Origin of the sequence: Dyadobacter sp. SG02, from assembly GCF_900109045.1 — a bacterium.
Taxonomy (GTDB): domain Bacteria; phylum Bacteroidota; class Bacteroidia; order Cytophagales; family Spirosomataceae; genus Dyadobacter.
Map to the genome: position 1 here is coordinate 1 of NZ_FNYL01000023.1, position 50,805 is coordinate 50,805.

Sequence of the window (50,805 nt, forward strand, 5' to 3'; positions counted from 1 at the left end):
TGTTTTTTTCATGATTGCAAAATTTTGGTATGAACTCGCGTCCGTCTACATGTTTTTGAATACCTGTATGATCAGGTTATTGTTGACATTGTCGGCCACTACTTCTCCCCCGGACAGGTCAGGAATGAACACGCGCAGGGGATAAGTTCCACTAGGCGTCGCAGAGGCAATCGAGACCGTAGCTGTAATGCTGTTACCCAACGGTGATGCAGGGATATCCGTGTTAGTAGTCAGCGTATAATAGGTCCCCGAGTTGGTAATGGTCCATTCGGCTGCCGAGGCGCCTGTCAAAGCGATCACCGAGGTAGGCGTTGGCTTATAAACCCGCACAGTGATCAGATCGCTTGCAACTGTTGCCGTGCGCATGTTACGAAGCCTTACCGTAAAAGGCCTTACGGTCTCTGCCGTAGAAAAAGTCACATTGGGCATGATCGTAAAAGGCCGCAGGTCAGGGGTGGTTGCCAGGGCCTGTGTGGAGCCGATGCCAATCTGGGTGATCGCCGCACCAGCAGGTACAGTTCCGGTCAGCGTGCTGTTTTCTGTTACAGCTGATGCATTGGCCGAGCCGCTCAAATCGAGCCATTGGGAACCGTCCCAGCCGATCAGTCTCAAATTCGAAGCCGTAGATTCGAAAGCAGTCAGATTGGGGATAGAGACCGTAATTTCCAGGTCGTTAGTAGAGGCGGTAACAGCGACCCAATCCCAGCTGCCTGCGGTGTATACCCGTGCAATGGAAGGGGATGGAGTGCTCGGTGCTTCGCCCAGATCCGATGCGTAGGCTACGCTCAGATGCGCATTGGCATTTGCCGGAGCGGACATCTCCAACGTTCTCACATCGGAAGCGCTGCCGACCGGGAAAGTAAAGTCTGAATTACCGATTTTGGAAACATACCCGTCTACGTGCTGCGCATCTGTGAGTCCTCCCGTGTAGGTAGCACCTGCCTGGAACCTGAGCGCACCGGTTGCCGCGTTGGCTCGTACGGTGGTCGTGATCCCGTTTTCAAAGGTTGCTGTGGCAAACACATTCGCGCCAGAGGTGTTGGTGATGTTGAATGCACTTGCCGCCCCGTTTTTCAATGCGAGCGTAGAAAAGTTAGGAGCGACACTACCGCTGATACCCTGCACACCGGCTGCCCCCGCCGGGCCGTTGAAATTGTCGGTGCTCCCGCCGGCCCCGTTGGCATTGTAGTTGTTATTGACACGCAGCGAGTTCGCATCTGTCTCATAGTGCTCAAATACTGCTCCCGAGGAAGCTGCGTAGGCGCCCGAAGCGGTTGCCGTTACAGCCGTGTAGCTCTCGCGGTTGCTTACCGCGCCATAGTTATTGAAAGTAGCCCCATCTATGACAAGCTGCGCGTGGGCTAGTTGGTTCCCCAACAGTAACGCCATACCTGCCATCAGGCTGATGTATTCTTTTTTCATCGTGAAAGCTGTTTAAATGAAGACTGTATCTTACAACTCTCCGACTAGTTCAAGTAGGTTACATCCAAATTGGAAGAAATAGTACCACAAATTTGGTAGGCACTGGCAGGAGCACCGTTGTTATACCATCTGGTTGCCCTTACGTCGAAGGTGTGGTTTCCTGCGGTAACGGTGCGAACACCGGACAAAGTCAATTCGAAGTGACCGCTCACTTCGGTCTGGATGATAATAAAGATGCCGCTGGCCACTCCATCGATATATATCTCAAAGCGGTTAAACGGGCTGTAACCTGTCCATGCAGACACGTCGTCAACACCAAGTACGTAGTTGATAAATGCGGCTTTTTGACTGGGGAAATTGATGACATTGGTCGTATTCGAAACCGTTGTATAGGATCCTTCCGTCACACCGAAAAAAGCATCTGCCTGCGCGCCGTTTCCAATAGGTACTGCATAAGAGGCCGTTTGCGTAGCGGTGCTAGCACCCGATCCTGCAGGCGCTTGCCAACTGGCGATACCCGCCGCGTCAGAAGTCAATACTTTTCCGGCACCCTGGGTACCATCTTCGATAGCCACATTGCCCACAACATGCAATTTGGCCGCCGGAGTAGTTGTGCCGATCCCTACATTTTGAGCGATCGCAGCAGAAGCGGTAAGGCCCATCAATAGACTTAGGGAGTAGATTGTTTTTTTCATGTGAATTTTAAATTAGATTAAGAAATAATTGATAAAACTGTTGGAATACAGGTAATTGTACAGGCCGGTTGGCGAAAGCCAATGATCGCTTGCTACACTAATCAGCCGACGACTGCCGGCAATACGCTTGAATTTTTCTTATCGTGGGAAGATCATGAGCTCAATGACCAGTGCGTGTTGGTATTACAAATATGGGCGGTGAAATCGGATTGGATACAGACACTTTGTGGTAGGTTTGAGACGAGTTTTGGTAGTATTGGTGTGCAGGTCGGACTGAAATAGGCTGCTTTCCTTACGAAGTCTTGAGGGTAGATGCCATATTCTTGCCTGGATTTGCAGGTCAGGCGTCGAATTAGTGTTTATCGCAGACAAAATTGTGTCTGGTTGTAACTTTATTTGCTTGTTTGCATCAAGCTTGAAACGCATTGTGCCAGGTCTGTGTGCACATCGTTAAATTTGGAACCTCGCAGCACTCGTTGTTCGAGATGGGTAGAAAAAAACTAAGCCATTCCTGCTCTGTTCGCCGAGCATGAATGGCTTCCATATCTTTAAATATACTTGCTGCTTCGCCTGGTCGTTTCCTGATTGATTGTCAACCAGAAACCGCCTCACGCCGGAACTTTTCGAAGCGTTTCATTTTTCTCCTCAATGATCCTCTTTTGACTTTCAATGATGTCCATTAATTGTGCAATGATGTATTCGTAGTGATTTTTTTGAGGTTGATCCTTGCCTCGTTCCTCGGAAGTAATTCTCTTTTCAAGACTTTGTTGTTGGGTTTGAAGAACCGGGGCCAATAGATTCAATAGATCCATATCCATAGCGCTTGCAACAGCAATCAGCAGGTGCAAGTCTAGCTGTTTACGTTCGCCTCTTTCGAGCCTTGCGTAACTTCTCTCGTCGATTCCAAGCTTGAAAGCTAGATCGGCTTGTGACATCCCGGCTGCTTCCCGGAGGCTTCGGATACGTTTTCGTATAAGGTCTTCTCTGGACATTTTTGTGGTGGTAAGATTTAAATTGGCTTTGCTGATAAAAATCAAGTTTTGTAGCCTTGGCTATTGTTAGAGAGCTTATTAAGCTCAGCAATGATGTTATGCTGCTTTTCGATAATCGACCGAAGTAAGGTGATCACCTCCTGGTAATGATACTCATCATTGATGAAATCCATCGATTCGGTTAATGCAATGCCAGGTTGGGCTGACCAGTCGCGATTTTGCGTAATTGGTACCAAGGTTTGTTCAGGCGCCGTTTTCAACGCATCCGCGATCACCAGCAACTGATGAAGGTCCAATCGTTTTCGCTTGCCGGCCTCCAATTTTCGGTAGTTGGTGACGTCAAGATTGATCTTTCCGGCCATTTCTTTTTGGGAAATGCCCGCTGCCTGGCGCAATATCTTAACTTGATCGACAATGGTTTGTACTGGGTGCATAGGCTATTGAGAGTGCTGATAAAACTAATTGTACATGATGGATTGAGAGTATGCCGACCGCTCAACTTGTTGCAAAATAATTTTTGGGTGTACTTCAATAATTGGCTATCTGGCGCTCAGATCTTTGGTCCCAGGATATACTCAATCATTACGCAGATCGACAAAGGTAGATTAATCGAAGGTTCGTATATCTCGAACCTGTTCGAGGGATGAATAGAATTAAGACGATAAGTCACCCCTGTTCTAATTCGATTTGCCTAGAAACAAGATGACCTCCCGCCAGGGGGAGGAGGTCATTCTGATATGATACTCAACGTGCTCGTCTAGACTAAGACAAGTTCTTTAAAGGCAATGATATGTATTAACGTGTATGTGTATACGCGGTTCGGTTTTCGTTGCTGGCCGTGGTTTTTGGCAATGATTGCCTGATGTTCTTAAACATTCCCGTTTAAAACATGGCTTTAAGCGGGATTAAACACCAGTCCTGTGTAATCTAGCTTTACCTTCCGAGTCCCTGTCGCCGGTCAATAGCTGAGCTATACGGCAGCAGGTTTACCAAGCTGGGAGTCGCGGCCCCGGCTGATGAACTCGACATGGCTTTTTCAAGGCGATCTGGATCTGGTCACAAAGCTATTGCGGAATTCCAGGAAAGGGAATAGCTATTATTCGAGAAACTTCTAGAATCAATTACCTGCGTATCGCCGCATTTCAGCGGCACATTTTTGCCTGCGCCCATTTAACTTTGCTTGTACCGAGCAAGATTCAATCGCGAACAGAAAATCAGAAGATGAAAAGAGTTTTAATTGTAGACAACCAATTTTTGATGAGGTTAAGCCTAAGGGTAGTAATTAGAGAACTAAGTGAGGAAATTGACGTTGCTGAGGCCGTGAATTTTAAGGAGGCACTTAAACTGCTGGTCTCCGGTCAATTTGATCTGGTCATTCTAGAAGTTTTAATGGATGAATACTCGGGTATAAAGATGATGGAAATGATTCGCGGCATTGCGCCTTCTACGGCGGTGCTGATTTGCTCGACGGGGGATGAACTGCTGTATGCCGAACATTATATTCTGCGGGGAGCCAGTGGCTTTGTCGTTAAGACAGCCGAAAAGGAAGAAATCTTAACTGCTATTTCAACGGTTATCAATGGAAACCGTTACCTCAGTGACAGGGTACATGATAGATTGTTGACAAGGACGGAGCTGAAAAGCAAAGTCAAAGAAGCACTCACAAAACGTGAAAGACAGATATTGCCGTTAATCCTGGAAGGCAGAACTACGAAGGAAATTTCGAAAATGCTGGAAATACATGTAAACAGTATCAATTTTTACAAGTCGAATATTTTTCGAAAAATGCAAGTGAATAATATTCTTGAATTAGCTGAAAAAGTGGATATCAGCAAGCTTTTTCCGCAATCTTACTCGGTCTCTGTCTGATTTTTGACCAGTGTGCCCGGCCTGGGCAGAAGCAGGTGGAAGCGAATGTAGTCAGTTTGACTAACCCAAACGGCAATATTAGCCAGGGTAGCTACTTCCTTAACAATTAACAACCCCAAACCTTTTAGCTGGCTCGAATTGGAGAATTTTTCCATGGCCACATCTTTGTCTTCCAAAGTAAGAAGTTCCAGTATTTGCTCAGGCAGATTTGCCGCTGTATTGGCAATGATAATCTCTTTGGTATCGGGCTGTGAATTGTTCAGATATACGCGGATTTCTCCCTGAAAGGTATATTTGGTGGCGTTGTCAAGCAAATTATGAATGATTATGGAAAGGAGCTGATAGTTTGCGTCAACATGCTTGTTTTTGGGGATTTCATTGTAGAACCTGCTTGCATTGGTAAGCACTGTTTCCTGGAAAAGTTCATACTTCTCCTGAATTAATTGGTGGATGTTTACAGTTTCAATAGTCATTTTTTTGCCGTAAAGCTGTGCTCTGGCGAAACTGATCAGCTGTTCGAGCATTGAACCCATCCGGTCGGACATATTTGAAACCATTAAGCCGACTTTAGAAATTTCATCGATTTGGCCTGACTCGGCCAGATCGGGGACTCTTTTAGAGGCAAACGAAATATACCTTAGCGGAGATTGTATGTCGTGACTGATCGAGCCTACGATTCGGGAAAGTAAATAAATCTGTTGATCCATATCTCTGCGGGACGCCTCAAGGCCTTCCAATGTCTGGCTCAATTTGCCTGTTCGAACAGCGATAACTTCTTCCAGTTCCGCGTTCTTTCTGATAATCGAGTTTAGCTTATGCCGATTATAGGTATAAGTAAGCACGATCACCAGGCTGACGGTCCCTGCGACGATGGCCAGGATAATCCAGATATTTTCATACCAACTTTCAGGGAAGCTCAGCCGAACGTGTTTGGTTTCATAATTGTCCAGGCCGAAACCATTGTTTTTTCTAATGAAAAGTGAGTATTCCCCTGAGTAATGACCGGTCAGGTTCACGGTAAGCTCGTCGGTTTCGAAAGGTATCCAATCCGATGGAGTTATTGTCTCCGAGCCTTTGACGATCGCATAAGAAACATTCAGGTTGTCTTTGTGACCCAGATACGCCGTAGCGAAATATAACCTGACATCTTCCACATGCTGCGCAAAATCGATCGTCTCGCCGGAAAAGTTGACCGGGATTCCGTTGGCTTCCACTGCAGTCAGAATAATTCTTTCATCAGGCAGGTGGCGACGGATTTCGGTTGGCTGAAACCAGATCAGGCCATTTAGCGAGGGTAATGAAATGAACCCGCTGGCTAACCTGACCCCGCAGGGCTGGCATTCGCCATTAAATTCGTTGGTGTTAAATCCTTCATCTTTTGCATGATAGTGGTAGTAAAGCCCACCCGTGTAGCGCCTTGTTGCAGCATGATCCGGACTATGCCTTTTGCCAGGGTATTTCTGCGCATATACAAGCAGATCGTTCTTTTTGACCTGAAACAATCCCTTGTTGGTGGTAATCCACAGGTAACCCAGCCCGTCTTCCACAACGCAATGAGAGCTCGCCAGATAGCGTTTTCGGTCAAGGGGAAAACGGGTTAGCTTTCCATCAGCAGTCAAAAGCATCAACCCGGTTTCCAGGCCCGTTATCCACACCCGACCATTATCTGACGGATGTATGCTCTTAATGTGTATTCCGTGGGTGCCCTCTATGAGTGAGCTGGTTTCTGTGAGCGTGTTTACCCGGTAAAGTCCTTTCAAGGTGCCCGCAAGTATTTCGGTTTCACGATTAGACTCCAGACAAGTGATTTCTTTCAGCGCCTGGCCATCTATTAGCTTCGGTCGGATCTTCTTGGTTGCTGTTTCGCCTCTGTACAAGCCCTCGCCGATTACACCTATCCAGATAGCATTACCCGCGCCCTCGCACAGGGCTGTGATGTCTTTTTCGAAAGTCCATACCTCATCGGGTCTTAATGACTTTTGATCGATTCGGAGAAGTGTTTGATAGCGTTTGGTCCAGATCGTGCCATTTCGGCTTTTAACCATAATTCGCTTCTCGAAAGGATTGATTTTTGCGATCGCGCCGACAGATTTGTGGTAGCTTTGACCGGCAACCGGGCCCTTTCCGATAATGATACCCGTGGGCGTAATCACACTGCTTGCGGAGTAGGGGACTTGTGCGTAGAACACATTTTCTCCCACCTCTCCTTTGACCACTAGGGGCGTAAATTGTGTTCTGCTCAACACGAAAAGTCCATTTACCCGGCTGCCCAAAAAGACTTTTTGCGAAACATTATCCAAATAGATGACATCAACACCCAATGCAAGCAGGTCAAAATCCTCAACCAGCAGTTTCGCGGAAAGATCGCCATTGTCCTGCTGGACGAGCATGTACAGGTTCTTGCCGGAGAAAAAAAAGGCCTGTTCGGAATTGCCATTCCAATAGAATTTCTGTCGCTTGGTTGGCCGGCCGTCCTTTGGGTCTTCTATGCCTGGGGCAAGCGCAAAATGCGAGGTCTTGCTCTGGGATATTTGTATACAGTTCCCGTGACCCATCCGGTAATATAGCTTCCCGCGAATCGAAAAGTAGTTCCACAGCTGACGACCAGGACTTGGTCTTTGGTAGCGTTTTTTCCAATCCTGGTAGTAGGCGATTTTGCTTTTAGTGACCATGAAAAAATTACCTTCGCCGCCACCGGCCATGATCATGTGATGGTCGTTGCCGGTCGAATCAGAATAGAGCAGGTCAGGAAGGCCGGCAACATAGGTGATGTCGTTCAGATCATTGATATCCAAGCCCAGGGAACGCAAGCGCTGATCCCGATTTGGATAATAGTTTGAATCTGCGGTGGCATGACCCGCTTCAATCTTTACCGAGTAATGTGGCCAAAACCTCGCGTAGGCGACCTTGACCCTCTCAGGACGGCCCAATGCCTTTAACTTGTGAGATCGCACCGAACTTCGTATACTGGCAACACGGTTACTGGCAATATTAAGATTGGAACCATTGAAGACTTCAAAATGGTGACCATCGAAACGGACCAGACCATCCTCCGTCGCTAACCAGATAAAACCATCATCGTCGGATGAAATCCCTTTTACGCTATTTTGTGGTAGCCCATTGTCCGCAGTATATTGGCTGACAGAATAACCAACTTGACCGTATAAAGTATTCCGCCAAGCAGGCAGTAAGGCCAGTAAAAATAGTAGTAGTCTTTTCATATTTTCAGGATAATCAGGCGCCGGATGGGTTACAACCTTATCAGGATTTTGGCTTGACCTGTGTAGTACTTACATCAATCAGATCCGGGTAGTCCTGCAAAATTTTCTTGTAAAGCTGAATTACGTTGGTAACTCCAAACTTTTCAAAGATGCTTAGCTTATGGGTACTGACTGTGCTCCATTTGATGCCAAGCTGAGATGCAATTTCCTTGGTCCACTTTCCTTGTAAAAGCAAGGTGATAATTTCTGCCTCCCGGGGTGTGATTGTCGACGCCTCTTTGGGTTTTGTTGGATTAGCGACTGATTTGAGGTAACTGTTCGCAAGCAAATTTTGGGTTTTCAGGCTCATGTATTTCTCTCCCCTGAGAACAGTCTGTATCGCCTCTGCCACGGTGGGTAACGGAGAGGCTTTTGATAAAAAGCCGTCCGCACCCGCAGTGAGGTATTTAATAGAATAATCCTCTTCTTCCATGGCCGTGTGGATAAGGACCCGGATGTCGGCACGGAGACTCCTGAGCTTTTCTAACATCTTGGTGCTGTTACCACCAGGCACATCGATGTCCAGGATAATTAGATCCACCGGGGTGTTTTTAATTGTCTCAAGCCCCTGATCGAAAGTGGATGCAGAAAGTACCTGGGTATCCGGGAGCTTTTCTCTAATAATCGCCACAAGGGCCCATAGAACAAGTTCGTGATCATCTACTAAAAGTATTCTAGTTATTTGATTCATAGATAAATGTATTTGATCTTCTGGATGCTTCGCTACAAAACTATGGTATGTAGATTAAAATCTATACAAGCTATAATTCGATATTTAACTAGAATTCATTTCTACTTGAACTAGCATCTTAGCCAATTAGAAATGCCTTGGCCGCAGTTAACTTTGTGAATCCATTTACAGCAGAGGAGGAAAATGTTAGCTAGATGGGACTGTATCTGCTAGCTAATGGATTGTTAGTCAAGAGTTAGAATGCGAAAGCAGCTGTTAAAATAAAATGTTAAATAAAGTTTGTCTGAAAGCATGCAGCACTATTCGCACACACTAGCGGAGTGCCGACAAATGCAGGCCCATCCAGAAATCTGGACAGGGCCTGCCGAGCTCCATCTACTCGGATTCCACTTCAAATCACTGACTATTGAGAATAATGAGCAAGATTTTGATCATCGATGATGTGTTTTTATACCAGCTTAGTTTGGGAGAAATAATTCGGGATTTAGATGGCAAATCTGAAATAAGCCATGTTAGCAGCTTGCATGATGGAGAAGCCGCCTTAAAAGTTGCTCATTTTGATCTTATCATTGTAGATATTCAGATTCAGGGCTACACAGTCATAGACATGATCGATTTCATTGGCAGATTTTCAAATACGAACCGTATTCTGATTTTCTCGCTGGCAAATGAAAACGTTTACGCGGATCGGTGCCTGATTGCGGGCGCGAAAGGCTTTGTGTTGAAGTCATCGCAACGTCAGCAGATCGAAACAGCGATTTTTACTGTCTTAAGCGGCAAGCGTTACGTCAGTGAAAATGTTCACAGGATGTTATTGGCCGCCATTCCCGTTGTTTTACCCTACGAGCCCAAACTGGTACCTAGGGAAAAGGAGGTTATGCATTTGGTTTTGCAAGGGCTCAATACCAGGGAAATATCCCATGTGATGAAGATCATGGAAAGCACTGTTTGCACTTACCGGGCAAACATATTCAGGAAGTTGAAGGTGAAAAATGTGAAAGACCTTGCAACGAAAGTAAGGGTGTAAAAACTATTGTTAATTTGTGTTGCCTGCGATCGTTTCGCGAGTCGAGTTACTGATATACTTTTCATTATCCAGTACGGTTTGGCAAGCTTCCAGGACATCTTCAAATGCCGCGTGTTTGGAGACAAAGCCATTCGCTCCGGCAATCATATATGCAGCTGCAAATTCTTTCTCGGGTAAGCCGGTGTGAATTAATACTTTGACTTCTGCTTGCACGTTTCTCAGATACTGAATTGTCTCGACTGTATTTCCACCCGGCACACCAATATCCAAAATGATTAGATCGGCCGGATTTTGTAACAGGATTTGTAGCCCCCTGTCAAAATTCGGGGCCGATTTGATCACGGTGCCTTCAATCGCTTTGGTGAGCATTCTTTCCAGTGCCCAAACGACAATGTCGTGATCTTCAATGATCAAAATATTTATTGGTACGTTCACTCCTAATCCCTGATTTGCTCACAGTTTCAATTGATCATGGCAAAATGATACCTAAGATAGGAATGATCGTGGGAAGTACTAACCGTTAAAGGCATTCTTTTTTGCGCTTTTTGCCAGAGATAACTGTAACCGCCTGATACATGGAGTCATGCCTTGTCGTGGGCAGGGCTCCGCCATGTTCATGGACGAGGAAAGGGAGTCCAATCACTTATCTACGCCAATCCGGACAAATTTCGCTTCAAACATGCCGTAAAATGTCCTGTAACCGGCGATATCTGTCTGCAATGGATTCGCCGAAATCTGCAAGATTTGTATGAGCCAGGGAAGAGAATTTGCGTAACGTATATAGCACATAGTGATAGAGGTTCTTACAGCCCGGCGCGGTTGATTGCCGGGTTGTTTCTTTAACATGTCGTATCGTTTGCCGGTTATCTCCTGGGATGGGATGTAGCGCATCCTTTTTATTATATTTTTAAATTTTATATGAGACTTGCATTTGTGTTTTATGTGTTGCTGGCCCTTCTGTCATATAGCGGGGTTTCAGCCCAGGTCGTTTCACAGGATTCATTGAAGGTGTTAAATGACCAAAAAAAGGTTCTGGCGCTAAACAAGCGGTTAAACGATAGCGAAATTGAACTCGCCAAACTTGAGAATCAAATCCCAGGTGCGGTCGATGAAGCAACCAGCACCGCCGAGCGCGCCCAGCGGTCGGCAGAGGAGAATAAAGTGGCCGCCGGCGACCTGAGCAGCGATCCCCAGGACAAACAATTGGCCCGAAAGGCCAGTAAAGCTGCATCCGCTGCCATTCGTGATGCCAAGCGTGCTAGAAAAGCGGCGGATAACCTGGCGAAGCTGCGACGCAATGTGGACTCGCTCAGGGAGAAAATTAAGGAAGATGAAGATAAATTGGCCTTACTGACTCCCAATTAACCCATTCATGCTACTAAGCTTGCCCGCCCCAAGTTTTCATCGTGAAAGCTTGGGGCGTTCGTTTTAAGTTCTAACAAGGCCTTAACGAAACTCGTCTGCAACGTTCTGTTGAAGCGCCTGAAGGCTCTGTGCTATCTCAAAGCATTCGGTGTCGGTCATGTTTTGAATCGTATGTTTGATGTTGTTGGTCACCACGCGCCCCCCCGAATCGACCACAGGCCCGAGTTTGTTGACGTTTTCACACAATGAATTCCAGTCGGCAGATAAATACTCTGAGAATAAATTGGCGGGGATGATTCTAAAATAGGCGTGCTGGGCAATTAGCTCTGACTTAATTGAACTTATCTCTAGGGATAAATTCTGGGTAAACTTGGTGAGTTCCAAGTATACGAAAATATTGGAGGATTTCATTTTGCATATTGATTATTACAGTAACAGGAATGATTATTTGAACTATCAATATTGTTCGATATCCATGCTGGTTATACAGGTTTGTAATTACGATTACTAAGGTGATTTTTGGGAGTGCTATTTATTTAGAATGGTCAGTGAAATGCTGTGAATGCAAACAGCACATTTGTAAACAGGGTTGTTTGTATTTCATCTTATAATCTTGGAATACGTAGCACTTGGCCAGGATAAATCAGGTCGGGACTGGACAACATGGACTTGTTGGCTTCGAAGATGTGATTGTACTTTCTCATATCGCCATAGAAGCTAAGGGCGATCTCGGAAAGTGTGTCGCCTTTTACAACGGTGTAGTATTTGGCTTCTGGGGCCGTAGCGGCCACAAGCAGGCGGTTGTCTACCAGTTCGACCCCCTCTACATTGCCAATCGCCAATGCAATTGTTTCTGAGTCTTCTTGTTTGGCTACTTGCCCTTCAAGGGTTACCGTGTCATTGGAAGTCTAAATAGTCAGATTGTGATAGGAGAGGTCCAGAAACTTGATGTGTGCCATCAAAGCACTTGCGCGTAGTGGTTCGGCGGTTTGAGGATGAGCTATTTCATTAGTCTCATTTTTATTGAATACTTTTTCTCCAACGCCTTTAATAAATGATAATAGGCCCATATTTTTTGAATTTATAGATGATTATTATTCTTCAATAATTAACTATATATTCTTCAAAAGCAATGAGAATAATGAATTTGAATTTAACTTTCCTTTAATTAAATGTTTTGTGTGTTTTTTTTTTTTTTTTTTGATATATATTGTCGAATATTTTTCTATTTACATATCGACTGTTAACTATATCATGCCTGATATTGCTGTGGAGACAGATTTTTGTCGTATTTACTTGTAGTATATAGGTACAATTTACCTGCAAATTAATTAAGGTAAAAATGGGTGCTATTTTAAATAATGGGTGCTGTTGGTAATCGGTTATTTCGTTCGCAAGGAGTCTATCAGTGCTGGTGTGATGTGCTGTGTCTGCGGTTTGGATAGTTCTTGAATTAAATTGATTTGCCGCCGGATTTCCCTTATCATGCTCGCGGAGGTCGCTGTATTTGGTCGTGTAGCGCTACAACTACCGGAGCTGAATCCTTGCTGCGTTTGTTCGGATATTTTGACTGCATCCCTGGCATAGGTCGCGACAGCGACAATGCTCTCGATATCTTTGGTGATCATATATTCCAGACTGCTTAGTGTGATGATGCAGGCATCTTTCGCCAGTTGACTGCTAGGGTCCGGACATTGGTTGACGCCCGGCATTGCCAATTCTACACAGTCCATTAACCCCAAGATTTGAGCAGGTGAGCTGGAAATATCGTCGCTGATTCGCAGGTGCATCGCCTGTATTGCGCGGAAGAGTACCTGCGCATCACCCCAGTCCGCCTTTTGCTGAAAAGCAACGTAGTTTGGATACAAATGCTCGCAGGTTAGTGCGCCAAAGAGGAGTTTTGCTTTATCGGATAATACGCTTAGTCTTTTTCTTATTTTGGCCGGATAGCTGGACATGTTTCGAAAGTTCTTTTTGGTTTCGTATAGTTTGTTCATATTTTTGTGTAAATAGGTTTTCCAATTCAGCTTGTGCGTATGATTGGCATTAGCGTACAACCTATACTGTATGCGGTGTTTTTCTGGCCATTTACCAGGCAGCCCGGTAGTATTTTACTCACCTAATACTGTAAGCTATCACCTTTGCATCGAGTCTCTCTTTAAGGCGGAAAATGAATTAGGATGCATATGAAGAAAATTGGCAATGTCCTTTTCTTTTGCCTGCCCGATAATCCGCGGGTTTTGAATTAAAAACATATTAAACCGGGAAGCTCTCGGAAGCCTGAGCAGCACTTGGTTGTGCTCAAAATTTCTCAGATGATAGTTAGCCTGGAGTCTGAGGCAAACTTGCCTGAACTCGGGATACGCACCTGTGATCTGTTCAAAATTCTGTGTACTAATCCTGTATGCTTTCGTTGGACAGGTTGCCTGCATGCTAAGTTGCGAGGGCTGTTTATAAAGAAGGCTGCTTTCAGAGAATACCATATCCCCGTTGCCAAAGAACCAGCACGTTGTTTCAGCCCCATCGGCCCGTTTAAAAAAGCTTCTTATACAACCCTGCACGATAAAATAGATGTACTCCTGGTGGGTGTCCGCAACCAGAATGGTCTCATGCTCATTCAGATAGGTTAATCGAGTTGATTTGGTTAGATCCTCCCATAGTTTTGAATCTTGTTCTACCTGACCGGAATTTGATAGGAGCGCGAAAAATTCAGTCATTTTACTGACGTACACTAAAGTAAAATGATATCAAAAAGCCAGGTAGTCAAGGTCAGTGTTTTGCTAATGAGTGACCCTCACTATTGCCAAAAAGTTGAGCACGGATGTGTGTTGTTAGTTATTTACAAATCTGATGGCCAGATTTGTTTACCACCTGGTTTTGACCGGAACTGACCTTCTTTAAGTGCGCAGCCGGAAGATTCGCCAGATTGGAAACATACTGGCCTCGACTATCTACAATATACGGGCTGCCCGACTCTGGGTGTCTCAAATGCTTGATCGGGCAATCGGCCGCATTCGTGAATTTAGCCTGATTCCTCATGAATTCGCTTGGGGCCGAATTCAAAAATACGGCCATCAGGCAGGTTTCGGGTTTGAGTGAGTCTGCTTAACTTGCCGGCAGTGCCAATGACGGAAAACAAAGAAAACCTGTGTCGCTTGGAGTTTGACATGGGTAGTTAGACGGTAGATTCGTGGTCAGGAAAGGGGATATAATGCAAACATACGGGCACCATCGGTTACTTGTCAATCACAAATCGTTAGGAAAGTACTCACAATTCATTAGGTCGTTGTATATTTTTAATATCATTCATCGGACCTTTCACTTGTTTTGAATGGCCAGGACGAATGATTTTGATTTCACATATTACGAACCATTACTGAATTTGAATGTATAATGCAATGTTAACGCGTTTTGCGACATGTTAAAGCGGTCCTCATAGGAGTCCGACATACCTAAACGTTATAGTATGGTGCTACATAGTTTTTGTGTTTTTCCAATTTTTTATGATCGTCAGCTTTGTGGACAATACTGGGTTAGGTAGAAATATTTTTACGAACCGGGCAGGTTAAGGCGGCCGCCGGGCACCAGATAAGATTTTCGATTTGATTTTCCCGTTTACATAATTAACCGTTTTGGATGTTTGTCGGCTATCCCATGCATAAACTGACTGCATGCGAGCAGAGACATTTGGCAATAACACTTCTTACATCGCCCGAAGCGCGTGGCCCAGGCTTGACCTTACCGAGTACAAGAGTCAGGGTTCTGGAGCAAGACATCTTAGCGGTTCTAAAACAGATACCCCAGCGCGATAGGGGCGAGGTTAGTTTTAAAACATGGCGACTTCTCGAACATGTCCGCTCTATACTGCCATTTGATTTAAGGGGAAGACGGGTAGCCATCTGTGTGTAGTCGGGAGGCCATTTTTGGTAAGTGTTAAGACAGGAAAGCCGCCATTTAGCCATAATCTGTCTGGAATTACTCTCGGAATATTTGTGATGTTTGTAAAAGAATCCAGATTGGCTGTTAACCTGAAATGAGGTCTCGAAAGCAGCGTGGTGATGTGGTTCATGGTGACTTTAATTGGTTGAAAGGGGCGTGATGATTCTGAGTATGGTGCTACTTATCATAGTGTGTTAAGTAATTATTCAGCTCTATACATTTTGGAGTAGAGTTGTTTTCCATGTGACTGCAACCCGGGCAGAATGTAGTATTGAAAGCGGAGCTGGAATTTTTCCGCTCCGCTTTTGCAATTCTGATTCATGACCTGCCATCCTAATCCATGATCGCATAAAGCCGGATGTGTGTGACTGTGTGTTGCCCGTTTTAGTAATTGCTGAAAGTCCGGATAAGCATTTATTCATATTTGAGAGACGAGTGGATTTAAAATGTTTCAAAAACGTGTCCGGACACTTATCATTCAAAAAGGGTATATGTGGCAAAAATAGCGATCCAACGCCATGTGATTAATGGCGTTTATTTGCTATTCAGATAGAAATAATTCGATTTAATACCTGCCGTCAATATTCGGGTAGCGGGCCTTTACCTCTCTAAAGTGTAAGCAAAAGCCCGTTCCCGATTCGCAGGCGCTTTATTGTCCGGCAACTGTTTGTGATTTGCCTAGTTGAAGCCGGAAATAAGTGAAGTTAGTTTGACTAACCTTGACTGAGATTTGAGCTAGTGCGGCAACCTCCTTGACAATTAAAAGCCCCAACCCTTTGACTTTGCCATTGTCTACAAGTTCTTCCAGACTGCGCTCTTTAATGGGTGAATTTACCATATCAACGATATAATTGGGGATGTTAGCTCCACTGTTGGCAATGATCAGCTCTTCAATACTCTGATCTATGTCGGTCATATACACCCTTATTTGCCCGTTTATAGTGAACTTTGCAGCATTATCCAGTAGGTTATGCAAGATAATCGACAGCAGCAGATGATCCAACTTCACTTGCTTTTCTACCGGCAGGTCGTTAAAGAATACGCTGCCGTTTCGCTGAATGGTACCAAGGAAAAGTTCCACTTTTTCCTCTACAAGATCCCTGATCCTAATGTCCTCAGGTGTTAGTTGTTTGCCATACACCTGCACTTTTGAAAAATTAATCAATTGTTCCAGCATCGTACCCATTCGGTGCGACATGCCCGATGTCAATGAGCCAATTCGAAGGATCTGATCAGAATCGCCCAATTCAACAAGGCTGGGGATTTTATCCAGGGCAAAAGACATGTACTTTAGGGGAGATTGTACATCATGACTGATCGAAGCTACAATCCTGGATAACACATGCAGCTGTTTGTCCTTTTCTCTTTTGGATAGCTCAAGTCCATGTAGGGTACGGTTGAGCTTTTCGGTGCGCTGCGCAACGATTTGTTCCAACTGCACATTCTTAGCGATGATTGATCTTAGCTTATAGCTGTGAAATGCAGCTGTCGAGTAAACGATAGTCAACCCAGTCAGCAGGGCTGCCGCTGAAATGATCCACAGATTTTCATACCATTTCTGAGGAAAATCCATCAGAATGCGCGTGGTCGTGTAATTGTCTGGACCAAACCCGTTCAGCTTGCGGATCGTCAGCATATACCGCCCCGAGTGTCTTTCTGAAATTTGGATTTTGAAGTCGTCGTTTTGCAATGCAACCCAATCAGATTCCAAAATGGGGCTACCTTCTTTTACAATTGAGTAAAAAACCTTTAGATTGTCACTGTTGCCGAAATAGGCGGTAGAGAAGAAGAGTTCGATATCGTCAGCTTTGTCGGGGATGCGCACTGACTCATTTGTGACCGGTATTTGTTTGCCGTTAACTTCAAGCCTGTCCAAAATGATGTGTCCATCGGGCGCGTAACGCTGCACGTACCTGGGCTGAAACCAGACCATACCTTTAATGGAAGGGAGGGAAATGTAGCCGTTATCAAGTAAAACGCCGCAAGGCTGGCATGAGCCGTTGAATTCATTGGTAGCCAGACCTTGTTCCATAGTATAGTAGCCGTAATAGATCCCGGGGGGATTTTCCTGCCTTAACTGGCCACCCCAATTCCTTCTGGAGGCCTTCATTTTCAGTTGTGCGTATTGCAGAAGGTCATCTTTGCTTATCTGAAAAAGCCCACGGTTGGTGGGTACCCACAAATACCCCTCGCCGTCATCGACGGCGCAATGGGGGCTGGACAAGTAACTAGTCCGGTCAAGCGGAAAGCTGATGGCCTGGTTGTGGCCGTTCCAATACATGAGTCCTTTATTGAGGGCTGTAATCCAGGCCTGGCTCTGTTTGAAAGGATGTATACTTTTGATGTAAAGCCCTGCCGTCCCTTTGATCAGCCGGGACGCAGCGTTGTGCGGGGCAAAGCTAAAAAGACCCTGAGCGGTACCGATCAGCAGTTGGTCCGAGTTTTGCGCCTGGATACACGTGATTTCCCTAAGTGAATCATTGGGAAAAAATTCGGGCTCTGTCCCGGCTCTTTCCGGCCAGAGCCTGTACAGCCCCTGATTAATGACACCAACCCAAATCTCGCCGTTAGGGCCTTCACTTAATGCCTTAATCTCATGCTCGAAGCTCCATTGCACTTTCACTCGTGTTATCCCGGGAGCAACGTGAATCAACCGCTTATAATTTTTGAGCCATATAGAGCCGTCTTTGCTTTTGATCATCACCCTTTTGTCGCCGGGATTCAGGCGTTCAATGACGGGGATTTTCTCGTGAATGGTCGGGCCGCCGCCTGGGTTGGCCCCGATTACCTGACCTGTTGGGGTCAGCACCTTGTCTTTCGAATAAGGTAGCTGCGCGTAGAAAACATTATCGATGGCCTGCCCAGGTGTCATCAAAACCTTGAATTGATTCTTTTTCAACACATAAAGACCATTGACATTGCTGCCCAGAAAAACAACTTCCGAGACCGAATCATAGTAAATCACATCGATCCCCAGCGCAAACAAATCAAAATCCCTGATCAGCAGTCGCGCAGAAAGGCTTCCGTTTTTTTGTTGGTCGAGAATGTACAGATCTTTGTCGACAAGCAGGAAAGCCTGTTCGGAATTGCCGTTCCAAAGTAACTTCTGCTGCTTGGGACTACGGATTAAAGCGTTCTTGACCCGGTCGTTCAACGCGAATTCATAGCTTTTTCCGCCATAGGTCTGGGTAAATGTTCCTTGCTGCTGGCTGTAATAGAGCCGTTTGCCAATCGTGAAATAGTTCCACAGGTTTGGTCCGGGGCTGGCACATTGGTACTGCCTTTTCCAGTTTTCGTAGTACTGGATGCGCCGCTTGTTGACCAGAAAAAAGTTGCCTTCTCCTGCTCCGGCCATAATCATGTGATGGTCGTTTCCCGAGATTGAGTTAGTTACAAGATCCGGCAGGCCGACCACAAACGTGATATCGTCCAGGGTTTTCACACCCAAGTCCGCAGACAATATCTTGCGGTCCCGGTTTTGGTAATACAACGAATCGATTTTGACGTGACCGTCCTGTATTCGGGCGGCTTGCTGGGTCTCAAATCTGGCAAACGAAGCGTATGATACCTTTGCACGTTCGGGCCGGCTTTTAGAACTTTTCGGATCGCTGGCTCTTTCCGATACTCTTATGGCCGACAACCGGCTGTTGATCACATTGAGGTTAGTGCTGTTGAAGACCTTGAAGTTCCTTCCGTCAAATCGCACCAGACCATCTTCGGTAGCAAGCCAGATAAAGCCTTCCGCATCCGAAGAGATGCTTTTGACGCTATTTTGTGGCAGACCGTTTTCTGCGGTATACTGCCTGACGATATAACCAGTTTGCCCATAAGCTGTCGCCTGGATGATCAGCCACAATAGCTGTAATAGCAGTAAAGTTCTTTTCATTGAAGTTAGGTAATACTCACGTCCTGTCGCGGTGGGTGTGCCATTAGTAGCTACTCGCACAACAGCTTGCCTGACCGACATTGCGGTATTAAAAAATTTGCAAGGAGCTTATGCATCTGCACCTGACCGGGTTAGGTGCTCAAACTCCTAGGCTAAGCTGGCTTTGTTGATGTGATGATGCGATATCAGACTTGAATTGATCCTTGACTGATCTTGTTGGAAGTGTTAACGCCCATCCGTACGCCCCTGATCTGGCCCTTACGCGATTTTAGTTGTCAAAGGTACAAGTAATACTAACAAATTCTACATGGAAAGAACGCCAAAGTATCTGATCAGCATAGCGTTTGTTAGTCGAAGTTATGACAACAGGCTCGATGAGTGCGTGTTACAGTAAACTTTCACTAACGTGATTTTTAGGTAAGTAATCGCTTGCCGGATACCAAGTATGCTACAAGTAACTGGGAAGGGCTAAACTGCCACATTTACAGGCGAATCTGGATGGCCGGGCGCTCGAATCCCAACCTGGTTCCGTTGCCATTTAATTGCCTGTTAGCGACGCTTATCAAAAAGGGGCAAAGCGGGTGCCCGCCGATAAATTCGGGCTTAGAAAAAATGGCTTTCTGAGCACCTCAATGTAAGTACCCGCTTCCAGGAATACGCTGATCCGGTTGTCGGGTATAAAGTATTCGAATCCCCCAATTGCAGAACCGCCTAGCGAGAGCGTTTTTTCATACTGGCCATTGAGCCGCTTAGGATAGGACCGGCGGTTATTGATCTGCCCACCAATTCCATAATAAACACCTAAGACCTCCGAATTAAATACCGGAGTGTGCCATAGATAGTGGATTTGCAGCGACACCCCTGTATTTTTATACGTTCCATTATCACCTCTGTAAGCACGTTCTCCCGAGAGAATCCCGCCATAGGTACCAACTGTCGCATCCAGGGCCTGGATATTATTAAAGTATTTGCGAATGGTCAGACCTGTTGGTTCGCCAAGCTTCACACCGACAGCCCAGTTGTTTTCCTGCCCTTGAGCAATTCCGCACAGCAGCGTTAAAATAAAAATGCTGACCGATTTTTTCATTGTTTCTAAAATATGGTTTGTTGAAGTCAAGATTGTCGCTTGCGGTGACGGGTAATAATAAGTAAGGCAGCCTCAAACTAATAGCAAGAGGCTGCTCCGTTTCGCTTAACTGTTGTTTATCAAAATGCAGCCTTAGCGGGCTACATTCTGATAAACATTTTGCCTTCATACCGGCACAGCTAAAAATTGTTTACGATTTAAAACAGAAGCGTTATGGGAAATGAATGCTGAAAGACATGACCTATGTAATTTGTCTTCCTCCGATTAGTTGGTCTTGCAGTCTTTTTAGCTGCGCCCATTTGCCATCCTGGACAAGTCTGGATTGCAGGGGCCAGCTAGTCGGGTCGTGCATCTGAAAACCTTCACCGGCTTTATTTAACAGATCGAGAAGCTTACTTAAATCGGTGCCGGCCAGATCTGCATAGGTGTCGATACCTTCCCTGTAGAGAAGTTCCTCAATTTTGGGTCCGATTCCTTCAATCACTTTCAGATTGTCTTTTTTGACTTTCACATCACGTCTGCTCAGTAAGCTTACTCGGCACTTTTTTTGCTGGCATTCATCGAGCTCTTTGCGGATCGAGCGCAAGTCAGCCAGCAGACGCTTTGACCGTTGGTAAGTCAGCCAGTTGGCTAGCAACCATCCCACCAGGGTACAAAGTATCAGTAAAACAATAATCTCTGAAATGGCGACAGGCCTGCTCATAGGGTCTATCAGTAGAAGTGAAAGTTTCATTTTAAAGGGTGGACTAGTTGAGTGGATAAGTGCGTATATGGGAATGCGTATGAGCCAGAGCCTCAGGCTCTTCCGCCATTAAGCCTGAGTTGCCATTCCAGCAGATCATCCCATAAGCCCTGGTGGGCAAGCTGAGCCTGTTTGGGCCAGGTAGCAGGATCATGCATTTGAAAACCCGGACCGGCCGCGTCAAGAATGTGTTGTATAGCTTCGACCGAGGTAAGGCTAAGCTCCTGGTAAGTCCATATATGCGCCTGTTGAAGTAGCTTTTCTATCTGTGATCCAATGCCTTCGATCTTTTTAAGATCATCACCCGGGATCGGAACTGCATTCGCTGCATCCTGATGCTGACATCTGGCAAGGCTCACCTGGGCGGCTTCTATATGCTGGGTTAGCTTGAAAAGCCGCACTTGCCCTTTCCGGTATGCGATGACAAAACCTAAAAAAGCCGAGGTAAGTAGCATCAGTGTATGTTGCCACCAGGCGTCAGGCAGGTTTAACGGATTGAGTTGAAACATTTTTATACTTGTTAATGGTGACTCTACTGGACAACGATGGCGACGCGGCGGTTTGCTGCTCTGCCGTCAGCAGTGCTATTGCTCTTTTTAGGAGCGTTTTGCCCTTTGGCATCTGTGAGCAGTTGCTGCGCCGACAGGCCCGCCTGGGTTAACTGCCGTTTGAGATGTTCTGCGCGATTTTGAGAAAGTTTCATATTGATCTGTTCAGAACCCGTGTTATCCGCATGCCCTGTCAGCAGTAGTTTCTTTTCCGGGTTAGCTGCCAGATATTGGCGCGTAGTGGCGATGAACTTTTCATTTTCAGGCGTTTTGATGTATTGTACCCCGCCCGGGCTGTAGTAAAGGTCTATCGGTGTGAAAATATCCGTGTGCGGTCGGGATGTTACCAGCGTCGGATCGGGAGCAGCTTCGATGGCTGAAAAATTAAAATTCAGGGCCTGCAACAGAGAATCCTGGCTGGTTGGTAGCGACTGCGCGCTTTCTCCCAAAGTGATGATCTGACCTTCGGGGGCGCCCTTCAGCACATACAGTTGTTTCATTTGCTCGGCTCTGGCAAGGCCCAGATTCATAGCTTCTGATTTATTGGACTCAGAAAGTAAATAATGACCTACGATGGTCAGCTTTCGATCCGGATTAGCCCTCAGATAGCTCGCCAGCGAATCCAGCAGGTGCTGTACCGGCATCCAGTTGGGCATTTCTTCTGATAAAGCAAAGCTTATATTTTTCTGAGAAGTCACCGAAAAACGGTGGCCGTCCTGAATAGACAGCGGGCTGTCTGGACGCTGGTATCGGACAGGCTCCGACAGGACCGGATCGCATAACAATTTGATCTTGCATACATGCCACCAGGTGGAGGCGGCCATCCATCCACCAAGGATAATCCACCAGAAAACGTTACTTTTTGACATAAGACAGATAAGTTTTGGGATGCCTGACTTTGATGAAGACCGTAATTACCGGTTTTGACCGGCCAATAATTTATGGACAAGCCCGGCCAGCATTGCGCCTGCGATAGGGGCGGCGATAAAAAGCCAAAGCTGCTGGATTGCCCAACCGCCGACAAAAACGGCCTGGCTTATACTACGGGCAGGGTTGACAGACGTATTGGTGACCGGGATGCTGATCAGGTGAATCAGCGTGAGCGTCAGACCAATAGCCATTCCTGCAAATCCGGACGGAGCCTCTACACGCGTTGCGCCCAGAATGATCAATAGAAAAAAGAAAGTCAGGGTAAGCTCGGATACAAATGCGGAAAGCATATTGTATCCGCCCGGGGAATGTGTGCCGTAACCATTGGCGGCAAAATCGCCGATAGAGCTGCCGTTACCTGTTACGATAACAAATAGTATTGCCGCGCCCAGCAATCCGCCGGCTATCTGGGAAATGATGTATCCGGGCAGTTGGTCAGCATCGAGTCTGCCGCCGGCCCAAAGACCTATCGAAACAGCCGGGTTCAAATGTGCGCCTGATACAGAGCCTACCGCATACGCCATGCTCAAAACGGTGAGTCCAAATGCAAGCGAGACGCCCAAAAGACCGATGCCGACCGCAGGAAAGGCCGCTGATAGCATGGCGCTTCCGCATCCGCCCAATACTAGCCAAAATGTACCCAAGAACTCAGCTAAATACTTTTTTTTCATTGTAAAGCGGATAAGAATTAAAATTGGTTAAAAGACTATTGAATGAAATTAAAAGAGGTGGGCACTGGATCTTGTTTGCGCGCTGGTGGGCAGTTTTTTCCTGAGAATAGGTCTGTGAGCAAGCAGCAGGAGCAGAGAAACGATCCCAAACGCTACCCAGCGATTAATGGAGGTACCGGGCATCAGGTCTGTAAGTATCAGCGCGAGGTATCCCCATGAAACAGAAAAAAATATCACCGATACCACGCGAAAGAAATGATTGCCGTAGCAAAGCGTACTGGTGAGCACGCTGGCGAGTGCTGCTAAAAAGAATGCCGAGGCCCTATCCAGGCCCATAGATTCATAGTACAAAAATGATACATACATCCATGATGAAAAGATCTCAAGGATAAAAATCACAAAATGTCCGCTTAGATTGAAGCTCTGTGGACTGTCGGTAAGAGAATTGTAATGTCGCTGCATAGGCATCTTCGCTATCGGGTTGAACGGAGGTTGTTTTCAAACGATGGTGGGTTGGTCAATGGGCGACTAATAGATTTCTTATTTTATTGAACAAACATATTTAATCAGCGCGTAAGAAATGTAGATTTGTTAATGGCTGTTTGTAGATTTTTAAGCACAGATGAAAATATATCTCCCGGTAGAACCGGGAGACTATCGGCATTCGTGTCCAAATGTTATTCGAAAGAAATTTGATGTATTGAATATATTTAATGGCCCTACAACAACTAATTGCCAATTGATTTGTTTGAAACTTTATTTTTTTCTTGACAATAGTTGTCATTGAATTTTTGAATAAACTTCGATTGAGTGATGGGTTCGATTAAGTTTACCAAAGATAAGATGCGAAAATATTATTTGTAATAGCAATTATTCTAGTAGGTGCTAGAATTTATTTAGGTATATATTTAATATTGAATCAATACGCAAGTCGCTAATTAAAAACTAAATTTGTTTTTCAATTAAAGCTGCCACAAGCAGCGACTTATTACATGTTAATATTGTGAATCCTCACAAGGCCTGGTTCCTGCGGAAAATGAGTGTTAGTGTCCTTGAAGCCCCTATAAACAGAAGCATAGACAGATAATGAGAATTTTTTGTTTTAACAGATGAGTTGAATAAATGATATGCAAAAGGGAAGACTTTCTCCGATCTGTTCCTGGGCTTTAACTTTATGCACGCTGATTTTAGCACTTAACCTCACGCTGGTCAAGTTTGATCCTGTGACCGGAGGGGGCGTCACCGAACTGCTACTTTCGCTGGTGCTTTCCGGTATTATCTTCAACGCGTATGTGGTTCTCAGTGAGAAGCTGTCTGAATGGTATAAAAAGCATTTGATGCTTTTGCAAGGCTGGCTGATGATGGTTTGCCTGACGCTTGTTTTTTTGGGTACTTACTTTATTTGTCATCCCTGAACACACCGGTCTTATGGGATCTGCGCCCGTTTCATATGAATTGCAAAACCCAAATATCATTGAGATGACCAATGCAATGCACAAAAAGTTTATCGACTACTGCCGGATCTATGTCTATCCGGCCCGACTCGATGCAGGGCTGACCACCGGGGATCTGGTAGTACAGTTTCTGATCGGACTTGCCTTCTATATTGTCATAGATATTTCAATTACATTGGTGCTGATCCTGTTGGCAAATATTTTCGATAACCACTTCGAAATTGGCCTTGTCGACAACTGTGTGATCGCCGTTGATCTAGCCATCAAAGTCCTTTTGACAATCGTTTTTGGAAAACGGCTTTTACCCATCATTAAAAAGCTTTTCAACAAGCAATGACTCACTTTGATTCGGGAGCAGTAGCTTCGCTCAGCATCTCATCATGATTCTCAGATCACTTCGCAGCGCGATCCGTGCACTTTTGCCGGTCGTGTTGGCTTTTTTAGTGTGGGCTTTCTCGCCCGCGACTTTTGTTTTGGCGCAAAGACCAGGTAATGTGCTTGAAAGGGACTCTGCGCGCACTGATACAGGCAAACAGCTCGATCTGATCGACATTGGAAAGCGGCTGCTGCATATCAAGCCTTCCAAGCCGCGGGCCACTTCAAAAAACGGTATTTACTTTGCAGCGCTTCCCTTCTCGACTCAAGTGCCGGGTGGGGGAACTGCCATTATCACTTCGGCGACAGCTGGCTTTTACCTGGGAAATAGGGCGGATACCTACATGTCTAAGTTATCCTTTACTCCCTATACGAACTTTAAAAAGCGTTTTGGTCTACCCATCCGTTCGTATTTATGGCTTAATGAAAACAGCTGAGTGATCAGCGGGGACTCCCGTCTGATGGTTTATCCTTCCTATACCTGGGGGCTTGGCCGCCAGTATAAACAACAGGATGGTTTGCTGATCAACTATACGTACCTGCGTTTTCATCAGCAACTGCTTAAACGGATTTCCCGCGGATTGTTCACAGGTATCGGTTATCATCTTGATTACCATGCGCATATTACGACCGGTCGTGATAAACCACTTTTGAAAGATTATGCCCAATATAGCTATGGCACTAGCGGCCCAAGCAGTGTGTCCTCAGGAGTGAGTCTGAACCTGCTCTTTGATACCAGAACAAATTCCCTCAATCCCTGGGACGGTCGTTATTTGGCGCTGCAATTTCGTTTCAACCCGACTTTTTTAGGAAATAACCACCAGTGGAAGTCTGTCTATCTGGACGTTCGCAAGTACATACGCTTTGAAAGAGGGACACACAGGCAAAACATGCTTGCTGTTTGGGGATATCTTTGGACGGTGCTTGATAAGCAGGTTCCGTATCTGGATCTTCCCAGCCTGGGTTGGGAAGAGCATAACCGGTCTGGTCGTGGTTTTGACCAGAGCCGTTATCGTGGGCGCACACTGCTGTATACGGAGGCCGAGTTCCGCAAGGATATTACTGACAACGGGTTTTTGGGCCTAGTGTTATTTGCCAATGCTAATACGGTGAGTGGTCCGCGCAGCATTTTGCTGATCCATTGGAACCCGGCCGTTGGCGGAGGCATCCGCATTAAAATGAACGAGCGTTCAGCGACAAATATCGGATTAAATTATGCCCGGAGCCTTCATCATGTCGGGGTTAACCTAACGCTCGGAGAGGTTTTTTGATTGCATATGCCCGCCGAGACTAAAATATCATAAACCGAAATTTTTGGAGATACCGAATCCGGCCCCGCTTCCGAAAGAAAGTACAAAACTGGTCGCTGTATTGCCGGACTTGGGCTTGCTGCTAACTACACCGAGGGAACCAAAATTGAAATTCAACGCAAACCCTTTCTTTAAATTTACCCCAATTGCGGGAAAGAGGTGCCCCGAGAATCCATTGCTCTTTACTCGGTCGTATTTACCGGTTATATAATTGGCATTAAGCTGCCCATATACTGCAAAGATGTCCGAGAGCGGATAGGCGTAACGGATAAATGGGCCTGCGCCAAATGTGGACGTTTTGATTTGTGATTCCCCAGTCTTTGCGCTGCTCACCTGCAGGTTAGCTCCCGCCGTCCAATGGTCGTTGAATTGATAACCAACTCCCGGGCTCAGCGAGAATGTATTGGACTTGACACCCGTCGAAGCCTTCGAGGAGGCGATGTCCAGGTTGCCATACACGAGCAGCGTGCCGGTTTGAGCTAATGCTGCTTTTGAAAAAAGCAATGCTGAAAAAAGCAAAGTGGTAGCTTTCATGGTTTGGAGATATTAGTTGTTGGAAGTAATTCACGGCCAAGACTACTGCATGCGGCAGAGCGGTAGTCCAGGGCCCTGGCACGCAGGGAAGCTTTATATATATGGCTGTCCGTTGGTAGTTGATTTTCGAAAGACACTATTGTCCAATGCCGGGTATCTGAAATACACAGCATTGGAACTGTGCTAACGCCTAAAAGCATACGTCGCTATTTAACGCCTGCTTACCAGGCTGATCAGAAAGAGCAATAACCATCCACCAAGTGCAGCAATGATAATGTGCCCCAACAAGCCTTGTCCTCCAATGCCCAGTTTACCGGCAAGCCAGCCGCCCAAAATAGATCCGGCAATACCAACGAGGATGTTTCCGATTAAGCCAAAGCCCCATCCTTTGAACAGTACGCCAGCTAGCCAGCCCGAAATGGCTCCGATCAGGAGAAAATACAGGAAATCCATAATAAATTCGATTCATTTGGTTAAGAAATTGTTTGTTAAAGAAGTTTGGGTTTGCGATGATTTATCCAACCTGCTGAAAGCGGCTGTGCAAACCTGAATTATATACCCGCCGGTACTTTTAGTCGATTTTTGGTGATAGCTTTGGCAAACGTAAAATTTTAATTTGTAAAAAATGGGTACTAGAATTGATTCTATTAAGGTTGGCCACAGTTCGAGAATATGCGGGGATTAATGATTTGTAATACGCATTGAAATAACTGCTACTGAAAATACAGGTAGATTTGCGAAAACAACAATTATTCTCGATAAAGTTGCAAATGTTCGAAAAGTAGATTCATATATCGATGAAAGATCACTGATAACTAATCGTTGCCATGGGTGACATTGCCACTACTTGGCGAAATCCGGGTGACCTTTTCAACCAAAAGATGCCCATGTTCGAACTCAAAAAACGGCAATTTGACTTTTAACTTAAAATCCGAAATCTCGTCGGAAAGTTCCTGATGTCCTGGCTTTTCGCGCACGAAATTTGCCGGGATATAACTAGCGGTAAGGCGATCGATTTTAGCGATATATTCATTGGCCTTTTCGATAAAAAAAATGACGATTTCATAGCGAAGGCTGTTTTGGTATGATGACGTTAAACATTCAGGAAAGACTTTAAATAAAGAACATTTGCGCATCAGTATGTCGCTTGCAAAAGATGTCATCTTTCGCAAGCGACCACAATTGGACAATTGTAAAAGATTTTTCTTAATGGACCTATAGCACTGAACCATTTCTAGGCGAAGGTGCGATTAATTCTAGACTACGATATTATTGGAATCAGCAATACTATATAAATTCTAGCTGCCACTCGAACAATAGCTATTTTAGCTTACCTAATAGGAATCTATTTTTGCTACCTTGTTCCTCGATGCGCATGCTATACATCTATCTAACTTATTTAAGCCTTTTTGCTCCCTTTCACCGCGCAGATCTGCTCAGTCACAGCACATCGACCGTTGGGGTCGATCAATTACGCGGCAATAGTGAGGCAGGATATTTTTTCGCGCTACGGCAGGTCCCCTTGGATAAAAAGGAATACATCTTCACCGCTGATCTATTAAAAAGGGCAATTTACTTCAATGCAGGTAAGACCATTCCGTTGAGCTATACGATGACGGTAAAGAAGGCCCGGGGATTTGACATGTATTTCTCCGCGACGGATTATAGCATCATATTGTCTGTCAAAGAACAAAAAGAAGTTGATGAGCTGACAATTGACTACCAGGGTACTTTGCTTGTTCGCCATGGGCGGGACAGGCAGAAATTTGCAGTACATGGGTTGTATGTCAGGTGAAATGGGGGTTCAAGCAAGTAGGTATCACAATCTGACTTGGGTTGCCAGCGCTTGATATTTATCAAGATCATCTTTGGCCAGTTTGGCGATTTCGAGTGCCTTTTCGGCATTCCTGCAGGTCTCGTATTTTTGCTGCATTTTCCAATGCGTCTGAGCCAGCTCATAATACAAACCGGCAGCTATTGAACGATGTATCCCAATTACTCGGCAAGCCCTGCCAACGGACACTTTTTCTTCAACAGCCCACTCCACGAGTTCCGTTTGCCGACAAGGCTCTACAGCTTTTTTTCGATGATGTCCTTGGCGAGTTTATAGTCCAGGCTCAGCTCGGCAAACATTTGCTTCAATCGTCGATTTTCATCCTGGAGAGCCTTTAACTCCTTCAATTGAGCAGCTTCCATTCCGCTGTACTTTTTACGCCAGTTAAACAGCGTCGCTTTTGAAATGCCATATTCACGGCAAACATCCATTGCTTCCCGGCCACCCCCATACTGCTTGAGGATAGCCACAATCTGGGTCTCGGAGTAGTTTTTCTTTTTTATGTGACAGTTAAAATTAGCTCTTTTCGAGTCTAATCCTAAACTGTCCTAAATGCGGGAAAGCTTACAAATTCGGGAAAGCTTACAGTGCCCACCGAAAAGAAAACGATCCATCAACTGTGTGAATTGGCGTGAGCTGGAAGTACCCCTCTTTCTTTGGGTCCTCGCTCGTTCGAGTGGCTGGTGCTGGTGTGGGCTTTATTGCGGTAATACCTTCGGAGCTACGCGGTTAATAACTATGTTTTTAGACGCACCTGTGTTCTTTTTTACTATTTGAAGATCGGCATGTGCTACTATTAAGTGAGATACCGATAAGGACTTTTCAACGGTTTGCCATACACTCGTTGAAATGCCATAGCCAAGTTTGCCATGTCATCATGATCAAAAATTGCTCCATGTTGACGCAGAGTCGATTTGAATTGAATGGTAACCGTACTTTTGGAATGTAGATTCTTAAATTGGCAACCAGAAACATACAAACCTGCCTTCATCTCAATATACTGCGAAATGGAATCATTTGTCACCGATAGAATTTCTATACTATCGAAATTCGAAACTGCAAGTATAGAGTCGTTCTTTTCGTTGAAGGCGAGTTGAATAATAGGGTTGTTTTTTGAGATTCTCGATGTGCGCAAAGACCATTCTTTTAAGTTGTCGTCCCAAATTTTAATCGTTCCGTTGCGGCTTGAAAATACGATGCTTTCCCCTGTTTGGCTAAACGCGAAATCTGTGACAATCTCTGAGCCGATAGTGAGAACTTTTTCGGGTTGCAATTTAGTGATATCCCAAAATCTCACGGTACGATCCTCTGAGCCTGATATAAGCATTTTCTGGTCGCCACTGAAATTCAATTTGAGTACAGTATTTGAATGATCTTTGAAGCTCTCCACAATTTTTCTGTCCGCGAAATCCCAGACCTTTACAGTACAATCCCATGATCCGGAGAAAAATAACTCCCCAGCGGAATCAAATTGCAGGCAGGAAACCGTCATCTGATGCGCGGGGAGCGAGTTTTGAGGCAGACTATTAGCGACGTCCCAAACTTTAATTGTGCAATCCATTGATCCAGACAGAAACGTAGTTCCATTAGGATGAAATGTCAAGCATGACACAGCTTTTTCATGCCCTACAAAATTAATCTCGCAATTACTTTGGTGTATGTTCCAAAGTTTGATCGATGAATCCTGGGCACCGGAAACAAAGCTCTGGCCGTTCGGATGAAAGGCCAAGCTTGTAATGTTGTCCAAATGTCCGACAAAGGTGTCTAGGCAAGTACCGCTTGCTGCGTCCCAAAGCCTGATTGTGCGATCGTTCGAGCTGCTAAGAAACTTTTTGCCCATTTCATCGAATGTACATACGCTGACAAAATTTTTTGCCCTCTCGATCACGAACAAACACTGTCCTGTTGTCGATTCCCAAATCCTTAAACTATGATCTCGGGAGCCGGAAACAAAAAATTTGCCATCCGAAGTAAATTTTATGCTGGTAACGCTGGCGCCATGCCCGTGGAAAGTCTGTAAGCACTTTTTGGAACTGACGTCCCAAAGTTTGATCGTTTTATCCGACGAGCCTGAAATGAATGTGGTTCCATCGGGACTGAAGTCGATACAGTTTACGGCTCCATCATGTTCATCAAAGGTATCGAGTTCATCCTGGGATTCGGTGCCCCAGATCCTAATGGTTTTATCCTCGCTTCCGGTGATGACTATCTCACCCGCAGGATGGAAGGAGGCGCAAAGCACATCATCAGTGTGCCCTTTAAACGAAGCAGAAATATCTTGTGTTCGTAATTTTTCTAGATTAAAATCATCCTTGAATAAGGGTTGATCTACAAGAAATAGTTTGCCCGTACCATAAGACTGGTCCGGGAGAATAGGTTTGTCTGTGCCTTTATATGTCCTGATATTTTCACCGGTTTTGACATTCCACAAGTAGATTTGAAGGTCGGCAAATGACAGGAAGATCTCTCCTTTCGGATGAAAAATACCTTTTGACGAAAAACTGTCTTTAATCACACTCGGTATGCCGCGGTTAAAGCTCCATGTTTTATTGTCGAAAATGAAAATATCGCCACCTGGTGAAAAAACAAGGCGCGATGCTACTCTGAGATGTTCACTATCTTTCATATTTTCGAAAGTGTACACACAGGAATACGTTGTCGCTTCCCATATCTTGAAGGAACCATTGCCGTAAGTAGAGAAGAGAGTTTGACCGGACGGATGAAAGCATACATTATGGACCACACCTCGACGACGAAAAAGTTGACTGGATTTGTCGTCTTCCAAGGTACTAATACACTGGCCAGTGTCGATATCCCATACTTTCACGGTTCCGTCTGTTGAGCCAGAGGCGAAAATTTTTTTATTAGGATGGATTGCAATATCCGCTATCGACCCCGCATGACCATTTGGAATAAAGCAGTTTTCGTTAATCAGACTGTTATCAAAAGTTGCCGATAGGTAGCCGTCGCTCACTTTTTTGGAGCAAAGCGTATTGTGAAAAGTGGCTCTGGAAAGGTCTAGATTGGAGAAATTAATGCCACCCAAGTGTTGTCTGCAATCGCGCAAAATACTTACTATGTTCGCAACGGTAAGCCCAATTACTTTTTCATCGAAAACACCTCTAATGCGATCAAGTACTGATGCAACCAAAGTTGAATTTGTGTATGGTTGCTTTTCATGATCGTGTTCTCCGGATATCTCGCCGATAAGACGCCGTATTTCGAGAGGCAGAACTCGGTCTCTCAATATGATCGTTTGTTGTTGAAGGGCCCTATCACTTTTAAGTACGTTCAGTATGTGGATTGCCGAGAAAAAATCCCTGAAATTCTGATGGAGGAACTGGTACCCCTTAAGGTCTTTCGTTAGGAAACGTAATTCCTGACATAAAGAATTTGTGATTTTGGCAAAGCGCCGTGCTTTCTCTGCAAAGTGCAGTTGCCCCAGATTAAAGTCTGAAAGGTATTGATTGTATTCAGGGAAAACTGCTAGAAATCGGTCGTCGTAAAAGTAATTGCAGGTTTCTTCTATTAAAATAGCCATATCCGCCTCGTTGATAACGAACTTTCCATCATTTTCTAGCTTATAAGCTAGGTGAGGAATAAAATGACGGATCAAAAATACATTGTAGTGGAATTTTTGGGGAATCAGGTCAAATACGTGGGATAGTTTCACAATTTGAGATTCCACGAAATTCCAAATTAATTCGCCTGCCGTCGAGACACTGATTTTGAATTCGAATTTTGTATTTCCCGCATTCTCTTTTACTATTTCGCAGGTATTTGCGAAGAGAGTGAGCATCATAGGATTTTTAATGACCGATTTTATTTCGTCGCTTTTGGAAATATCTACTTGCTGTTTGATCAAGTAATCTCTTACACTTTTTTCTGTGAGTGGTTGGAGAACAAATGTTTGGTAGTCTTTTGCCCAGGTAAAATCTATATCATAACGAGATGTTAATACAATTTGGACGGAACGGCCTTTTTGACTTAGATCAAGCAATTCGAGTAAAAGATAGCGCTTTTGATCGCTTTCTACCGTAATTTCATTGTAGCCATCTAGCAAAAGGATTATCTCAGGCGCATCACTCTTCGATTTGGTTATAAAAGATTGCCACAGCAGATCTCTCTGGTCGTCTTTTTTACTTTTCAAGCCCAGATAATGCCAGCAAATACGATTAGCAATGAATCCGTCGCGCTCTGACTCACTGACGGTGTTGAATTCACTGAGGTTTATGAAGATAGGGATAGGGGCAAAGCGTGGTTTTTGATTGAGAGTCGATATGTTCAAATAATACTCCCACAGCCGAAGAAGCGAAATTGTTTTACCCATGCCGCCCTCGCCTATTAAAAGGGTCTCTCTTTTGTCTTCATCCCAGGTTTTTTCTAACCCTGCTTTAAGCGTAAACTCGTTCCCGATTGTATCCTTGACAGACACCGGGATGGAGTTATTATGAAATTGTTCAGTCCTAGTTATTCCAGCTAAAATCTCATCTTCAATGGATAAGTTTTTAAAGGGGCCATGATCTCCTTTTAATTGCTCGAAGTATCTTAATGAACCTTTGGAGACTTGAATGAGAAATTTCTCACCTTGATTATGCTCGTTAATTGCGAGAAGCTTGTCGAGCTTTTCATTTGCAAATTTGATATCAAGCCTAACTTCTTGGAGCTCTAAGGCAATGGAACGTCGAGCGTCAATTAAGATATTTCTAATATCTACTGACAGATAACCGATCTGATCAAGCTTTTTGAGGCTTCTTAGACTTAGAAGTTTGATATCGGCGAGTTGTTTTTGTTCCAGTATTCTTCGTGCATTTCTGCAATATATTGGGTTGTCTGTTTTTAGATTGCTATGCATTTCAGATATATAGAAGGCAAACCAATTTGCTCCTGATGGTGTGCCTTGCGCAATCCAATATTTTAGTGGTTTAAAGAGCGCGTGGGTTTCTGGCAATATATATTCTTTGAATGCAACTTCATCTATTTTAGATTTGGTTAAACTATTTTGAGTTTTTGAAGCCGTTTTAGATATTATTCGATCCATGACATCGCTATTAATTAGCTCACTGTTCTTTAGATCCGGGTCAGAAGGACTCAATTGCGGCAACATCTGAATTTTTTCTCGCATTCTCTTTTGCATTGCTGTAAGATACGCGAGACAAGCTTTTTTTTCCTCCGGAGACATATCTGTGGAAGGAATATCGAATTTGCAGGCTTCACTGAATGAAATTAGTGCGTTAAGCGTCGCAAGGCGACTGCACCGTTCGATGTCGAAATTTCGGTCAATATCTCCAATACCTTCAATTTTCTCGCGAATCTGAGAGTATCCTTCATGACAAATATTCCCCAATACCCCTCCAAATAGGCCGTCTAGTCCATCTAACATGATTTTTGAGGCGTGATTACTTTCACTTTCTTTGTAGTGCTTTACTATGCCTGACAGAATAGAGAGCCCCAAGCTAGTTATTAGGGATACGGAGAGGATTGGCATGAAGTAGGTTTTTGTCAGTAGCAAGATAGTAAATAGAGGGGATATCAATAGCAGCAAACTGGCCCGAAGTTGAATTGGATGATCGTAGAAAGATAGGCAATTGACGAAACTTCCCATCGAACGTAATGACCTTCTCAAGTTATAGGTGCAGGATGTCCATTGTTTTGTGGCGTTAGTTTTCGGTATCAACTTGCGTCCCGAAATCGGGGCCGTACAGCAAAGCATATTTGGGCCGTAGAGCAAATCACAAGTGTATTTTTCCGGTGCACTTTTGTAACATCTCCGGCTGGTCGCCGGTCATGCAAAGTAAAGAACAATGAAAAAGGTAATTTTGGTAACCGGCGCTTCATTGACAGCGAAGGCCGGATCGACGTAATGATCAACAACGCCGGTTTCGGCACTTACGGCGCCATTGAAGATGTGACTATCCCGGACTCCGGTTATCACTGGAAGCAAGCGTCTTTAGAGTGGCCCGTCTCATACAACTCCTCTTACCTCACATGCGCAGGCGGCATTCGGGTTCAATCATAAATATTTCGTCCATTGCTGGAAGAATGTCGATGGGTCTTGGCGGATGGTACCATGCCAGTAAATTCACTTTGGAGGCACTCAGAGGTGCTTTACTAATGAAGTAGAACAGTTCGGTATTCATGTGGTAGTGAGTTAACCAGATATCAAGTCTGAGTTCGGTGGCATTGGCGGTAATAATTTGCTTAAAACCTCCGGCAGAGCATCTACGGGCCGATGGCGCAAAAATTTGCAGATATGCTCAGTCGGAGCATCGAGCAGAAAATGCTGGGGTCGATGGTTATTGCGGAACTGGTGCGTTACGCTATCGGTTCATCAAAACCCCAAACCCGGTATTACGGAGGCTACATGGCAGGCGTGTCACTTTTTATGCGGAAAGTCCTCCCGGATCGCGTTTTTGATAAAGTGCTGCAAAGCCAGCTCAAATAAATCCGTTACCTATAAACCGACATGAACGACGCAAGTCATATCTCCCTGAGCAACATGCTGTATTCCAGCGTCGATAAAAAGCAGCGCGGGAATGAGCAGTTTGTCTCAGATCATGCGCTCGGCTATATTATCTCGGGCGAAACGCATTTTCTTGACCAGCATGGCAAGTGGGTGGTGAAGGAAGATTCGATAGGGCTTGCCCGCCGCAACCAATTGGTGAAATCTCTGAAAGTCCCACCAGCCAACGGGGAATGTAAAGCGGTTAATATCGTGCTAGACCAGAACTTTCTGCACACCTATGCCGCCGAAAACCGGATCGCCGTGTTGGCCCCATACCGAGGCGATACGATGATCTCTTTAAAAGGCGATCCCTTTCTCAAAGACTATTTCCAATCCCTGTTGCCGTGTTTTGAGTAACCAAATGCCTTTACGCTGGCCATGGCGCTGATCAAGACACGCGAAGCAGTTGAATTGCTGCTTCAATATGACCCGGCGCTCAAAGAATTGCTTTTCGACTTCAGTGAACCTCATAAGATCGACCTCGAAGCTTACATGAACGAGCATTTTACGTTCAATGTGCCCACTACGCAATTCGCCCGCTCGACGGGGAGGAGCCTTACGTCATTCAAGCGCGATTTAGAAAAGATCTTTGGGTAGCCACCTGCCAAATGGCTAAAAGAGAAGCGATTGGCGAAGCCTATTTTCTGATCAAGGAAAAGGGATATAAACCCTCCGAAATTTATCTGGATGTCGGCTTCGAAAATCTTTCGCATTTCTCTTATACTTTCAAAGACGCATTTGGCGTAGCGCCGTCCAGGGTTTGAATCAGGTTCAAACTTGATCGGTGCGGCTTATGTCAATGTAAAAAAGTCCAGAAGGCTAACAGGCGAAAGCGTGTTCAGAAAACGTCTTTTCAACCTGATGGTCCCTTCCTGAAAAAATACCTAAAATTAGGTATATCGACAAATTGCATACCTACAATTGGGTATTGCATATAGAAAGTAGTAAAATATCGATGGGGCCTCTCTATCATTGCGTTACAAAACTATCGGAGCAAAATAGTCACTGATAGTAAAAATGATCGATCAATAGATTGGGTTCTAATCGCACGAGACCGTAGCTATTGGCGGCAACTCGTGCATCGCATTGGACCTCCAATCGTATATGCGTATATGGTATGGGGTTGGTAATTATTTTCCTTGTGCAAGATGTGGTTGCAGGGATTTATATCCTTATAGGATTGTACCAAATTGCAACTCTACATTGTTCAAACCATTGTTATGACTTCATTTGTCGTCGAAAAAATGTCTGTCGTCCAAAATGGGGTGCGTGCGACATTAGCCAGTGAATTGCCCGAATATATCCTAACGATGTATGAGTCCCTGGAGGAGATTGAAACGGTGGGTTCCAGGCCTTTCCACAGATGATCCTTCTGAGCCTGCTTACCTATGTTGGAGGCGAGGGGGTTCATCAAGTGGAGAGGACTAGACAACTATTCCCTGGAATACCGATCATTATTTATGGCAGCGATCCATTGCCGGACAGCATAAGCATGTATTATAATGCCGGCATCAATGGGTACTGCTCGCTGGAAAGCCAGGATCTGATTCAATGCATTAAAACAGTCAAGGAAGGCAAAACCTACTTTACCGGCTCGATGGTTGAATACTTTGTATTTCAATTACAGTCTAGTGTGCGTACGGCTGGTGCGCGCCCTTTAACCAGCCGACAATACCAGATCGCCTATTACCTGGCCAAAGGAATGAGCGTCACAATGATAGCAAAGAAGCTTGGGCTGGGGCATCGGTTAGGTATATCCCTGAATCGCGTACCTACAATTTGCTATAAAGCGAAACAAAATTGGTGGACGATCGGTGGCGGAGTCGAAGGCAGCCACATTCATAGGTTTGCACATCGCCGGCTATCTCCACAGCTCGGAGGGGATTACAGCTAAAAAGCGGAATTCTCCCAATGCGAATCCTGCATGTGCGTTTCCCTGAAATCACTATAATTTAAGGTTGATTAATTCGGTCATTAGGATTCTACGCGTGCTTCAAACAGTGCAGCCAGCTTCCTCAAATCTTCCAGCAAAAGGTTCGACTTCTGTACCGTAGGGAGCACCCTAAGGGACAAGTCGTTTTTAAACGCACTTGTCCCTTTTTTTTGTGTTCTTAACTTGCTCGTTATCTGATAGATAAGATCAATCCCTTCGTTCAGTCGAGCGGTTCGATGTTCCATTCCGTCAAAAGTCAAATTTTCGGGGAAGATCGAACCAATTATCTGTCGTTTTTCTTCTAAAGTGCCTGATTTATAAAGCTTTGAGAGGTGTTTGAGTCCCGTGAGGATATGCTTTAAATAGGCACCTATTCTGATCTCCATCCGGCCGGGTCGCGGTACCAGCATGTTCAGTTGGCGTTCAAATTTTTCATTTACGTCGTCCGCTTTAAATCGGACACCACATGAGGAAGAACAGTGATAATAGTAATAGTAAGTGCAATCTTCGCATTCCCGGCTGTCGCAAATTCGTACAAGGCTTTCGGTCACGCTCCCAGCACTTTTGTTGCCGAGCAGCACATTGCTGCGGATCTTGGGGATTCGGCATTTTAAATACAACGCTTATGTTGGTAGTAGCCCGTTATAATTTTTTATGACGGGCATTTGTCTTTTTAACGATTTCTCCACCAGGCTTTTCATTCAACAATATATCCAACGCCAGTTTTTGAAAGACCTGGTTTTGATAGCTGATCGCCGGGACAGGCAAGACCAATTGTAGGATCTTGCTCCAAAACTTTTTTTATTACGACTAGGTCTAAATAGTGTTTCCGACGACTACCCTGTTGAGTGACCTGTCATTTCCGTAGTCAAAATAAAACCCCGATGATCCGTCGCCAAACATCCTATCGGGGCTTAGTTAACTAACCAATTTAATTAATTAACCATTTTTACAAACTTATGTACTCTTTGTCGAAATCCCTTGTGAAAAGGCGGTTCATGCCTTTTTATCTGGCGCTTTTTTGTTCCGTTCAGCCTGTCTTTGCCCAAAATGACACCAGGAATTTCCCGTCGCAAAAAAACAGCAAACTGGAAGACCGCGGTATCGTAAGAGGCGTTGTCAGAACGCCAGACGGCAAAGGGGCCTCTTACGTGAACGTTGCTTTGAAGGAGATCAATAAGGGAACGGTAACCGATGAAAAGGGTTATTACGAGATCAAAGGCCTGAAACAGGGTTCCTATGTGCTGCGCGTTTCTTCGGTGGGACTGAACCTTCAGGAGAAATCGGTGCAGGTAGTCGAGGGGCAGGTTGTCACAGAAGATTTTACCCTGACTGAGAATGCTTCCGAGCTTAATGAGGTGGTTGTAACAGGCTCGAATGTAATCAACAAGCCCGTTTCGCTGGGCAAGGCCAACATTCGTCCATTGGATCTGCCGCAGGCCACCGCGGTCGTGAGCAGTGTTGTAATTACTGACCAGCAGATTTCCAGATTGGGCGATGCGCTGCAAAATGTGAGCGGCGTTTCACTGACCCAACAACGGGGTGGGGTAGCCGAGACATTTTCCTCGCGCGGTTACAGCATCGGAATTGCCGGTTCATCGGGAAGCATTTTCAAGAACGGCGTCATTTCAAACACCCAGGGTTTTCCTGAAACAAGTACCCTTGAATCCGTCGAGGTATTGAAAGGCAGCGCCGCATTGTTGTACGGAAACGTTTCGGGCGGAATGATCGTCAACATGGTTACCAAAAAACCGAAGTATGAGTTTGGCGGGGAAGTTTCGATGCGCGCCGGAAGCTACGGCCTTTATAAACCTACCCTGGACCTCTACGGAGCTATTGCCAAAAACCTTGCGTTTCGGGTGATCGGTACGCATGAGGCGGCCAAAAGCTATCGCGATGTGGTTACGACGAAACGTACCTTCGTGAACCCGTCGCTGCTCTACAAGATTGGCAACAAAACGGATATTCTGGTTCAGGGCGATTTCTCCAAGCAGTCGTTGACGCCTGACAATGGAATAGGATCCCTGAACGCCAACCGGGATGCAGAGATTATCCCAAGCCGGTCGCGGTTTATAAATACCGTTTGGGCATACAGTGATGTCGATCAGCTTTCAGGATCTGTGAATGTGAACCATCAGTTCAGCGGCGCCTGGAAACTGAATGTGATTGGCTCCTTGCAGGGAACGGATGTAAACTCATTTTCTTCCAATGTCCCAAACAGCATTGCCGCAAACGGGAACTATGTCAGGAGCTTATCCCGCGTAAAGACCTCCGAGGATAGTAAAACCGCCCAGATCAACCTCAATGGTAACTTCAAAACCGGACCGATCGGTCATCAGTTGCTGGTTGGAGGTGATTATCTGAAACTCGAAAGCGTAAGCAATACATTCCGCATTACCAGCGCAGGGAAGCCGGTAACGACCTACGATACGATCAATATCCTGGACATGAATAAGTATGTGCAGCGCACAGACATTCCCGACGCCGAAGCGACACAGCGCACCACCTCGCCGTCTCACCGCCTGGGCTTTTATGTTCAGGACATGATCAGCCTGACCGAAAAGCTCAAAGTGCTGGCTGGTGTGCGCTGGTCGTATCAGAAGACCATCCAGACTACGATTTTGAACCTGGCCGATCAGGTGGTCACCAGGGGAACTGCGGAAACCGTATCCAACAAGGCATTCTCGCCCAAAGCATCGTTGGTTTATCAGCCTGTTAAAACCACTTCCATTTATGGTAGCTATTCCAATAACTTCACCTTCAACACTGGTATTGACATTTACGGCGGGCAGCTAAAACCGTCGATCGTCGATCAGTTTGAAATAGGGGCAAAGAATGAGCTTTTTAATGGCAAGATCGCGGCCAATGCGAGCGTTTACAGGATCGTCAACCACAACCTGGCACAGATGGCCCCGACAAACCTGGATGGAACAACCAATTCCAACGCAAATGTAAAAGAGCTGACCGGAGAGACTACCAGCGACGGTTTTGAGATCGATATCAATGGAAACCTGTCGAGAAACTTCTATTTCATCACAGGTTACGGCTATAATTATATGCGGTATACCAAGACTTCGGAACTGAAAGGTTCGTATGTTACTGGCGAGCGACTGATCAACAATCCCGCGCACAGTGCTAATGCAACCGTGTTCTATACCTTCGATCATGGAAAAGTGAAAGGCCTTAAACTGGGTGCTTCCGGGTTCTACACCGGTAAGCGCTACGGTGGTGTGAACAATACTTTCGGGCAGACGCCGGAGTACAGCAGACTTGTTCCATTAACCGGTTTTGCCACATTCGATCTCTCGGCCGGTTACAGCTTCAAGGGAGTTTCCCTGCTGGCGAAGCTATCCAATATCTTCAACGAGCTGAATTACATCGCCCACGACAGATACAGCATCAACCCAATTCCTCCCCGCCAGGTTACAGCAACGCTTTCCTACAAATTCTAAGGTAAGGGACTTCTGTCATAGTCACGGGTATTTGTGACACACTAAATCGTCGTGTCGGTGTGATTCTGAGGGAATCGCCCCCGCACGACGATTTTACTTTTCAGGTCAGAGCCCCAAAATGCGTTTTTGCAATGCTTCCCGGTAAAATTCCCCGATGGGAATCTCTGCTTTTTCCATCAGAATGCGGTTTCTTTCAATGGACTCAATTTTAGGTATGGCCACTACAAAAGACCGGTGAACCCGTATAAACTGCTCGGAAGGTAGTTTTTCCAAAAGGCCGCTTAATGACAGCTGGGTAGTAACCTTTTGATGTTTTGACTGAACCAATACATGATCTTTTTTTGATTCGATAAAAAGGATTTCCGCCAGGTCGATCCGGACAGTTCTCGCTCCTGACTTTATAAAAATGTGGGCTTCCCTGGTTTTTGAAAGGTTTTCGTTTGTTTGAATGGCCGCGTTTTTTTCCGCCAGCTGCGACTGTATTTTTTGCACTGCCACAACAAATCTTTGAAATGGAATTGGTTTGAGCAGATAGTCCGCCGCATTCAATTCAAATGCGTCCACTGCAAATTGCGGGTACGCCGTCGTCAGGATTACAGCGGGCGGATTTTTAAGGGTTTGCAGAAACTGCAAGCCCGAAAGACCGGGCATTTCGATGTCAAGAAACAAGAGGTCGACCGTGTTCCTCGACAAAAAATCCAGCGCCTGCATTGGAGTTGAACACAATTTTTCAAGATGTAGAAAGGGGATTTTCTCGATATAGGCCTCCATTACTTCCAGGGCCAGCCGTTCATCATCCACCACCAGGCAACGTATCTTCATAGTCAGTTTAATGTCAGGGAAAGCGTAGTTTGAAAGCACCCGGCATTCTCTTCAAGCAGGAAAAAGTGTTTGTCGGGGTACAAAAGGGATAGTCGTTTTCTAAGGTTAGTCAGCCCGATTCCGCCGGCTTCATTGCGGGCTGGTGATTGGACACCGTTATGGGTTTGTACCCTTAACGCATTATCGGCTATCGTAACGGTGATCGCAGCGAATTCAGCGCCATGCTTGAACACATTTTCGACAAGAGGCATCAGCAGGAAAGGTTCTATCGTGTGATCGTCAATAGCGCCCCGGACTTCATATTGAATAGGAAAATCCAAAGGCAGACGCAATCTCTGTAATTGCAGGAAGTTTTCGATCATTTCTAATTCTCTGGAAAGTTTGACGCGCTCCTCAGCCGTTTCATACAACGCGTACCGCATGAGCTGTGAAAGCTGCATAATGCCGCCCGGCGTTTCAGTGGATTGTCTGAGAGACAGCGCGTATAGTGCATTGAGTGTATTGAATAAAAAATGCGGGTTGAGCTGGGAGCGCAGGTAGGCCAGCTCGGTTTTCAGCTGGACGTTTTCCATGTTGCGGGTTTTTTGTTGAAACGAAAACCAATCCACCGTAAACCGGATAATGCATGCGAACAATACAAATAGTAGCAGTTCGAAAAAACGAAGTATAAATTGCTCTGAATAAGACATATGGAAGGGGATTGAGCTTCCGCTGTACCAGTTCCTCAAACCGTGATAGAAGGGAATCGCTATGGCAACGAGTCCCGCGATGCACAGCATATTTGCCAGTACAAAAAGCAGCACTTTCTTTCGCGCCAGCAGGGATGGAATGAAGTAGCTGTAATTCGCGTAAAAGATAATAGCCTGGGCAAAAATGTAAATGCTGGGGTGCCCCACGACGAAGTCAACACCCTGATAGTGGTTGACATATATGGCAAGAACTGCATAAAGTAACCAGGCCATGCCGTGAAGCAAAAACGGCAAATGAGCTGGCAATCGCCTGAAAAAGAGCTGTGGAAACGGGATAGGCATCACCCCGTGAAATTACGAAAATAACATGGCGGATTTTTTGTCGGCCCTCAGACGCCGCAAATCCACAGGCAGACGCCATATTCCGGCCCGTCAATAGCCCGCTCGGGCATGTTTTGCGTTCCGGGGTTGCGAATCCTGCATAGGAGGGAAGTCGGTTTTATCTCAAAATGCAATGGTTTTGATTTGACTAAAAATCAAAATACGATGAATGCATACATGATTGAAACCGACCAGCTCAGCTATGCCTATGGAAACCGGCCGGTTCTTCACCAGATAAGCCTGCAAGTACCGGCCGGCAGTATTTACGGGTTCCTTGGTCCGAACGGTTCCGGGAAAACCACCACCATTCGCTTGCTACTTGGGCTTATCCACGCTCCAACGCAGCGCATTTCAATATTTGGACAAGACATAAGGGCAAACCGTCTTTCGGTATTACGCAAGGTGGGGGCGTTGATTGAAACTCCCACCGTGTATCCGCACCTGTCCGGCCGGGAAAACCTCGAAATCGGAAGGCTGGCGAGAGATGCCAGCGCAGGGCAGGTGGACAGGGTCCTGGAAATGGTAGGGTTAACCCACGATGCCCGGCGCAAAGTGAGCGATTATTCGCTGGGCATGCGGCAGCGACTGGGCATAGCGTTGGCATTGCTGGGCGATCCCGAGCTGCTGATCCTGGACGAGCCGACCAATGGACTGGATCCGGCCGGTATCCGCGAGATCCGTCGGCTGCTGGTCGAGCTGAGCCAGTTTCATGGAAAAACCGTTTTTATTTCCAGCCATTTGCTGAGTGAAATGGAGAAGATGGTGACCCATGTGGGGATCATCCATGAAGGACGCCTGTTGTTCCAGGGGTTGATCGGTCAGCTGAGGGCCGAGCGTGGTCAATGGCAGGACGCCGTTTCAACGGACGGCCAGCATACAGATATTACGCTGGAAGATATTTTCCTACATCTAACGAACTCCCGGAAATGAGCACATTCAACGACCTGTATCGCGGCCTTGCGATGGAGAAAATTAAGATCAAAAGAACATTTGTGATCTGGCTCGCCCTATTTGCACCGGCCTTTGTAGTCATAACGGCTTTTGTGGCCGCCTACACGGATGGTGACAGATTTTACGGACCGGGAATCAATCCCTGGGTCAACTTTTCGGGGCATGTGCTTGTGGGTTGGGCGTTATTCGTTTTTCCAATTTACGTGGCGCTTCAATCTGCGTTGTATGCCGCTGTCGAACATAACAATCGGGCATTTGGCTACTTGTTCAGTTTGCCGGTCCCCAAATGGAGTATCTATGCGTCCAAACTTCTGGTTCTGACCGCGCTGGTTGGGCTGAGCCATGTCGCACTGTACGGATTTGCCGAGGGAGCGGGATGGCTGCTGGGTGTACTCAAGCCGCATTACGGGTTTCAGCATTACACTTTGCGCGAGGTATTGTCTAGGGCAGCATTATGGATGTTTCTCGCTGGCTGGGGAATGATTGCCATTCAAATGTATGTTGCTACTCGCTTTTCAAGCTTTATCATTCCGGCCGGGATCGGACTTTTTGCCACCATGGCCGGTGCCATTTCGCGGGGATTTGCGGCCAGTAGGTTCTCACCTTATTTGTGGCCCATCTGCTTTCTGAACAACTCGCTGGAACTGAAAGACTGGCATTATTTATATGTCCTGCTCAGCATCGCAGCGTACGTTACATGCGCGGTGGCGGGAGGGATGGTGCTTAGCCGGAAAAATATATGGTGAGCAAGCCGCTTCTGAGCAAGTTACCTGCGATTTTTCAACCGGTTGATCCGGCGGTTCATTCGGGTTGTGTAATAAATCAACCCCGCGAAAACGACGGCAATGACCGTGATCACTACCCATAATTTGCCGTCCTGCCTGAGTAATTCGGAAACAGGTCCCTGGGCATGGCCTACCATTGGCAGCATCGTGAAAACCAGCAGAAGCAATCCGGATATGTTTTTGGAAAATGCTTTCATTGGATAATGGAGGTGTCGGTGAGGGTTTGATTTGACTCTTTTTCTTCAATTGTTTTTTCGATCCTCCTCATTCGGAAGCGCAGTTGGGTTATCCAAAGGGCCAGTAGTGTAAAACCAATGAATGCGGGCCGGATAATCACGGTAATGCTCTTATCCTGATCATATTGATTGAAACCGGGATTGCCTCCGTTCCCCGGATGCAAAGAGTCGGTAAGGCGGGGCAGAATCATGATCAGCGGTATGAACATCGCAAATGCAAAAATGTTGTAAATCGAAGAAATTCTGGCGCGCCTCATTTCATCTTCAAACGACCCGCGCAAGATAAAATAGGCCAGATAAAGCAGCATGCCGACGGCCACCCCATTGGTTTTAGGATCGTTGGGCCAGAAATCTCCCCAGGCAAAATAGGCCCAGACCGAACCCGTAATGCAGCCCAAAATTCCGAACAGGATCGCGGTATTGGCGAACTCGATGGCCCATAAATCGTCATGAATTCTTCCCTTGCTCAGGTAGCGTATCGAAAAAATGGCCGACAACAGCAGCAATGTCATCATCGCTATCCATAACGGTGGATGATAAAAAGCGTTTCTGATTGTTTCATTCAGGATCGGCAGGCGCGGCACACTGTTGACAAGGCCGGCAATCAACACATATAGTAGTATGGCGATGGTCAGGATTTTCCACCAAAACTGCTTGAAATAATGCATGGGGTTTGTATTGGTTAGGGTGTGCAAAGGTAACCGCCAGATGCTTTCACCGCTTGATTTTAATGCGGATTTAATAAATTTCAATGGGGCTGGTGGAGTGATTGAGTGCTTGTTTGAATTGCCAGGCAGTTTTCGGATATTGGATACTTAAAATCAGAAGATTATGCGAAAAGAAATTAAGCTGCATATCCTGTTCTGTTTGGGAACCCTGCTAATATTCATTGGGCAACCACTGATCGATAACCCTCATTCCGTTTTCGGCTACTTCCTATTCCTTTGCAGTATCTATATGGGAAGATGGATATATGGTCAGTCTTATACAGCGAACTGGTTGGACATCTTCCGGATGTTCTTTCTTAGCTTTTTTGCCTGGAGTATCGGAGGCCTGGCTGTGTTTGTCAGTTACGTCGAACCTGGTCTGCGGTGGACACATTATCTTGAATCGCTAATCAATATTGCATGCTTTACGGCATTGTGTCTTTTCGCGGGGTTTTTTTGTTTCAAGAATCAGGGAAAAACTGCGCAAGCCCTTGGAAGAAAATCCCGGGGATAACCCCTTAGGATCCGGAACTTAATATCGTTGCGGTAATGTTGCTGTAGTGTGGATGGTGGTGTGTGGCAAATATCACATTTTCAGCGTATTATATTTTTTTTTCAGGTCTTATGTTCTCAGTTTGCCAGAAAGTGGCCGCAGCTTTATTATGTCTGGTCTCCGGGCATGTCATGTGCCAATCCTCCCAGCCGGGGCTTGCAGGCACTGCGCCCTCCAAATGGCTGACGTTCCGAAACACGCATTCACCAGGCAAGGTATACAATTTTGCAAATGCGGGTCCCAAGACTTATACCTACGAGGAGTACTTCGCCAGGGTCTGGTTGCCTGTCGTGCACAATAAAAAGGTAACCGTGCTACTCGGCCCCAATTACCGGACCGAGCAGTTCGAGTCGAAAACGCCGGGTGAAAACCCGATACGCAGCATGTCGGGCTGGAACCTGCGCTCTTACGGGCTGGACGTAAATTCTTTTGTGAAGCTGGACAGTACTTCCTGGCTGGTAACCACATCGCATTTTAACAAGAGCGGCAATATGGCCGAACTATCCCTGAAACAGGTCCCTCTTAATTACACGGTGTCGGCATCCTTTCTCCGCAAAAAGTCTGCAAGTAAGGAAATTGGGGCAGGGATTATGCTCAACCAAAGCTATAAGCTGACGATTCTGCCTGTTTTGTTATTCAACTATAACTTCTCGGAGCATTCTGGTATCGAAATGATGCTGCCCAAGAGGGTGGCGTGGCGGCAAAACCTGTCACGAAACGACATCCTGTACCTTCGCGGCGAGTCGGTAACCCGCACTTACTATACCAACCCTACCGGAGGGGATAATCCTTCCGTATACAGGCGGGTGGATGTGGACCTGGGCCTGAGCTATAACCGAAGATTAGGAAGTTGGGCGGGCGTGGAGTTCTCTGCCGGATACCGTAAAAATTTGACTACCAAACTAGTCGAAGGCGCATTGCCGGTGAAACCTTCGGGGCTTGCGATGACACTCGATTTTTATGTTCAGCCACCAAGGTTCAAAGGCAGAAAGTAAGGAAAGCCCACTAACCCGTCGCCTGGCGCGCGAGGTTCCCAGGCAGCGATATTGCTGGGGGATCAATCATGGAAGCGCTATTTCAAGCGCCTTTTGCAGTTGCACATCTTTTTCTGCCAGCATCTCCCCAATGGAAGGGCTGACAGGATAATCGGCAATAATGCCACGTCCAGGCTCATTGCCGGGTGTCACGGCATTGGAATACTTTACTGTGGGGACCGCCAGCCGGATACCCGAATGCGGAAGATCGACCCGGACGGTTCCCCCCGAATTGTTGCCTTCATATCCTCCACCGGTTTCCTCGCCGATAAAAACACCTCTTGCATTACTTCGGGTGATGGCACAAAAATCGGCCGCAGTAGAAAATGTCCGCCCGTCAATGAGCACGTATACTTTTCTGCCGAAACTAACATTTGCCGGTTGCTGTAATGCCAATCCGGGATGATCCTCCGGTGTCATAAGCGGCTTGGACCTGGATTGAAGTGTTGAGAAATACCGGAATGGCTCGCTGGTCAGGTAAGAATAAAGCAGCGCCCCATAGACATCGTCGCCACCACCATTACCGCGTAAATCAATGAATAAATGCTGAATATTTCGTTGCTGTATCTGCTCAAATGCAGTTTGCAGGAAAACCGGGAAATCCTGACCGGCATTGGAAACCCGGTCTTTGCTGAATGTGCGTATCGTTAGCACTGCGCGCGTGCTGTCGGTGATATTGAATTCGAGTGGTTTGGCATTGTTGGCAGTTTTGTAGGCGGGACATTGGGTGTTTTCAAAATGCGTCGCCGGTAAGGTTACTTCCCGCACCCGCCCGTCCGGTATGACCAATTCCAAATCCTGGTGATTTGGCGTGCCGTGATTGTCCGCATCAGTTGTACATTCGGCCTTCGGATGGGCAGAGGCAATGTAGCCTGTGACATTTTGAACCGAAGAAATTTCATAGGTTGTGATCGCAGGAGCAGTAGTACCTGCAACTTTAACGATTCGATAGTACTTGTAACTGTTGTCGGCGTTAGTATTAACTGTGAAAGTTTTAGGGTTAGCCGTTGCCGCAGTTGCAGCTGTCATCAGATCTGCCCAGGTCGTTTGATCATTTGAACCCTGAATCATTGCCGTGGCCCCGGTTCCGAAAGTGGTTCCATTGTGCGAGATACTTGTCAATTTAACCGGTGTCTGATACTCGAAGGTGTAAATCACCGCACCATTAACCACTTGATTGATAGCAATCACATTATTGCTGGCACTGACGGATGTTGTTACCCCATCGTGCATGAATGGGAGATCCGTATGTATACCATCATCATTTGTCAGTAAAGTGCTCACGTAAGCGACTGTTCCAGCTTCGGCAGCGGTGTAAAAGCAGGCCGGACTTTCTACCGCATCCAGCACCCCGTCATTATCATCATCAAGGTCAGCGACATCCTTAACTCCGTCGCTGTCAGAATCTGAACAAACATTGTATGCTTTGTTAGCAGCATATGAATACGTGTAACTTGCTTTATAGGCATTTCCATCAGCAGCTAACTGCAAAGCGTCCTCGAAACCATTGGCATTACTGTCGGTGATAGGGTTAAAGGTGAAATTGTTAGCTGTATTGGTAGTTGTACCCGCTTCCAATGCATCACTACAACCATCGCCGTCACTATCTGGATCCATATGGTTAACAAATGTGTCATTGTCCAGGTCATTCGTACAGATAGCCTTCGGATGTGCTGATGGCGTGAAACCCGTTGAATTCACAATGGCGGATATTTCATAAGTGGTAACAGCAGGTGTTGAGGTGCCCGCTACTTTTACGATTCGGTAATAACGATAACTATTGGCTGCATTGTTGTTGACGGTGAAAGTTTTAGGATTAGCTGTCGCAGCTGTCGCTGCCGTCATCAGATCGTTCCAGATATTCTGATCGTTAGAACCCTGGATCATGGCGGTGGCACTGGTACCAAAGGTTGTGCCGTAGTGCGAAACACTCGTCAGCTTTACTTCCGTAGGATATTCAAAATTGTAAATTACAGCCCCATTGATGGCCTCGTTGATCGCAATGACGTTGTTGCTGGCGGTGACAGTGGTCGTCACGCCGTCATGCAAAAACGGCAGATCAACGTTCACGCCGTCATCATTCGCCCGCGGGGTAGAAACAGACGAAATCACAGATGCCTCTCCGGCACTATAAAAGCAACCCGGACTTTCAACCGCATCGAGCACGCCGTCGTTGTCATCGTCAATATCGACCAGATTACAAATCCCGTCGCTGTCAAAATCGTCATTTTGGCCGGTTCCCCCGGCTGACCCTCCGCCTGCGCACGTGGCCAGAATCCCGACTGCCGGAAAATTTTCTTTCAAAGAACCCGAGTCGCCAAAGGAATACATCAGGACCGAGCATAATGCGAGGTAGATAAAAGTGTGCCTCATAGAATCGAAATTTGTGGTTAGAATACGTTGAGTAGGACAGCTTGTTATTGAATTGGCGGATTGGTTAAAATGTTACTACAAGTTCATGGTCCGAGCGGACTAAAAATGTCCTGTGGGGCATTCGTGGAAAAGCTATTACCAACTGGTAATAGCTTTTCTCTGGATACTAGTCTCAATGATTTATTGCTATCTTCCGAAATTTACAGCTCTTGATTTTATGCACCTGTCACTCATTTTGCGACACTATCACATTTTTGTTACTCAAGGCTATCAGATCTCTAACCTATACTAGCGAACAAGGTATATACGGATTGCATATGCCCAGCCGTATGCTACGGAATGACGTTGACAGCTAGCCAGTTTGCTGTAAATGAGTACTGTATTGGATATTTCCGAGCCATACTTTTTGTAAGGGTATCATTTTAGTGGGAGTGGCCCTGACCGTCGATGCGCTTGGTTGGGCGTCCGTTCGTTTGAGACCTAAACTCTTGGTGATGCGGCACATTTTCGAATATCTCCTATCGCTTGGATGTCATCGTTACGCCACTGAGTATTTTTAAGTTTTTAATGCATTTGCGTAAAACGCCTCGTGACAGAAATATAACTGTAAGTTGTACAACGGTAGGTAGGTGGGTATGCAATCTGGGGAAAATGACTTAAAATTGAGATAAAAAATAAACTAATCGGGATATGAAATTGATTGATTTGGTTGAAAACATTGAGAATGCCGATCCGGATGCAATAATTTTTCAAGAAGATATGACAAATCCAAGTTCTGATATTATACTTTCATTTGTCGGGGGAGAGGATCAAGAAATAAAAGAAGAGCGGGGGCGAAAATATCACTATTTAATAGAAGTTTTCTTGGCAAAAGAGTTTATTGAGGACTGGAATGCCAGTTTAGGTTATGAACCTTCCGCAGAAGAGACGGCAAAGCGATTATACGAATACGCCATTAACGATGCATAATTTAAAATTAATACATGTCGGTTCTCGCTTGGCTCTGACGACTGAGGGATACTTGGAAGGCTTCCAGCCCGAAGTTAGAATAAACGAAAACATAAGCTCTGTCCCTTGGGTTTATCTTCGCGTCAACTCTCCAAATTAACTGCTCAAATAGGCTGAAATGAGAGGCCAGTTTTCAAAAACGGCACTTTGGTAGACCAGTCAGGAGGGATTTTTGATCTTGTGGCAGATCGTTTCAGCTGCTGAGTTAGAGAATGTGTCTTTCAGCTTTTTTACAAATAGTGAATCTATCGGTATGCGGAAACCGGTATATCTTCCTTGCAACCCGATTTTAGGATTTAATCTAAATGGCTATAATGTGTTGAAAATGAGGGTATTTTTGCTCAGTTAATCTGGTAGCGACACGGTCAATAAGCAGCTTTCACCTAGCAATCACTATGAGGATTAAACCAAATAGGAAACTTATGAGCATCACATTAAGCCTCAATTGTATTCGGTCTTGTGCACCTTTAAATTCTCTCCAGAAGAATATTCCCCATAAGGAAGCAATAATTATAGCTCCGGATGCTAATCCATATGATATGGCTGCTCCGGCCTCATAAGAGGCTATAATACTAAGTAACATGCCGAAACACCAGATAGCTCCTCCCACGACCCCTAGGAGGTGATCTTTCAAACTCCCTCTAAGATAGCCCGAAAACCCGACTCGTGAACCCGTAAAAGGCTTAATCATAATAAGTGGGTTAAAAACGACATTGCTTAAAAACACACCAGCGGCGAAAACAAA

Annotated in this window: 49 protein-coding genes and 1 pseudogene; 19 read left to right on the top strand and 31 right to left on the bottom strand. The window is 45.7% G+C overall.

The features are described from left to right. Positions 1-45: 45 nt before the first annotated feature. The 4 genes from BMW93_RS33925 to BMW93_RS33940 form a co-directional block, all read right to left on the bottom strand. A complete protein-coding gene (locus BMW93_RS33925; RefSeq protein WP_090387092.1) occupies positions 46-1,422 on the bottom strand; it encodes a hypothetical protein in 1,377 nt (458 codons plus the stop codon). Positions 1,423-1,466: 44 nt separating this feature from the next. Beyond that, entirely contained in the window at positions 1,467-2,117 is a 651-nt protein-coding gene (locus tag BMW93_RS33930; protein WP_143061777.1) for a hypothetical protein, read from the bottom strand. A gap of 608 nt (positions 2,118-2,725) precedes the next feature. Then, complete coding sequence (locus tag BMW93_RS33935) at positions 2,726-3,154, bottom strand: helix-turn-helix domain-containing protein (protein ID WP_143061778.1); 429 nt, start codon at positions 3,152-3,154, stop codon at positions 2,726-2,728. Further along, on the bottom strand, positions 3,151-3,543 hold the full coding sequence (locus BMW93_RS33940) for a helix-turn-helix domain-containing protein (RefSeq protein WP_090387098.1): 393 nt from the start codon (positions 3,541-3,543) through the stop codon (positions 3,151-3,153). The genes BMW93_RS33935 and BMW93_RS33940 overlap by 4 nt, the downstream gene beginning before the upstream one ends. Positions 3,544-4,330: 787 nt before the next feature. Here BMW93_RS33940 and BMW93_RS33945 point away from each other — a divergent pair. Next, positions 4,331-4,978 (top strand): response regulator transcription factor, encoded by a 648-nt coding sequence (locus tag BMW93_RS33945; protein ID WP_090387099.1) that lies wholly within the window; start codon positions 4,331-4,333, stop codon positions 4,976-4,978. On the opposite strand, the gene BMW93_RS33950 is transcribed toward BMW93_RS33945, so the two are convergent. After that, positions 4,960-8,199 (bottom strand): ATP-binding protein, encoded by a 3,240-nt coding sequence (locus tag BMW93_RS33950; RefSeq protein ID WP_090387101.1) that lies wholly within the window; start codon positions 8,197-8,199, stop codon positions 4,960-4,962. The genes BMW93_RS33945 and BMW93_RS33950 overlap by 19 nt on opposite strands. A gap of 40 nt (positions 8,200-8,239) precedes the next feature. Next, entirely contained in the window at positions 8,240-8,929 is a 690-nt protein-coding gene (locus BMW93_RS33955) for a response regulator transcription factor (protein ID WP_090387103.1), read from the bottom strand. A gap of 415 nt (positions 8,930-9,344) precedes the next feature. Between BMW93_RS33955 and BMW93_RS33960 the strand changes: the two genes are divergently transcribed. Next, on the top strand, positions 9,345-9,956 hold the full coding sequence (locus BMW93_RS33960) for a response regulator transcription factor (RefSeq protein WP_090387105.1): 612 nt from the start codon (positions 9,345-9,347) through the stop codon (positions 9,954-9,956). Between the two features lie 9 nt (positions 9,957-9,965). Here the strand turns inward: BMW93_RS33960 and BMW93_RS33965 are convergent, their stop codons facing one another. After that, positions 9,966-10,370, bottom strand: a complete 405-nt coding sequence (locus BMW93_RS33965; RefSeq protein WP_177194279.1) for a response regulator transcription factor — start codon at positions 10,368-10,370, stop codon at positions 9,966-9,968. 504 nt (positions 10,371-10,874) lie between these two features. Here BMW93_RS33965 and BMW93_RS33975 point away from each other — a divergent pair. Then, complete coding sequence (locus BMW93_RS33975; RefSeq protein ID WP_090387113.1) at positions 10,875-11,321, top strand: hypothetical protein; 447 nt, start codon at positions 10,875-10,877, stop codon at positions 11,319-11,321. Positions 11,322-11,402: 81 nt separating this feature from the next. Here the strand turns inward: BMW93_RS33975 and BMW93_RS33980 are convergent, their stop codons facing one another. From BMW93_RS33980 to BMW93_RS34035, 11 genes and pseudogenes are all read right to left on the bottom strand, one after another. Then, on the bottom strand, positions 11,403-11,732 hold the full coding sequence (locus BMW93_RS33980) for a hypothetical protein (protein WP_090387115.1): 330 nt from the start codon (positions 11,730-11,732) through the stop codon (positions 11,403-11,405). Positions 11,733-11,926: 194 nt separating this feature from the next. Continuing rightward, a pseudogene (lysM, locus tag BMW93_RS33985) lies at positions 11,927-12,391 on the bottom strand (peptidoglycan-binding protein LysM). 312 nt (positions 12,392-12,703) lie between these two features. After that, complete coding sequence (locus tag BMW93_RS33990; RefSeq protein ID WP_090387117.1) at positions 12,704-13,318, bottom strand: DUF416 family protein; 615 nt, start codon at positions 13,316-13,318, stop codon at positions 12,704-12,706. 138 nt (positions 13,319-13,456) lie between these two features. After that, positions 13,457-14,038 carry a Crp/Fnr family transcriptional regulator gene (locus BMW93_RS33995; protein ID WP_090387119.1) on the bottom strand — a complete coding sequence of 194 codons (582 nt, stop codon included), beginning with the start codon at positions 14,036-14,038 and terminating at the stop codon, positions 13,457-13,459. Between the two features lie 1,871 nt (positions 14,039-15,909). Then, positions 15,910-19,146: an ATP-binding protein gene (locus tag BMW93_RS34005; protein ID WP_177194280.1), complete on the bottom strand. Its 3,237-nt coding sequence runs from the start codon at positions 19,144-19,146 to the stop codon at positions 15,910-15,912. Positions 19,147-19,708: 562 nt separating this feature from the next. Then, a complete protein-coding gene (locus tag BMW93_RS34010) occupies positions 19,709-20,233 on the bottom strand; it encodes a hypothetical protein (RefSeq protein ID WP_090387125.1) in 525 nt (174 codons plus the stop codon). A gap of 241 nt (positions 20,234-20,474) precedes the next feature. Then, a complete protein-coding gene (locus BMW93_RS34015) occupies positions 20,475-20,966 on the bottom strand; it encodes a hypothetical protein (protein WP_218147766.1) in 492 nt (163 codons plus the stop codon). A gap of 62 nt (positions 20,967-21,028) precedes the next feature. Further along, positions 21,029-21,484: a hypothetical protein gene (locus BMW93_RS34020; protein WP_090387129.1), complete on the bottom strand. Its 456-nt coding sequence runs from the start codon at positions 21,482-21,484 to the stop codon at positions 21,029-21,031. 23 nt (positions 21,485-21,507) lie between these two features. Further along, entirely contained in the window at positions 21,508-22,392 is an 885-nt protein-coding gene (locus BMW93_RS34025) for an OmpA family protein (RefSeq protein ID WP_090387131.1), read from the bottom strand. 45 nt (positions 22,393-22,437) lie between these two features. Beyond that, positions 22,438-23,124, bottom strand: a complete 687-nt coding sequence (aqpZ, locus tag BMW93_RS34030) for an aquaporin Z (protein WP_090387132.1) — start codon at positions 23,122-23,124, stop codon at positions 22,438-22,440. A 48-nt stretch (positions 23,125-23,172) separates the two neighbouring features. Beyond that, the gene (locus BMW93_RS34035; RefSeq protein ID WP_143061779.1) at positions 23,173-23,460 is read right to left on the bottom strand and encodes a hypothetical protein; all 288 of its coding nucleotides are present in this window, start codon (positions 23,458-23,460) and stop codon (positions 23,173-23,175) included. A 791-nt stretch (positions 23,461-24,251) separates the two neighbouring features. Between BMW93_RS34035 and BMW93_RS34040 the strand changes: the two genes are divergently transcribed. From BMW93_RS34040 to BMW93_RS34050, 4 genes are all read left to right on the top strand, one after another. Then, positions 24,252-24,539, top strand: a complete 288-nt coding sequence (locus BMW93_RS34040) for a hypothetical protein (protein ID WP_090387136.1) — start codon at positions 24,252-24,254, stop codon at positions 24,537-24,539. Positions 24,540-24,603: 64 nt separating this feature from the next. Further along, the gene (locus BMW93_RS34045; RefSeq protein ID WP_143061780.1) at positions 24,604-24,915 is read left to right on the top strand and encodes a hypothetical protein; all 312 of its coding nucleotides are present in this window, start codon (positions 24,604-24,606) and stop codon (positions 24,913-24,915) included. 43 nt (positions 24,916-24,958) lie between these two features. Next, entirely contained in the window at positions 24,959-25,390 is a 432-nt protein-coding gene (locus BMW93_RS35780; protein ID WP_218147767.1) for a hypothetical protein, read from the top strand. Next, the gene (locus BMW93_RS34050) at positions 25,391-26,224 is read left to right on the top strand and encodes a BamA/TamA family outer membrane protein (RefSeq protein WP_218147768.1); all 834 of its coding nucleotides are present in this window, start codon (positions 25,391-25,393) and stop codon (positions 26,222-26,224) included. Positions 26,225-26,251: 27 nt separating this feature from the next. On the opposite strand, the gene BMW93_RS34055 is transcribed toward BMW93_RS34050, so the two are convergent. The 3 genes from BMW93_RS34055 to BMW93_RS34065 all read right to left on the bottom strand — a co-directional run bounded on the left by BMW93_RS34055 (position 26,252) and on the right by BMW93_RS34065 (position 27,969). After that, positions 26,252-26,797 carry an outer membrane beta-barrel protein gene (locus BMW93_RS34055; protein ID WP_090387139.1) on the bottom strand — a complete coding sequence of 182 codons (546 nt, stop codon included), beginning with the start codon at positions 26,795-26,797 and terminating at the stop codon, positions 26,252-26,254. 210 nt (positions 26,798-27,007) lie between these two features. Next, on the bottom strand, positions 27,008-27,250 hold the full coding sequence (locus BMW93_RS34060; RefSeq protein ID WP_090387141.1) for a GlsB/YeaQ/YmgE family stress response membrane protein: 243 nt from the start codon (positions 27,248-27,250) through the stop codon (positions 27,008-27,010). A gap of 362 nt (positions 27,251-27,612) precedes the next feature. Further along, positions 27,613-27,969, bottom strand: a complete 357-nt coding sequence (locus BMW93_RS34065) for a hypothetical protein (RefSeq protein WP_143061781.1) — start codon at positions 27,967-27,969, stop codon at positions 27,613-27,615. 203 nt (positions 27,970-28,172) lie between these two features. Between BMW93_RS34065 and BMW93_RS34070 the strand changes: the two genes are divergently transcribed. Then, positions 28,173-28,592: a hypothetical protein gene (locus BMW93_RS34070; protein ID WP_143061782.1), complete on the top strand. Its 420-nt coding sequence runs from the start codon at positions 28,173-28,175 to the stop codon at positions 28,590-28,592. A gap of 24 nt (positions 28,593-28,616) precedes the next feature. Here the strand turns inward: BMW93_RS34070 and BMW93_RS34075 are convergent, their stop codons facing one another. From BMW93_RS34075 to BMW93_RS34085, 3 genes are all read right to left on the bottom strand, one after another. Continuing rightward, positions 28,617-28,844, bottom strand: a complete 228-nt coding sequence (locus BMW93_RS34075) for a hypothetical protein (RefSeq protein WP_090387147.1) — start codon at positions 28,842-28,844, stop codon at positions 28,617-28,619. A gap of 23 nt (positions 28,845-28,867) precedes the next feature. Beyond that, on the bottom strand, positions 28,868-29,134 hold the full coding sequence (locus BMW93_RS34080) for a transposase (RefSeq protein ID WP_090387149.1): 267 nt from the start codon (positions 29,132-29,134) through the stop codon (positions 28,868-28,870). 293 nt (positions 29,135-29,427) lie between these two features. Beyond that, on the bottom strand, positions 29,428-34,119 hold the full coding sequence (locus BMW93_RS34085; RefSeq protein ID WP_177194282.1) for a hypothetical protein: 4,692 nt from the start codon (positions 34,117-34,119) through the stop codon (positions 29,428-29,430). 467 nt (positions 34,120-34,586) lie between these two features. On the opposite strand from BMW93_RS34085, the gene BMW93_RS36385 reads away from it, so the two are divergent. The 6 genes from BMW93_RS36385 (at position 34,587) to BMW93_RS34110 (ending at position 37,030) form a co-directional block, all read left to right on the top strand. Next, positions 34,587-34,754 carry an SDR family NAD(P)-dependent oxidoreductase gene (locus BMW93_RS36385; protein WP_177194283.1) on the top strand — a complete coding sequence of 56 codons (168 nt, stop codon included), beginning with the start codon at positions 34,587-34,589 and terminating at the stop codon, positions 34,752-34,754. 130 nt (positions 34,755-34,884) lie between these two features. After that, positions 34,885-35,076 carry a hypothetical protein gene (locus tag BMW93_RS34095; protein WP_143061783.1) on the top strand — a complete coding sequence of 64 codons (192 nt, stop codon included), beginning with the start codon at positions 34,885-34,887 and terminating at the stop codon, positions 35,074-35,076. A gap of 21 nt (positions 35,077-35,097) precedes the next feature. Then, positions 35,098-35,493: a hypothetical protein gene (locus BMW93_RS34100; protein ID WP_090387156.1), complete on the top strand. Its 396-nt coding sequence runs from the start codon at positions 35,098-35,100 to the stop codon at positions 35,491-35,493. 21 nt (positions 35,494-35,514) lie between these two features. After that, positions 35,515-35,733: a hypothetical protein gene (locus tag BMW93_RS34105; RefSeq protein WP_090387158.1), complete on the top strand. Its 219-nt coding sequence runs from the start codon at positions 35,515-35,517 to the stop codon at positions 35,731-35,733. Between the two features lie 11 nt (positions 35,734-35,744). Further along, the gene (locus BMW93_RS35305; RefSeq protein WP_143061784.1) at positions 35,745-35,900 is read left to right on the top strand and encodes an AraC family transcriptional regulator; all 156 of its coding nucleotides are present in this window, start codon (positions 35,745-35,747) and stop codon (positions 35,898-35,900) included. A 599-nt stretch (positions 35,901-36,499) separates the two neighbouring features. After that, positions 36,500-37,030: a response regulator transcription factor gene (locus BMW93_RS34110; protein WP_090387160.1), complete on the top strand. Its 531-nt coding sequence runs from the start codon at positions 36,500-36,502 to the stop codon at positions 37,028-37,030. A gap of 80 nt (positions 37,031-37,110) precedes the next feature. Here the strand turns inward: BMW93_RS34110 and BMW93_RS35785 are convergent, their stop codons facing one another. Next, positions 37,111-37,455 (bottom strand): hypothetical protein, encoded by a 345-nt coding sequence (locus BMW93_RS35785; RefSeq protein WP_218147769.1) that lies wholly within the window; start codon positions 37,453-37,455, stop codon positions 37,111-37,113. Positions 37,456-38,037: 582 nt separating this feature from the next. On the opposite strand from BMW93_RS35785, the gene BMW93_RS34120 reads away from it, so the two are divergent. Beyond that, positions 38,038-40,521, top strand: coding sequence for a TonB-dependent receptor (locus BMW93_RS34120; protein WP_229241121.1), 2,484 nt, complete (start codon positions 38,038-38,040; stop codon positions 40,519-40,521). 105 nt (positions 40,522-40,626) lie between these two features. Here the strand turns inward: BMW93_RS34120 and BMW93_RS34125 are convergent, their stop codons facing one another. Together BMW93_RS34125 and BMW93_RS34130 are read right to left on the bottom strand one after the other, a co-directional pair. Next, positions 40,627-41,343, bottom strand: coding sequence for a LytTR family DNA-binding domain-containing protein (locus BMW93_RS34125; RefSeq protein ID WP_090387164.1), 717 nt, complete (start codon positions 41,341-41,343; stop codon positions 40,627-40,629). A gap of 2 nt (positions 41,344-41,345) precedes the next feature. Continuing rightward, complete coding sequence (locus BMW93_RS34130; RefSeq protein ID WP_143061785.1) at positions 41,346-42,374, bottom strand: sensor histidine kinase; 1,029 nt, start codon at positions 42,372-42,374, stop codon at positions 41,346-41,348. Between the two features lie 204 nt (positions 42,375-42,578). Between BMW93_RS34130 and BMW93_RS34135 the strand changes: the two genes are divergently transcribed. Together BMW93_RS34135 and BMW93_RS34140 are read left to right on the top strand one after the other, a co-directional pair. Continuing rightward, positions 42,579-43,343, top strand: a complete 765-nt coding sequence (locus tag BMW93_RS34135) for an ABC transporter ATP-binding protein (protein ID WP_090387168.1) — start codon at positions 42,579-42,581, stop codon at positions 43,341-43,343. Then, on the top strand, positions 43,340-44,110 hold the full coding sequence (locus BMW93_RS34140) for an ABC transporter permease (RefSeq protein WP_177194286.1): 771 nt from the start codon (positions 43,340-43,342) through the stop codon (positions 44,108-44,110). The genes BMW93_RS34135 and BMW93_RS34140 overlap by 4 nt, the downstream gene beginning before the upstream one ends. 20 nt (positions 44,111-44,130) lie before the next feature. On the opposite strand, the gene BMW93_RS34145 is transcribed toward BMW93_RS34140, so the two are convergent. Together BMW93_RS34145 and ccsA are read right to left on the bottom strand one after the other, a co-directional pair. Beyond that, entirely contained in the window at positions 44,131-44,346 is a 216-nt protein-coding gene (locus tag BMW93_RS34145) for a CcmD family protein (protein ID WP_090387172.1), read from the bottom strand. Next, the gene (gene ccsA / locus BMW93_RS34150; protein ID WP_409013133.1) at positions 44,343-45,095 is read right to left on the bottom strand and encodes a cytochrome c biogenesis protein CcsA; all 753 of its coding nucleotides are present in this window, start codon (positions 45,093-45,095) and stop codon (positions 44,343-44,345) included. Before ccsA ends, BMW93_RS34145 begins: the two co-directional genes overlap by 4 nt. A gap of 681 nt (positions 45,096-45,776) precedes the next feature. Between ccsA and BMW93_RS34160 the strand changes: the two genes are divergently transcribed. After that, positions 45,777-46,640: a hypothetical protein gene (locus BMW93_RS34160; protein WP_229241122.1), complete on the top strand. Its 864-nt coding sequence runs from the start codon at positions 45,777-45,779 to the stop codon at positions 46,638-46,640. Between the two features lie 66 nt (positions 46,641-46,706). On the opposite strand, the gene BMW93_RS34165 is transcribed toward BMW93_RS34160, so the two are convergent. Beyond that, complete coding sequence (locus BMW93_RS34165; RefSeq protein ID WP_090387177.1) at positions 46,707-49,052, bottom strand: S41 family peptidase; 2,346 nt, start codon at positions 49,050-49,052, stop codon at positions 46,707-46,709. Positions 49,053-49,742: 690 nt separating this feature from the next. Between BMW93_RS34165 and BMW93_RS34170 the strand changes: the two genes are divergently transcribed. Further along, positions 49,743-50,021, top strand: a complete 279-nt coding sequence (locus tag BMW93_RS34170; protein WP_090387179.1) for a hypothetical protein — start codon at positions 49,743-49,745, stop codon at positions 50,019-50,021. 418 nt (positions 50,022-50,439) lie between these two features. Here the strand turns inward: BMW93_RS34170 and BMW93_RS34175 are convergent. Next, a partial coding sequence (locus tag BMW93_RS34175; protein WP_218147770.1) for a GRP family sugar transporter occupies positions 50,440-50,805 on the bottom strand: 366 nt, incomplete at its 5' end.

Bases quoted from the DNA above. Each gene is read 5' to 3' on its own strand.
- BMW93_RS35780 (WP_218147767.1), top strand. From the start codon at position 24,959: ATGATTCTCAGATCACTTCGCAGCGCGATCCGTGCACTTTTGCCGGTC.
- BMW93_RS34060 (WP_090387141.1), bottom strand. From the start codon at position 27,250: ATGGATTTCCTGTATTTTCTCCTGATCGGAGCCATTTCGGGCTGGCTA.
- BMW93_RS34095 (WP_143061783.1), top strand. From the start codon at position 34,885: ATGCTCAGTCGGAGCATCGAGCAGAAAATGCTGGGGTCGATGGTTATT.
- aqpZ (WP_090387132.1), bottom strand. From the start codon at position 23,124: ATGAAAAAAAAGTATTTAGCTGAGTTCTTGGGTACATTTTGGCTAGTA.
- BMW93_RS34005 (WP_177194280.1), bottom strand. From the start codon at position 19,146: ATGAAAAGAACTTTACTGCTATTACAGCTATTGTGGCTGATCATCCAG.
- BMW93_RS34040 (WP_090387136.1), top strand. From the start codon at position 24,252: ATGCAAAAGGGAAGACTTTCTCCGATCTGTTCCTGGGCTTTAACTTTA.
- BMW93_RS33930 (WP_143061777.1), bottom strand. From the start codon at position 2,117: ATGAAAAAAACAATCTACTCCCTAAGTCTATTGATGGGCCTTACCGCT.
- BMW93_RS34165 (WP_090387177.1), bottom strand. From the start codon at position 49,052: ATGAGGCACACTTTTATCTACCTCGCATTATGCTCGGTCCTGATGTAT.
- BMW93_RS35785 (WP_218147769.1), bottom strand. From the start codon at position 37,455: ATGGAGATCAGAATAGGTGCCTATTTAAAGCATATCCTCACGGGACTC.
- BMW93_RS34025 (WP_090387131.1), bottom strand. From the start codon at position 22,392: ATGTCAAAAAGTAACGTTTTCTGGTGGATTATCCTTGGTGGATGGATG.
- BMW93_RS34125 (WP_090387164.1), bottom strand. From the start codon at position 41,343: ATGAAGATACGTTGCCTGGTGGTGGATGATGAACGGCTGGCCCTGGAA.
- BMW93_RS33955 (WP_090387103.1), bottom strand. From the start codon at position 8,929: ATGAATCAAATAACTAGAATACTTTTAGTAGATGATCACGAACTTGTT.
- BMW93_RS34010 (WP_090387125.1), bottom strand. From the start codon at position 20,233: ATGAAAAAATCGGTCAGCATTTTTATTTTAACGCTGCTGTGCGGAATT.
- BMW93_RS34130 (WP_143061785.1), bottom strand. From the start codon at position 42,374: ATGCCTATCCCGTTTCCACAGCTCTTTTTCAGGCGATTGCCAGCTCAT.
- BMW93_RS33925 (WP_090387092.1), bottom strand. From the start codon at position 1,422: ATGAAAAAAGAATACATCAGCCTGATGGCAGGTATGGCGTTACTGTTG.
- BMW93_RS33960 (WP_090387105.1), top strand. From the start codon at position 9,345: ATGAGCAAGATTTTGATCATCGATGATGTGTTTTTATACCAGCTTAGT.
- BMW93_RS33950 (WP_090387101.1), bottom strand. From the start codon at position 8,199: ATGAAAAGACTACTACTATTTTTACTGGCCTTACTGCCTGCTTGGCGG.
- BMW93_RS34035 (WP_143061779.1), bottom strand. From the start codon at position 23,460: ATGGGCCTGGATAGGGCCTCGGCATTCTTTTTAGCAGCACTCGCCAGC.
- BMW93_RS33980 (WP_090387115.1), bottom strand. From the start codon at position 11,732: ATGAAATCCTCCAATATTTTCGTATACTTGGAACTCACCAAGTTTACC.
- BMW93_RS34085 (WP_177194282.1), bottom strand. From the start codon at position 34,119: ATGCCAATCCTCTCCGTATCCCTAATAACTAGCTTGGGGCTCTCTATT.
- BMW93_RS33995 (WP_090387119.1), bottom strand. From the start codon at position 14,038: ATGACTGAATTTTTCGCGCTCCTATCAAATTCCGGTCAGGTAGAACAA.
- BMW93_RS34070 (WP_143061782.1), top strand. From the start codon at position 28,173: ATGCTATACATCTATCTAACTTATTTAAGCCTTTTTGCTCCCTTTCAC.
- BMW93_RS34100 (WP_090387156.1), top strand. From the start codon at position 35,098: ATGAACGACGCAAGTCATATCTCCCTGAGCAACATGCTGTATTCCAGC.
- BMW93_RS33990 (WP_090387117.1), bottom strand. From the start codon at position 13,318: ATGAACAAACTATACGAAACCAAAAAGAACTTTCGAAACATGTCCAGC.
- BMW93_RS33945 (WP_090387099.1), top strand. From the start codon at position 4,331: ATGAAAAGAGTTTTAATTGTAGACAACCAATTTTTGATGAGGTTAAGC.
- BMW93_RS34140 (WP_177194286.1), top strand. From the start codon at position 43,340: ATGAGCACATTCAACGACCTGTATCGCGGCCTTGCGATGGAGAAAATT.
- BMW93_RS34135 (WP_090387168.1), top strand. From the start codon at position 42,579: ATGAATGCATACATGATTGAAACCGACCAGCTCAGCTATGCCTATGGA.
- BMW93_RS34045 (WP_143061780.1), top strand. From the start codon at position 24,604: ATGACCAATGCAATGCACAAAAAGTTTATCGACTACTGCCGGATCTAT.
- BMW93_RS34105 (WP_090387158.1), top strand. From the start codon at position 35,515: ATGGCGCTGATCAAGACACGCGAAGCAGTTGAATTGCTGCTTCAATAT.
- BMW93_RS33975 (WP_090387113.1), top strand. From the start codon at position 10,875: ATGAGACTTGCATTTGTGTTTTATGTGTTGCTGGCCCTTCTGTCATAT.
- BMW93_RS34145 (WP_090387172.1), bottom strand. From the start codon at position 44,346: ATGAAAGCATTTTCCAAAAACATATCCGGATTGCTTCTGCTGGTTTTC.
- BMW93_RS34110 (WP_090387160.1), top strand. From the start codon at position 36,500: ATGATCCTTCTGAGCCTGCTTACCTATGTTGGAGGCGAGGGGGTTCAT.
- BMW93_RS35305 (WP_143061784.1), top strand. From the start codon at position 35,745: ATGGCTAAAAGAGAAGCGATTGGCGAAGCCTATTTTCTGATCAAGGAA.
- BMW93_RS34160 (WP_229241122.1), top strand. From the start codon at position 45,777: ATGTGCCAATCCTCCCAGCCGGGGCTTGCAGGCACTGCGCCCTCCAAA.
- BMW93_RS34020 (WP_090387129.1), bottom strand. From the start codon at position 21,484: ATGTTTCAACTCAATCCGTTAAACCTGCCTGACGCCTGGTGGCAACAT.
- BMW93_RS33940 (WP_090387098.1), bottom strand. From the start codon at position 3,543: ATGCACCCAGTACAAACCATTGTCGATCAAGTTAAGATATTGCGCCAG.
- BMW93_RS34055 (WP_090387139.1), bottom strand. From the start codon at position 26,797: ATGAAAGCTACCACTTTGCTTTTTTCAGCATTGCTTTTTTCAAAAGCA.
- BMW93_RS34170 (WP_090387179.1), top strand. From the start codon at position 49,743: ATGAAATTGATTGATTTGGTTGAAAACATTGAGAATGCCGATCCGGAT.
- BMW93_RS34015 (WP_218147766.1), bottom strand. From the start codon at position 20,966: ATGAAACTTTCACTTCTACTGATAGACCCTATGAGCAGGCCTGTCGCC.